This is a genomic window from uncultured Shimia sp. (assembly GCF_947493595.1).
GTDB lineage: Bacteria > Pseudomonadota > Alphaproteobacteria > Rhodobacterales > Rhodobacteraceae > Shimia.
The window spans coordinates 227,183-283,500 of the sequence record NZ_CANLRL010000002.1 but is presented as its reverse complement, the minus strand read 5'-3'; the positions used below and the strand labels follow the sequence as shown (position 1 = coordinate 283,500).

The window sequence follows — 56,318 nt, the reverse complement described above, 5'->3', positions numbered from 1 at the left end:
TCAACCGTGATTTCGTCGCCAGACCGATCCGGCGCAGTGAAGCTCAGTTCCTCAAAGACGCGTTCCATCACCGTGTAAAGGCGACGGGCGCCGATGTTTTCAATCGATTGGTTCACGTCTGCCGCAATTTTGGCCAAGGCAGCGATGCCATCTTCAGTGAAGGTGACAGTGACCTCTTCGGTGCCCATCAGTGCAGTGTATTGACGGGTCAGAGCGTTGTCTGTTTCGGTCAAGATGCGCACGAAGTCTTCTTCGGTCAGGGCGCGCAATTCAACTCGGATTGGCAAGCGGCCTTGCAGTTCGGGCAGAAGATCAGACGGTTTGGCGATGTGGAACGCACCCGACGCGATGAACAAGATGTGGTCGGTTTTTACGGGACCGTGTTTGGTGGAGACAGTGGTGCCTTCGATTAGGGGCAACAAATCACGTTGCACACCCTCGCGGGAGACGTCACCGCCGCGGGCTTCCTGACGGGCGCAGACCTTGTCGATCTCATCCAGGAAGACAATGCCGTTTTGCTCCACAGATTGCAGCGCGGCGGCATTGACGGTTTCGTCGTCCAGAAGTTTGTCAGCTTCGTCAGAAATCAGAATTTCATAGCTCTCAGCTACGGTCATGCGTTTCTTGGTCGTGCGGCCGCCCATGGCTTTGCCAAAGATGTCACCCAGGTTCATCATACCCATTTGGCTGCCCGGTTGGCCGGGAACGTCAAACATGCCGCCCAAAGGATTGGAGCTGTCGGCAACTTCAAGCTCAATCACTGTATCGTCGAGCAGCCCGTCTTTGAGCTTCTTGCGGAACATGTCTCGCGTGCCTTCGCGCGCGTCGGGACCCGCAATGGCCTCAATCACGCGCTCTTCGGCGGCGGCATGGGCCTTGACCTTCACGTCTTCGCGCATGTGCTCGCGGGTTTGGATAATGGCGGCATCGACCAGATCGCGGATGATCTGTTCAACATCACGGCCCACGTAACCCACTTCGGTGAATTTGGTGGCTTCAACCTTGATGAAAGGTGCGCGCGCCAGTTTGGCCAGACGGCGGGAGATCTCGGTTTTGCCAACACCGGTGGGGCCAATCATCAGGATGTTCTTAGGATAGACTTCATCTCGGATGTCATCAGACAGCTGTTTGCGGCGCCAGCGATTGCGCAGGGCCACGGCCACGGCGCGTTTTGCGTCGTTCTGGCCAATGATGAATCGGTCAAGTTCGGAAACAATTTCACGAGGTGTGAGATCAGTCATAACGGTGTCCAATCAGTGAGAGGGCGGCAGGCGGTGTAGCGGCAGGATGCCGGACAATGGCTCAAGAAGGGCCGCGCGGAAGCGGGACCAGAAGGCGCCGAGCACCACCAAGAAGATGCCGAGGAAAAGAATGGTGAAGGCTGCGCCTTCGCCGTCAAAGACGATGCTGGCCAGAGCCACGGTGTAGCCGATGGCAGCGATCAGGAAGGAGCGCCGGTCGATGATGATGGCGATGGCGGCAAAGCCCAGAAGGAAGAGCATAAGTGCCAAATGCGCGCCGTTACCGCCCGCTTCAAGCAACGTAAGTGCCACGGTGTTGATCAAGGCAGGCGCAGCGACGACATGGAGCCAGAAGCCTTGCGCGCTACGGCGGGTGACGCGGTGTGGGTCGGACATGTCAAAATACATGGCGGCAGCAAAGACACTGATACCGACACCCAAAGTGATGAAGGCAAAGGGGCCCCCGGCGGACAACAGGAACAGGTCTTGTGGGCTGGTCGGCGTGCCGGATTGGTTGGCGCCAAGCATGAGCGCGATGCCAAAGACGCCAAGTGCAATTAGCGCCATGGCAAAGGGCACGCGGAAGCGCAGCCAGAAGATCAGTGTTGCCAAAGTGGTGAGCGCCAGCGGCAGTGGCAGGCTGGAGAAGTCTTCCTGAGCCAGCATGAAAGGCTGCGCGAAATAGGCGGTGATGCCAGAGCCTGCGTTGATCGCCCAAAGGATCGACAAGGCAATGGCCGGGGCCACCATCCGGCGGCGGCGGATGAAGTACTCCGCCAGTGCCCAGATCACAGCGCCGGAGATGGCTGTGGTGGTCACAATTTTGGTTTTGTAGTTCACCACTTCGGCGGCCATGGCGATGCCGTTGACCGCAGCCCAGCCGCTGGCGAGGATAAGCAAGCCAACCACAATGAAAATCTCGTTGAAACCTTTGAAAAGTTCAAACGGTTCATCGCCGATGGTGAGGTCTTCGCGTGCGCCGCGCCTGCTATCCGCCAGTGCCGCAAGCGCCGCGGCCTGTTGTTCGTTCAGCAGGCCGGAGCCAACCGCGGCGCGAAGATCATCTTTGTCAATCATGAGGTGGGTCTCTCGTTACGCGAGCACTTTGGCAAACAGTTCGTCTTTCATCATGTCGTCAAACCACTCGGGGTAGCGACGACCTGGCGCGGCAGCAGCGTCCAGAGCAGCCATTTCCGCCTCGCTCAGCGCGATATTGGCGGCGGCGATGCCGGTTTCAAGCTGGCTGAGTTTGGAGGCTCCGATGATAACTGTGTGGTCACGGCGTTTGTTCAGAATCCAGGCTTGGGCGATTTGTGCCGGTGTTGCGTTGTGCACGTCGGCGGCGGATGTCAGCGCGGTGATCGCGGTCTGCGCTTGCTCTTTGGAGACTTGCAGGAAATCTCCTTCGGCCAGACGGCCGTCGCTGTCTTCCAGCTTGTTGAGATCGTATTTTCCCGTCAGCAGACCACCCGCCAGCGGCGACCACGCCATGAGACCGATGCCGAGTTCCGCACCCATGCGTAGGATGTCCATCTCGATGTCGCGACCCACAGCGTTGTAAAGGTATTGCCCGGCCACAAACTGGCTCAAGTTGTTGTCACGCTGAAACTGCACGGCCTGTGCGACCTTCCACGCCGGCCAGTTGGATACACCGATGTGGCGCACCTTTCCGGCTTCGATCACCGTTTGCAGGGTCGACAGGGTTTCTTCCATTGGCGTCGTGAAGTCGGTTTTGTGCAGTACCAGAAGGTCGATCCAATCGGTGTCGAGCCGTTTCAGGCAACCATCTACGGATGAGAGGATGTGTCCACGTGAGAGGCCAGCGTTGGTGATGCGATCGCTTTGGCGAAAACCCAGCTTGGTGCAGATCACCGCGTCGTTGCGCTTGCCCTTGAGGGTTTTGCCAAGGATGTCTTCGGCTTCACCATTGGAATAGCCATCTGCGGCGTCAAAGAAGTTGATGCCCCCATCCAGGGCGGTGTCGACCATGCGCTGGGCATCACTAAGGCCAACTTTGGCAACGCCGGGAATCCAGTCGGAGCCGTGGGTGAAGGTCATGGTGCCAAGCGCCAGACGGGAAACAACCAGACCGGAATTGCCCATGCGGGTGTAGGTCATGTCGCTCATTGTTTGATGGTCTCCACGGTCAGGTTGCCGTTGGTGTAGACGCAAATATCCCCAGCGATACCCATGGCTTTGCGCGCAACCTCTTCGGCAGACAGATCGGTGTCCATCAGCGCGCGCCCTGCGGCCAGCGCGTAGTTGCCACCGGAGCCAATTGCGGTCACGTCATGTTCAGGCTCAAGCACGTCCCCTGCTCCGGTGATCACGAAGATGTCGGCGCCGTCCGACACAATCAGCATGGCTTCGAGCTTTTGCAGGTATTTGTCCGTGCGCCAGTCTTTGGCCAGTTCGACCGAGGCGCGGGCCAGTTGGCCGGGGGTGGCTTCGAGTTTGGCTTCCAAGCGCTCCAGAAGTGTGAAGGCGTCTGCGGTGGAGCCGGCAAACCCTGCGACAATTTCATAGCCGCCGGGGCTCAGGCGACGCACTTTGCGCGCGGTGCCTTTGATCACGGTTTGGCCCAAAGAGACCTGCCCGTCACCGGCAATCACAACTTCGCCGCCCTTTTTCACACCAATGATGGTGGTGCCGTGCCAACCGGGGAATTGATCCTCAGACATCCAAAAGCTCCTTTTGTCCTTTGCCCTATATGAGCCTGCGACCGGAAAGGCACAAGGGTATGGCTTGCGGGCGTGATTGCAAGGGCTTAGCGTCCGGCGCATGAGCAGTGAGACACAGGCCCGCTTTTACATTCCATGGCCGCATCGACAGCGCGCGGAAGCTGGCGAGCACAACTTTATCAATAAAGTGTCGGATGTGGTTCGCTCTGCAGGTATGCAAGTGAGCTATGTTGATCCTGAGGAAGCCGATCCGCGTTTGGGCGGGTATTCGGTGTTCTATATGCGTGATCCTTTTGTGCGCAATTCGGTCACGCTAAGGAAGGCCTATTACTACCCGTTTTGGCACATTGAGCCCACCAACGAGAGATGGCACTGGGAAGTGGCAGAGACCGCTTTTGATCCGTCCAAGATTGATGAGGCAGAAGCACGGAAGTTTTTTCAGGCCTGGCGGCGGCGCTTGTATGAGCCGCTGCTAAAGCAGGTGGAGAAGGGCGATTTTGTCTATGTGCCGCTGCAAGGGAAGCTACTTGAGAAACGCTATTTTCAGCACTGTAACCCAGTCGAGATGGTGGAGCATGTGCTCGCGCAGGAGCAGGACCGAGAGGTTGTAATTACGCTGCATCCTGGTGAGATCTACACCAAGGAAGAGCGGGATACTTTAAACGATATGGTGGTTCAGAACGCGCGATTGTCGTTGCGTGTTGGGGGGATGGAGGAACTTCTCCCCAAATGTGCCTACGTGGTTGCGATGAATTCAAGCGTGGCTTTTGCCGGGTACTTTCTTAAAAAGCCTTGCGTGCTATTTGCTGGGATCGATTTTCAACATATCGCTGCCAATGTGGATCAGCTTGGCATCGAGGGCGCGTTCAAAGCCGTGCAGCGGATGAAACCGCCCTACCCTCAATACCTGTGGTGGTTCCTGCAACAGATGTCGATCAATGCGGGGCGGCCGGAAGCGAAAGACAAAATCAGAGCACGCTTGGCAGGCCTTGGCTGGCCTGTGGACTAAAAAAGGCGCCCCAATGGAGCGCCTCTCGAAATCAGTATTTCGCCCGGATCAAAGGGCGTCTTCGATCCAGCTTTGCAGAGCGGCTTTAGGCGCCGCGCCCGCGCGGTTGGAGATCACTTGTCCGTCTTTGAAGATGAACAGCGCAGGAATGCCGCGCACGCCCAGAGCAGCGGCTGCGCCAGGGTTGCTGTCCACGTCGACTTTGGCAATTTTCACTTTGCCGTCCATTTCGGCAGAGAGCTCTTCGAGCGCTGGGCCGATTTGTTTACAAGGGCCACACCATTCGGCCCAGAAATCCACGACGACAGGAACGTCGGCGTTTTTTACTTCTTCGTCAAAGGTGGCATCGGTGACAGCGACGGTTGCCATTGGGAGGTCTCCTGAAAGAGGGTGCTGGTAAGTCTTGGTTCGAGGGAACCTAGGTTTGCGGGGCGGGGGCGTCAAGATATCCTGTGGCCGCAAGTGAACTTGTCACAAGATCGTGTGGCAGTTCCATCAACTCCGCCTTTGCAGTCCACAAGATTGCCGTGCGGATTGGCAGGTCAAAAATCTGTTCCAAAGCATGGGTATAGGCCCCCATTTGTCTGAGGATGCCGTCCGGTGTGGTTTGCGTAGAGGTTGGAACCGTGGCGTTTGTCTTGAAATCGATGGCCCAGACACAATCATCCTGAATCACCAGGCGGTCGATAATTCCGTGTAATCGATTGGGGCCAAGGTTGGCGGTCACGGGGACTTCTGCCAAAGCAGATGGATCAAATAGCCAGGCGAGCTCTGGTTTGGACAAAGTTTGCGTGGCTTCGGCCAGTAGATCTTCTAATTGCCTGTTCTGCATCTCGACCAGATCATCTTGCAGAAGAGATTTGGCAATTTCTGACCATTCAGCTTGCGGATGGTTGGGCAAATGCTCGAGCAGCAAGTGGAGCCAAGTGCCGCGTTGCATAGCGGCCTCTTGATCCAAGCCTTGCTCCCCGCCAAGCGCCTTGGCACCGCCCAAATCAGACGGGTTGAGGGCCTGTGGATGTGTTGGTGGTTCAGGCGCGGCGGTTTTAAGGAACACCGGCACATCGACTATGGGAGGGGCATTGGCCTCATCTGATTCAGTGACTGTTCCGGCCCAATTCCCGTGATCCTGGCGCAGACCTTCACCGCCGTCAAACTGACAAGGCATGGCATTGGAGGCGACCATCGCGGCGCGGATGGTGTCATACCAGCTCTTGCCGTCTTTCCCCAAATCTCCGGCCGCTGCCACAATCAGCCATTTTTCAGCACGGGTCATGGCGACGTAAAGCAAGCGCAGCCGTTCAGCGGCTTGTGCCTCCGCCAATGTCTCGCGTGCATAAGTCAAAGGGGCTGGTGCGCTATCGGACGCCATGTTCCAAAGCGCTGTGTCTCCAACGGGCACAATTGGCGCGTCGGTTTTGATCAACCGTTTGCCTGTGTCCGGCATGATAACAATGGGTGCTTCCAGACCCTTTGAACCATGCACTGTCATCACACGGATACGGTTGGTGGCGCTGTCCATCTGGCGTTTGATTTCCAGTTCGTCGGTCTGCATCCATTGCAAGAAGCCGGTGAGGCTGGGCACTGAGGATTTTTCATAGGCCAACGCTTGAGAGAGAAGTGCGTTGATGCCGTCTTCTGCTTCAGCCCCAAGGCGCGCAAGGAAAGCGTGGCGGCCTTTGTGGCGGGTAAGCACGCGTTCGATCAGGTCATAGGGCCGCAAGAAGTCAGTGTTGGCGCGCAGATCGTCCAGCACGGCCATAGTTTTGGGGAACTCGTCGCCCCTGTCGCGTAGTGCCGCCCAAAGGTAGGTTTTGGGGGCGCGGCGATGTGCGAGGTCAAACAGCGCCTGTTCCGACCAGCCAAACAACGGGGACCGCAGGATCGTGGCCAGCGACAGGTCGTCTTCGGGAGTGGCGAGAAAGGACAACAATGCGCCGAGGTCACGCACAGCCATTTCGCCGCCGACTTTCAGGCGGTCGGCACCGGCAATCGGCAAGCCGTGCAGTTTGCACGCGCGGATGATCTCGTGGAACAGGTCAGAGCGACATTGCACCAAAATGAGGAAATCGCCTGGTTCGATTTTGCGTTGCGTGAACTGCCCGTCGGGGCCGCGCTTGTCGGCAATGGTGTCCTGTTTGATCATCCGCGCGATCTGTGCCGCGATGCGATCAGCCAAAATGACCGAGTGATGGGTGTCTCCAAGGCGGTCGACCGGATCAAACCAATCGTCTTTTTCCGCCTTTGCAACGGGCTCGACGACCGGCCAGAGGTCAACGCGGCCCGGCATGTCGTCGTTAAACGCAATGTGGCGATTGCCCGTAGGAAAGCCTGCATCAGCGTGGTTCTCAAAACACTTGTCGACGAGGTTCAGGACCGCAGGGGAAGAGCGGAAGGAGTATTCCAGGCTCAGGTCCTGCAACTGGGTTTCTGTTGCGTGCAATCGCGTGGCAAATTCATCGCGCATACGGTCAAACTCTGCCGGGTCCGCACCTTGAAAGCTGTAGATCGACTGCTTTTTGTCGCCCACCACAAAAATGGTTCGGATGTCGTCACCCCGTGCACCAGAGCCGGAAGTGAATTCTTGCGCCAGACGTTCGATGACTTGCCATTGCACCGGACTGGTGTCTTGGGCTTCATCCACAAGGATGTGGTCAATGCCGCCGTCGAGTCGATAGAGTACCCATTCGGCCACGGCAGGTTCGTTTAGCAGGTTGCGCGCGCGCAGAATGAGGTCGTCAAAGTCGAGCCAGCCGCGATGCTGTTTGGCGGTGTCGTAGCGTTCCAGAAAGCGTGCCGCAAAAGCGTGCAACGCGGCGCTGCGGTCTTGGGCTTGAAGGGCGAGGCGACGCGGTCTTGCAACTTCTACACGCAACATGAGAGGCTTGATGCGTTCCATCAAATCCGCATGATTGGTACGCAGTGCTTTGGTTGGAAATGAGTCTAACTTGGCGCAAAACGGATCTTTTGCACTTTTACCTGTCAGGAAAACGGATTCCAGGATGGGCAGCGCGGATACATCGAAATTAGTGATGGCACTTAGTTTTGTTGCCGCTGTCGCGTCGGTTTTGCCTCCTTTTTGAAGGACGTCGATGAGTGCGTTGACCAGCTCTGCTTCACCGCCTAGGAAAACATCAGACAGCAACGCGTCTTGGTCATAGCCGTCCGGCAATCCGAGCAGATCGCAAAGGTCTGCTGACGATACTGGATGACGCAACCGGTCTGCATGGCGACAGATGTCTGCTGTCAGATCTTCCAACGCGGCACCGGTGAAATGGGTGGCGAGGTCACGCACCAGAATGGCGTCTGGCTCTTCCGCCATCTGCTCCACAATCTCTTCACGCAGTAATGCTGCCGCGCGGTCTTCCATTTCGCTGAATAGCGGCGAGACGCCGGCCTCAAGCGGAAAGCGGCGCAGCATGGAGGCGCAGAAGGAGTGGATGGTTTGGATTTTCAAGCCGCCCGGTGTTTCAATGGCACGGGCAAATAGGGTGCGGGCGTTGCGCAAATCGTCAGCGTTGGATTTTCCGACAACGCCGAGCTCGCCAAGCTCCTCAGACAGTTCGGCATCAGATTTCATCGCCCAGCTGCCAAGACGTTTGAAGAGCCTGTTCTGCATCTCGCTGGCGGCGGCCTTGGTATAGGTCAGACACAGGATGTGTTGAGGTAAAACACCTTCAAGCAAAAGCCGTGCGACACGGTCCGTGAGCACGCGGGTTTTGCCGGAGCCGGCGTTGGCAGAGAGCCAGGTGCTGGCGTCAGGGCGCGCGGCGGTGATCTGGCGACGGGTGGCGTCGTTCATTGGTTGGGTCATGACAGCGCCTCCGGTGTGGGTTCATCGGTGGCATCCCATTCGCCAAAACGTGCCAGTTGGTCGTAGTCGCTTTCGTCGCGCTCTGTGCGCATGGCGCGGCGGGAGGTGAAACCTTTGCCGTTGGCAAGGTAGTGCTCAATCAGGGCGATGAACTCTTCCCAAACCTTTGTGGGCGGCGTTTCCAACAGCGGTGCGGGCTGATCCTTTGGCGTGGTGCCAAGACCGATGTAGATCGCATCGGCAACATCGGAAGGATCAATGTCTGTGAAACCGCCTTGCTCGGCCATGGCGGCCTCCAGCAAAAGTTGTTTGTCGAAGTACGTTTGCTCGTCCTTTGAAGGTGGCGCGCCGGTTTTATAGTCATACAAGATCAGCGCCCCGGTTTCGGTGCGGTCGACACGGTCGGCTTTGGCTGTGAGCCGGAAGCCCAGCTCTGGAATGGTGCCCTCGGCCTGAATTTCGAAGGCCAGAGGTTCACCGCGTGCGCGACGTTTCTCTTCGCCATGTACGATGTGATCTGCAACCCGGTCCAATCTGGCCTGCCACAAGGCGCGCGCGGTGGCCCATGGCACGTTTTGGGCCAGAACAGTCTCTGATATTGTCAGAATTTGATCCCGTGTTACTGGCGATTGATCGGCCACGGATGTCTTGATCAGAGTTTCCAAGATCTCATGCACAATGATGCCGCGCAAAAGCGCGTCGGGCGTGCGCATCAGTGGGTCAAGCGGGCGCAGGCGCAGGACGTGTTTGGCATAGATCGCATAGGGATCACGGATCAGGCGTTTGATCTCGGTGACCGAAAGCTGACGTGGGCGCGCCTCTGGTGGTGGTGTGGGTGAAGGGCGTGGTGCGGCTGGCACCATGGGAACGGTTTCCATAGCGCGTACATACGATAGCCAAGTGTTGCCGCGGGATTTCATGTTTGCAAGCGCCTCTGGCCCTTTTTGATCTGGCAATCCGCTCAGAAGGTTTACCAGACGGTTGACCCAACGAGACGGTACGGTTTCGGCTTCGTCTGAGCGCACGGAGCGGGTGATCCAGACGTCCGGGGCGCCGATGGCTTGTTGAAAATCATGGGCCGACAGGCCGATGCGGCGTTCGGGCAGCAACAGGCCCGCATCATGGCGTAGTTTGCGGTTGAGCCAAGGGTCCGGGCTTGGCGCTTCGGGCCAACTGCCTTCGTTGAGGCCGCCAAGGATCACAAGGTCTGCGCCTTGAACGCGCGCCTCCAAGGTACCCCAGATCAAGATGTTTGGATGGCCAACATCGCGGTCGCGCACTTCTGCGCGAGAGAGAAGGGCGCTAAACAAATCGGCATAGTCTGCCGGTGCGATGGGGCCGACGACCTGTGCGTGATCCTTCACCTCCGCCACAAGTCGAGATGCCGAGCGGCCGGCAGCTTGGTCCCAAAGACCGCCACTGCCTTCGCCTGGGCCATGGGCGATTTTCTCTGACAAGGCGAGGTGGTCGTTTAGAAGCGTAGCCATGTCCATTTGCGTGCGTTCCGCTTCGCAGAAACATGCGGCGACCCAAGCCATCCATGCGGACATCTCTTCGTTGCCCGCAGCGGCCCAGGCCTGAAGTTTTTCTGCTTCCGGATAGGTCACGCCATTGCGGCGCATCCACAACTCCAAGTCACGGGTGAAGCGGAGGTGATCCCCCCGGTTTTCGCCGCTGTGCGTCAACGGGTGTTTGAGCAGCGTTAGAAGGGCTTCGGAGGTTAGTTTCTGGTGTAATAGAGCCGCAGTGTGGCGCAGGAAGCGGCCGGGCGGGGACAGCTGCAAGGGTTGTCCGGCACTGTCGTCTGGCACAATGTCCCAGCGATCCAGCGCCGCTGTTACTTGGCGGGTGAGCATCCGATCTGGCGTGATCAATGCACAGGTCAGCCCTTCGTCGGCGGCCTTGCGCAAACGGGCGGCGATGGTGAGGGCCTCTTCGCGCTGGGTTGTGGCCTCGACCAGCGTGATGTCTTTGGTGGCAGTGGTCAGGTCGCCGAGGTTTGGACCCTCGCTGAGCCATTGATCGGTCACGGGGGCAGGGCGCAAGGCAAGCGACACCAGTTTGTTACGCGCAGCGGATGGCGCAGAGCACTTGTGCCAGAGCTGAACGTCCTGTGGGGTCAGGTCTAGGTCGCTCACCAAAGAGCGAAAGCGGTATTGCGGATGATCTTCGCTTTGCAATCCGTCAGATAGGTGATCCCAGGTTTCAGGCGGCATGTCGAAGTCATAGCCAGGCAAAACCACCGCACCTTGCGAGAGTGTGGCGACCGCTTGCATCAGCACTTGCATGGTACCGCGTGAGCCAGTGGAACCTGCCAGAATGATCGGGTGTTGTGGTGGTGTCTCATCCCAGGATTTTACAATCGCCTCGATTGCACGACGCTGGCGGGCTTCTTGGCCGGGGGTGCTGTCGAGATTTTCCAAGAAATGGCGCGCGATGCCGAAGAAAGATTGCGCACGGGCCCAATGGCCGGATTGGTCACTGACGTCCAAGGCTTCGATGGCGTCCACCGGTACGCCTTCACCTGCCATTTCATCAAACAGGGCGGCAAGGCTGTCCGCGAGATCGTAGACAGAAGCGCGCGCAGCGAGGTCAGGTTGTTGTTCAAGCAGTCGCGTGACAAGCTGAATCAGCTCAAATCGTTGACGGATGGCGGGTGTGGCAGCCGGAAGATGTGCCGTGGCAGCGTTGGCAAATTCACCCAGCAGTTGGATGCGGGGCAGGAGGGTTGCCGGACCTTCGTCAAAGAGGGCGTGCACACGGCGCGCCATCCGGGTAGTGTTCACGATCACGGTGGCTTTGGCGATGGCATCGGGGCGTTGGTCTGCAAAGCGCGCGCGGATGCCTTCGACAAGATAACGTGGGAAATCAGCACCGGGTGGCAGGGCAAATACGCGGGGTGAGGCACTTGGTTTAAACATCGGCGGCGTCCAGCATTTGTTCAGCCAGTGTGATGCCTTCAGGGGAGCCAACGTCACACCATTTTCCCGGATAAGTCAGCCCAAAAAGGCGCCCGTTTTTATGCATCTGGTCCCACAGCAGGTTAAGCGAAAACGCGCTTTCGGCAATATTGTGCAGCCCATCTGTCTTGAGGATCTGAATGCCAGAATACACAACGCCGGGTCCGCGCGAGATTTGCCCGGTTTCACTTAGCACGAAGTCACCTTTGCCTTTGTGGCCAATGGCGTTGTCTTTGGGCAGACAGAGCAAAAGCGCATCCATTTTTTCAGGCTGCCAGGCTTTTAGTAGCATTTGAAATGGGTTCGGTCCGCGCCAGACGGCGTCGGTGTTGCTTGTGAAGACCGGGCCATCCCCAAGAACGGGCAAGGCATTGCGCAGACCGCCACCGGTTTCTAGAATGTCTGGGTGTTCGATAATAACCTGAACCGCTGTGCCTTGCAGATGGTCGACGACTTTTTGGTGATAATAGTGTGCATTCACCACGGTGCGCGTGGGCGATACTGCTTTGGTGAGATCAAGGGTGCGATCCAAGAGCGTTTGGCCGCCAACGTGCAACAGGGGCTTAGGTGTCTCTTGGGTGAGCTCGCCCATCCGAGTGCCAAATCCAGCGGCGAAGAGCATTACGGCGTCGGGATGGTTGCGCATTTGGTTTTCAATTTTTCTATCAGGTCAGGGGTCGGCGCTGGCATGGATTCTGCAAGTATGTCGGCAGGCGCTTTGAGGATCGGATGCTGTAGATTGCGCATCGCCAGATCATAAACTCGTGGGATGAGATCAACATAGTGGGGTTTGCCGTAGTGCATGCACAGGCGGGCAAAAACACCGATGATCCTTAGGTTTCGCTGTGCGCCGAGCAGGGCGTAGGTGAGGTCAAAAGAGTGGGGATCTAAACCAGAAGCCTGCACAAAATGGGCCTTGGTTTTTCGCTCCACCTCAATAGGTACATCCCGGCGGGCGTCCTGCAGGAGGGAGACCAGATCATAGGCTTTGTGACCTATCAAGGCGTCTTGAAAATCCAACAGACCAACTTTGGCCACACCGTCTCGATCCGGCAGCCACAACAGGTTTTCGGCGTGATAGTCTCGTAAAACGAGCGTGTTCGGTGCCTCGAGGTGGTCTGTCAGGACCGGGGAAATGGCTTCGTGGAACGCCGTCCAGGCATGTTGCCAGGGGAGGTCTGCACCAGCGACGTACCAGGAAAACACCGGTTCAACCATCTCTGCCAGCGTCGCAGCATCCATCTGAGGCAATTCCGAAGGTGGAGTGTGCTGATGCAAGGCGGTGAGCACGTCGGCCGCAGCCGCATAGAGCGGGATTTCGGAGCTTGGGTCTTTGGAAATGACTCGAGCAAAAAGATCGTCGCCGAGGTCTTCCAGCAGCAACAAACCTTGGCTGTGGTCCTTGAGGTAGATCTGCGGCGCGGATAATCCTTTGTTGGTCAAAAAACGCGCCATGCTCGCAAATTGGTCTGTGCCGTTGCCGTCCTCATCTGGCGCGTCCATCAACACCGCAGTTGCCCCAGACGCCAGTTTCAATCGCTTGTAGCGGCGGGCGGAGGCATCTCCAGCGAGATCACAAATTTGGGCATTTGCCCATTCGGAGTTTGCCAAGAAGGCATCAATGAGGGCCTCACGCTCACTCATGCCGCAATGCCTTCAAGCTTCTTGGCCCAATTGGAGGAAGGTGCGGACATCGTCAGCACGCGATGCTCCTCTTGCTGAGACAATTCAAACCGCAATGTCAGGGCGTTTTCTGGCGCCAGTTCTGCCAATCTGTCGGGCCACTCAACAAGACAAATCGCGTCCTCGAAGGCATCTGTCAGACCGAGTTCAACCACTTCGTCCGGCGCGGACAAACGGTAGAGATCGGCATGCCAGATTTCAGAGCTTGGTCCGTCATAGACCTGGACCAATGTGAAGGTTGGCGAAGGTACGTCTTCCATTACCGGCAACAATGATTGGATCAAGCTGCGGGCAAAATGGGTTTTGCCGGCGCCAATTGACCCCTCCAGTAACACCACGTCGCCAGGCGAGAGTAGTGTCGCTACCTGAGTTGCGAAAGCTTGGGTTTCGGCCGGGGAATTCAAAGAGATGGTGCGAGAGAAGGCGGTCATGGCGCCACAGTAAAAACGCGGCTCAGGACCTGCAAGCGAGATCGAACATCAGTGCGTCGTTGTCAGTGGCAAACCGACAGGATTGATTTCCTTAAATGTTAGCAAAGTGACGCCGCCGGCCACGGGTGTTACCTCCATCGTCAAAACTTCGCCGGTTATTTTGGTTAAGGATGCGGACCAAGCGCTGCGATCGGAGGTAGACAGAATACGGTTTTTTAATTTGCTCCAAACAGGAGAGGGCCTGCAATCCACTTGCCAGTGTTGGAGAGCATCAAAAAATGTGTATTTGGCAAAGGTGCGATCCGGATCACTTTTCCACATGTCACGGTAGGCTTGATTGCACATATGCAACTGACCGGTTGGGGAAAAGAGGACCAAGGCGCCTTCAACTGTGTCCAGTACGCCGTAAACCTGTTCCAGCTCGCTTCGGAAGCGACGTGTGACAGTGATTTCCGAAGTGATGTCTTCGATCAGGAAGACCAATGCGCCGTCTGGGTGGGGGCGACCGGACACTTTGTAGGTGACTCCGGTAGGCAGCGTCCATGTTTCGCAATACGCGCCAAGTTGTGCCTCTTGTACGATCTGAGAGACTTGCGCGTGCCAGCTTGTTTGGCCGTTTGAAGTTGGGATCACATGGTGTTCCCTCATGTGATCGAAAAAGGCAAAAAGATCACAGCGATTGGACAGAAAATCTGCGGATACTCCGGTTAGCTCGATCAGAGCGGGATTGAACAATACCAGACTCTGGTTTTGGTCAAAAATTGCGAGACCCGTGGACAATTGTGCAAAGGTTTTTGAGAATGTTTGCACAAAGCTACGACGCGCATCTAGTGCAGAAACCTCGGCATCCGCTTCGGTTGCGTAAAACATAATGTCAGGGCCTGCGCGCACCGCCGTAACGTTGAACCAATGGATTTGTGTATTGTCGCGACTTGAGAGTTTGAAGCGCAAAGGCGGGTCACCGGGAGACAGGGTTGTTGTGTCAAACAGGGGCTGAGAGTCACCTGTAAAACCAAGTGACGCACCAAGCGATTTGTAGGCAGTGTTTCTCCACACAATCACGCCCTTTGTGTTGATTTTCCAGATTGGATTGGGCGCTTGAAACATGGCCTGAAAAATGGCGGTGCGGCGCGCCAGGTCGGGTGCGATGTCTTGCTCCAGTGTGACACGGGCCACATCGTTCCATTGATCCAGCGTGACAATTGATGCGTCGTTTGGATTGTTTGATTTCAGAACCGTTACGTCTCTTTTTTGCGAGGCCCCTTGTGCGTATGGAAAATCGGGAAAGCTGGCAGACAGTTTTTGACGAAGTGCTTCCCAGTCGAAACGTTCGGCTGGCACCTCTGAGCATAGTCTGAGCGCTGCGGGATTGGCATCAACCAAGGCCCCTGCGCGAAACAAAAACCGCGCCACCTGAGGTGGCTGAGATGGTGGTTCGACCAATGGGTGCGTCGTTTGCCTGTCAGTTTCTCTTGATTGGTACATCACCACGGCAGCGGCCAGACACAAAAAAAACAAAAGCACAAAAAACAAAGCGCTGAATAAAATCATGGTAGACCTCAAAGTTATTTCGAAACAACGAGGAGTACGTAATTGGGTTACTCAAATAGCTTACTCAAAATTGCATTTTTTTCAACCTAGCACGCGCGCGCGGTTAAGATTTGTGTAATGGATTGTCACCTATTCCAAGCGTCGAGAGGCTCATGGCCGCATCCACTTTTTCACGTGGCCAAATCACTTCGACAACCGCACCGCAGCGGTCTGCGCCTTCGTCATACTCACCTAAAACACTAGATCCATTGGCAAAACTGATCTCGGCCCCTGATCTCTCCAAAAGTGTCTTGGCTATAAATAGCCCAAGCCCCATTCCCTCGTACCCGGGCCGCTTTTTGACGTCTTTTGCTGACTTTCGGTATCGCACAAAAGGGTCGCCAATACGTCCAATTAGGTGAGTTGGATACCCTGGTCCGTCGTCCAAAATGCGCACGGATACCGACTCAGTTGCGCATTCTGTCTCAACCCAAACCGACGTTTTGGAGAAGTCGACAGCATTTTGAATTAGGTTGCGAAGGCCATGGATGATTTCTGGGCGGCGCAAGATTTCCGGTCCGTCCAACAAGTCATAATGGTCAAAAATGATCTCTTTTCCGCGTCCCATGTGGGGTTCGGCGGCCTCCTCTATGACCGTGGACAGCGGCGCCTTGCGCAAGTGAAGGTCGTCTTTTCCGACACGCCCCATGGAGCGTAGGATGTCTCGGCAGCGATCGGCCTGCTGACGGATCAGGGCAGCGTCTTCATGTAAATCCGGATGGTCTTCCAGCTCTTCCATGAGTTCCGCGCTGGTGAGTTTGATGGTGGCCAATGGGGTGCCAAGTTCGTGCGCAGCGGCGGCGACGACGCCGCCGAGGTCGGTCAATTTCTGTTCGCGCGCCAGAGCCATCTGCGTGGCTGCCAAAGCTTCCCCCATGGAGGACATCTCCGACACCACGCGGCGGGAGTAGAGAGAGGAAAAGAACAGAGCAATCACAATGGCCGCCCAGTTCCCAAACAGGAAAACATCCGGCACGCGCAGGATGAAAAAGTTATCGGTACGCAGGGGAATATGAAATTCCAAAAGAACGCTGACCAAGGCGACGGTCAGGCATCCCAAAAACACTGCTGAACGGATGGGGAGCACGGAGGCGGCAATAGAGACAGGTGCGACAACCAGGAAGGAAAAAGGGTTGTGCAGACCTCCGGTGAGAAACAGCAGGAAGCTCAGCTGCAAAACATCAAAGAGCAACATGGCCATGTTCTCTTTTTCGGTAAGCAGCTTGTTTTCTGGAAACACAAAAGTGGCGACCAAGTTGCCAATGATGGCAACCCCAACCGCCATGTAACACAGGCCGTAGTAGAGCTCTAAGTGAAAGCCAAACTGGGCCACCAGCAGCGCAACAATCTGACCGCAGATGGCAATCCAGCGCAGCATGATGAACGTGCGCAGACGAATCCAGTTGCTGCGACGATTTGTATTGAGCAGCTCGCCTGACAAATCCGTCATTTTGAGGCCTTTCCGCTTGTGTCTTTGAGCAACCTTGATAGGTCTCAACGTCATATCCCGCAACTAAACTTGATGAGGTTTGACATGGTTCGGATTGTGGCGGCAGTGGCCGCGTTTGTAGCGATCTTTGCGCTTGCCGGCATGTGGTACGTGAGCCGTGGCAACGGTGGTGGCGATCAGTTTGCACAATGTCGTCAAGGTCAGGTTGCCGGTGGCACCAGTGCGATTGGTGGGCCGTTTGAGTTGGTGAATGGGGCTGGTGAAACGGTGACGGACAAGGACGTATTGACCGAACCGTCGCTGGTCTATTTTGGCTATACTTTCTGCCCGGATGTCTGCCCGCTGGACAACACGCGGAATGCAGAAGCTGTTGATATCCTTGAAGCAGACGGCAAGATTGTGACGCCTGTGTTTATCACCATCGATCCTAAGCGCGACACGCCGGAAGTGATGAGTGATTACGCCGGCTACTTGCATGAACGCATGATTGGTCTGACTGGCACTCCGGAGCAGGTAAAGGCCGCAAGCCAAGCCTATCGCACCTATTACAAAAAGCAGCCTGCGGAAGATGGCGATGAGGAATTTTACCTCGTAGACCACTCCACATTCACCTATCTGACGCTGCCAGAGCACGGGTTTGTTGAGTATTTCCGCCGTGACGTGACACCGGAGAAGATGGCGGAAACCGTGGCCTGCTTTGTGGACAACATGTAGTAGTCGCGGGTCAGTTTGACCCAATAGGCTAGGGACGCTAATACTGGTTCGAACACGCAGCAGGGAACAGGCACATGACGGAAAACGCGCTGTCGGAGATCGGGCCGGACAAATCACTTCTGTTGGTAGATGACGATGAGCCGTTTCTGCGGCGCCTCGCTAAGGCCATGGAAAAACGCGGTTTTGAGGTGGAAACGGCTGGATCCGTTGCGGCGGGGCAAGCCATTGCCACCGCCCGCCCACCGGCCTATGCCGTGGTTGATTTGCGGCTTGGGGATGGCAACGGATTGGATGTTGTCGAAGTCATTCGGGAAAAACGTGCGGACAGCCGAGTTGTTGTTTTGACCGGTTATGGTGCGATTGCCACGGCTGTTGCTGCGGTGAAGATTGGGGCAACCGATTACCTCAGCAAACCGGCAGATGCGACGGATGTGATGAACGCGCTTCTGAGCGGTCCGGATGAGCTGCCACCCCCACCGGAAAATCCGATGAGCGCGGACCGCGTGCGTTGGGAACACATCCAACGGGTGTATGAATTGTGTGATCGCAATGTGAGTGAAACCGCGCGTCGGTTGAACATGCATCGGCGGACGTTGCAGCGGATTCTGGCAAAACGCTCGCCGCGTTAAGAAAGGATCTGACGCCACCAAAAACAACGTCGGTATCACGTCTGTTTCACGGTGGTGGGGTAAAGTGTTAACAAACCCGGCCGAGAAGGCCGGGTTTTCTGTTTTTGGCAACTAGGATGCCTGGCGTAGCTCCGAAGGCGCGGGTGCCTCTGTGAGATCACCTGTGTTGAACTGTTCCATCAACGTCGCAAGCTTGGTGGCATCAGTATGCAGCAGGTGGCCAGCTGCGGTGGATTCCTCGACCATGGCGGCGTTCTTCTGCGTGACATCGTCCAGATGGTGCACGTTGGTGTTGATCTCTTTTAGCCCCGTAGCCTGTTCCACAGATCCGGACGCAATGCCACTGACCAATTTGGAGATTTGATTGACGCGGTCTACAATGTTGTTGAGCGCGGTGCCCGCATCCCCAACCAAATTGACGCCTTGTTGAACGTGGCCTGAACTGTCCACAATCAAAGATTTGATTTCAGTGGCCGCGTCCGCGGAGTTCAGTGCCAAGTGGCGAACTTCGGACGCCACCACCGCAAAGCCGCGCCCGTGTTCACCTGCTCGTGCAGCCTCGACCCCAGCGTTCAAAGCCAAAAGGTTGGTCTGAAACGCGATGTCGTCAATCACACTGATGATCTGCGCGATCTTGGAGGAAGATTTTTCAATTTCCGCCATGGCGGCAATGGCGTTCTGCACAATCACACCACTTGCATTGGCCTCTTCGCTGGCATGCTCCATTGTGGCTTCCACGCTGCGTGCGCCTTCTGCGGAGGATTGCACGGAATTGGTGAGTTCTTCTAAGGCTGCTGCAGTTTCTTCCAGCGTCGCCGCCTGTCGTTCTGTGCGTTGGGACAGGTGATCCGCTGCTTGGCTGATTTCAGAAGCGCCAATTGTCATGTTAGCGGCCGCTTCCAGGACCTCTCCGATGGTGCTTTTTAGGTGATTCAGAGACTGATTAAAGCTGATCCGTAGCGGTTCATACTCCTCGGAAAAGTGATCGTGGATCGCGCAGTCCAAATCGCCGTCTGCAAGGCGTGCCAGGCCCTGATCCAAGTGGGCGACAAAGACTCCTCGATCTTTGACGCGGGCTTCTTCGCTGGCGATGAGGCGGTTTTCGGCCTGTTCCAAAGCGATGCGGGTTTGCTCAAGGGATTGATTGAGGAGGCCGACCTCGTTTTTTGCATTCAAATTTGCGGGCTCGAACTCAAATTCTTTTCTGGCAAGCCTGTCCATGTCTGATTGCAGATCTTTGAATTGAGATGTGAAGGCATAGATCAGTCGGCATCCCACCAGAAGGCTCAACAGCGTGCACAGAGCGCCGGTTGCCAATGTGATCTGGAGTGCAGATTTAGCAGCTGCGGCTTCGATTGTGGCCAGCATGTTCATGTGGTCGGCCACGTGCAATTCCAGGTCTCGCAACGATGAGATCCAGGAGGTGGCGCGTTCAAACCAGTCTTTTGGCGTCATGGGACTAACGGCGCCGTTCGCTCCTGCGTTTAGGATACTGGCGCGTATCTCCGGTAAGCCCGTTGGCGCCAGTCCCGCGCGCACATCGACGTCCGGCAAATGGTGTTTCAGCGAGAGCGCGGCGATATCAAGCAGGCGTGTTTCGGCAGCGCCGGTTTCAGCAAACCACTGGTAGATCGGTCGGGTAAATGTGCCCTGCGCAAAACCCACCGCACCGGCTGCCCGTTGTTGGCCAGCCATTTCTTTGGCGTAGGTCATGTTCACCAAAGCCGCGCTGATTTGGGCCAGTTCGGCGTTGTTTTGATGTAGGAGCGTGCCACTGACGTTTGCAAGAATGTTGGCAATCATTCCGGAATAGTCACCGCCCATTTCTCCCAATGGCAGAGATTTGCCGGTCACACCGCGGCGCAATGTGTCCAGAGGGGCGATGTGCTGGCGCAGGTCAGCTGTGTCATTTGAGATTGCGGCCAGGGCTGTATCTGTTGCGCTTCGGGCCTCAATCAAAGTGGCAGGCAATGTGTGTATTTGTGGGGAGGAGAGGAAGGCGGCAGAAAGGCCACGTTCAACCTGAAGTGTATGCGCCACACGCAGGAGGATTGTGGCGTGCTGTGCAATAGTTTGGGTGGCTTGCGCGTTTTGGCTACGGTGCCAGTCGGCTTGCGTCTTAAGGCCGCCGATGGCCAGCAGAGCCAATAACGGGACGGTCATAATTGCGAGTATTTGTGATCTAAGTGACATCTGTTTCCCCAGATTATTTGGATCGAATCTGAAAGTGCCTGAATGGGTCCTAGGCAGGGTTGGCTGAACAATGTCTTAAAGAGAAAACTGTCGAAGAATTTTGGGCAGGGGCGCATTTACGCCACCGGAAAAAGTGTATTCGGCGCTCATTTTATAAGTCTTTGTTCCAGAAGTAGATTGAGCGGTCGAACAAAATACACTTATTGGGTGCATCTTTTCAGCAAGGAATTCTTCATAAAATTCACGTTTTTGTGAGCGGGCGTGGTTTTGTCGAGAGACCACAAATGAAAAACCCGGCCACAAGGGCCGGGCAGTGGGTTCGTGAGAACCGGAACGCCCTCAGCAACCGAGGACGATTATTCAATGGGTCGGATTTAGGCGGCCTTGTCGGCCAGCATTTCGTCGACAATGGCCACAGCCACGTCAGCTGGGCTGCAATCCATGGTTTTGGCGCGCGCGAAGATACGGTCGAGCGTGTTTTCCACGGCGGCCAGCTTTTCATCCACATACGCGGCACGGTTGTCGATGGCGAGCACCTCGGTGGCGACGTTGATGATGCCACCGGCATTGGCAACAAAGTCAGGTGCATAGAGGATACCGCGCGCATGCAGGCGGGCGCCGTCTTCGCTTGTGGCCAGCTGATTGTTGGCGCCGCCACAGACGGCTGAGACGTTTAATTTGGCGATGCTGTCTGCGTTCAGGAGCGCGCCAATTGCGCAGGGCGCGAGGATGTCGGCCTTTACAGTCAGAATGTCGTTTGGACCAGCGGTTTGGGCGTCATATTTGCTGGCCAGTTCGGCTACACGTTTGGCATTGATGTCAGCCAAGATCAGGTTGGCGCCAGCTTTGTGCAGGAACTCACAAAGGTAGGTGCCAACGTGGCCAAGGCCCTGCACAGCGACGGTGCGGCCCGTGAGATTTGCGCTGCCCAGTTGATGTTTGGCGGTGACTTTGATCGATTCAAAGATGCCACGGGCGGTGATTGGAGAGGGGTCACCAGAGGCATGTGGCCCGTCTGGCAGGCCCGCAACAAATTTGGTTTCCGTGGCCAGCAGGGACATGTCTGCGGGGCTCATGCCCATGTCCTCAGCGGTCCAATACTCACCTTCCAGCGTGTTGATGGCGCGGGCAAAGGTCAGCAGTTGCGCGGAGGTTTTGGCCGAGGCGTCGCCCATGATGACCGCTTTGCCGCCGCCCAGAGGCAGGCCAGCAGCGGCATTTTTGTAGGTCATGCCTTCGGACAGGCGCAGCGCGTCAGTCAGGGCTGCGTCTTCACTGCCATAGGGACGCATGCGCAGGCCGCCGGCAGCAGGGCCCAGTTTGGTCGAATGCACCGCAATAAAACCGGTGAGGCCAATACTGGCGTCATGTACACGCAAAACGGTTTCATGGGTTGGTGTGGCCAAACGGGTGATTTGCATCGGGCGTTTCCTTGTTTTTGATTGCGGCGTCCCAGGCGCGAAGTGGCGGCAAATTGACACAGGATCGACAGAGGTTTTCTCCAAATACACCTATGCGAAAGGGTGATTATTGGGGATACTGTCCCAAATATGGTTAACTTTTGGAGATTTTCCCTATGGATGCCATTGATCGTAGAATCGTTCGGGCCTTGCAACTGGACGGGCGCATGAAGATTGGCGAGCTGGCGGAGCAGGTGGGGCTGTCGGCCACGCCCTGTGCGCGGCGGCTGGAACGGTTGCAGGCGGATGGGGTGATCACCGGCTATGGTGCGCGGGTGGATCCGCGTAAAATTGGCCTGCCGGTTACAATTTTTGTGTCGGTGGAGCTGGAGGCACAGGGGGCTGACGTGATCAAGAACTTTGAGCGGGCAGTGAGCGCGTTTGAGGAGGTCATGGAATGTTATCTCATGACCGGCTCGCGGGATTTCCTGTTGCGGGTGGTGGCAGCGGATCTGGATGCGTTTGACGCGTTCCTGGAACATCGGCTGATGAAGGTGAAAGGCGTGCGCAACATGCGGAGCAACTTTGCTTTGCGGGCGCTGGTGCGGCGAGATGTGTTACCGGCGATGTGAGGGTTAGAGGTCGTAGCGCTTGTGGATTTTCGAGACCTCGGCGCCGTTATCCAAGCGCACGCCATCTTTGCGTTTGTAGTTTTCAAATCCCCGGCTTTGATAATAGGCCAGACCGCCTTCGTTGTCGGCGCGGATTTCAGCATCCATCCATGTGTAGCCCAAAGCACGGGCGGCTTTTACGCTGGCCTCGAACAGTTTGGAGCCAATGCCCAGACCTGTGTGGCCCGCTTTCACAAAGGTACCAATGCCACAGGCTTCGGGCGGCAAGACTCCCCAAGGACCAATCCATTGAAACCCTAGAAGAGTGCCGTCCGCGGCCATGGCAATATGCCATGTGCTGCAGTCTTGATCGGCCATCAACCAGCCTTCCAAGTCGTCGCGAGACATCGGTTTGGTCATCGCAGTGGAGCCCCCAATGGCGATGATTTCATTGAGGAGCTCCGCGGTCTGGCGTAGGTCTACGGCGTTGCCTTTTTGGATAGTGATCTGGGACATGGGATACTCAATATCAGAGACTAAACAGGCTTAAAGCGCTGCGAGAAGGGTTTCTACGCGGGTGGTGTAGTCGGTGCGCACTTCGACAGGCGGGCGCAATCGAATAGACAAACCTTCGGTTATTTTGGGGTCAGGAATGCCAAACAGCTTGTTTGCCTCTGGCACGGAGAACCCTGCGATTTGGGTGGCTTCCATCCAGGCGGAGATTTTGTCGGCTTTCTTGATCTGCGCCTTTAACCGCTTGGGGGTTTCGGCGGGCAATCCAAAGCGGATGTGAATTGCAGCCATCAGACGGTCATCAAGTTTTTCGTAGCTGGGGCCCACGGCGGCTTTCACTGGAGAAATCATGTCGCCAATTACATACTCCGGCGCGTCATGCAGAAGGGCTGTCAGTCGGGTTTTGGGCGTGGCGGATTTGTACATTCGCCCGTAAAGCTCTTCGACCAGCAGGGAGTGTTCAGCCACGGAATAGGCAAAATCGCCACGGGTCTGGCCGTTCCAGCGGGCGACAAAAGCCAGCCCGTGGGCGATGTCTTCGATTTCGATGTCCACGGGGGTGGGGTCCAACAGGTCCAGCCTGCGACCGGACAACATACGCTGCCATGCTCGTGCCAAAGGGGTGCCTCCCGGTTGTGTGAAACCGGTGTACGCCAGCCAAGAGGCGATGCGCAACAGTCAGACGGACAGGGGATGCGCTGGTATCAACCAGCGGCCACACCGGTGGTGATCAACGCATTGGTGATCACAATCAATGTGCCCATCAGCAAGACGGCGGGGATGAAGAAAGCAGACCGAAACATGGCCCTAAGTGGCGGGAAATTCATGACCAAAAACCTAATAAATAAAGGTTTCTTATACCTTGGTTTCGGAAGTCTTAACAGTCAGGGGGAGCTGACCCATTTGCGCCTTGTTTTGCTGCAAAATTAAGCAGCGCCACATTTTGGCCATATTTGAGGCGCAGCCTATATTGTGTCGGGATCACGTGCTGCCACAAAACAACGTGATCAGGCGTGTTTTGTAAAAGCGCACCGCGATACCGACATCACTAGCGAGGGGGGCACGTTTTACATCGGCTTCCTCCCGCGTGTCCCCCTCTCCAACCTCAACGACATTGATCTAACCGGGTCAATCTGCGCGAGAAAGGAGAGCGCTATGTTTAAGAGAGTAGTAGGAGCAGCCTTGCTGTTTGGCATGGCCGCAGCAGCACCGCCGGCGAACGCCGCCAGCTGTGCGGACAGAGACCTGGTGGTGCAGCGTTTGCAGAGCAAATATGCCGAAGCCATGGTCGCAGGTGGGCTGCAAGGCAGCCACGACACAAAGATGACGATGCTTGAGGTGTGGTCATCAGAAACAACCGGGACATTTACGGTGATCATGACCAATGCGCAGGGGGTTTCCTGTATTTTGGCCGCCGGAACGGACTGGTTCCAGCAAGAGGCGGTGCTGCCGCCTGACGGAATTGAGGGCTAAAGCGCCTATGCAGCGCATCGAAACGTTTTTGGTAACGTTGTAGAAAGCCCTTCTGAGTGTTATCTGGTCGCCAAAGCAAACCCGTAAGGAGCTGGGCGCAATGGCGACCGATTACACTGTTAAAGATATTTCCTTGGCTGATTTTGGCCGCAAGGAACTGGACATTGCCGAAACCGAAATGCCAGGCCTGATGGCGCTGCGCGAGGAGTTTGGCGAAAGCAAACCACTCACGGGCGCGCGCATTGTTGGCTCGTTGCACATGACCATTCAGACCGCCTGTCTGATTGAAACGCTGGTGGCACTGGGCGCGGACGTGCGCTGGGCCAGCTGCAACATCTTCTCCACACAGGACCACGCAGCGGCAGCGATTGCGGCTGCAGACATTCCGGTGTTTGCGATCAAAGGCCAGTCTCTGGAAGAGCACTGGGACTATCTGGACAAGTCGTTCATGTTCCCGGAAGGCCCCAACATGATCCTCGATGATGGTGGCGACGCGACATTGTATGTGCTGCTCGGTGCCAAGGCGGAAGCAGGCGAAGACCTTGGCGTGCCGTCTTCCGAGGAAGAAGAAGTCATTCACAAGCAGATTGCCAAGCGTATGGCGGCAAGCCCTGGTTGGTTCACTAAGACACGTGACGCGATCCAGGGTGTATCTGAAGAGACCACCACCGGTGTGCACCGTCTTTATGATCTGGTGAAAAAGGGCGAACTGCCGTTCCCGGCGATCAACGTGAACGACTCTGTGACCAAATCCAAGTTTGACAACAAATACGGCTGCAAAGAGAGCCTCGTTGACGGCATCCGCCGCGCGACCGACACCATGATGGCCGGCAAAGTGGCCGTGGTCTGTGGCTATGGCGACGTGGGCAAGGGCTCCGCAGCGTCTTTGCGTGGCGCGGGTGCGCGCGTGAAGGTGACTGAAGTTGACCCGATCTGTGCGCTGCAGGCGGCGATGGACGGCTTTGAAGTGACCACGTTGGAAGATGAGGCGGCGACCGCTGACCTGTTCATCACCACCACCGGCAACAAGGACGTGATCCGCATCGAGCACATGCGCGAGATGAAGGATATGGCGATTGTTGGCAACATCGGCCACTTCGACAATGAAATTCAGGTGGCGAACCTGAAGAACCACAAGTGGACCAACATCAAAGAGCAGGTGGACATGATCGAGATGCCATCCGGCAACCGCATGATCCTGCTGTCTGAAGGCCGTCTCTTGAACCTTGGCAACGCCACCGGTCACCCGTCGTTTGTGATGTCTGCATCCTTCACCAACCAGGTGCTGGCCCAGATCGAGCTGTTCACCAAGGGTGACGCGTATAAGAACGACGTCTACATCTTGCCCAAGCATCTGGATGAGAAAGTGGCGGCGCTGCACCTTGCGAAAGTGGGCGCAAAACTGTCCAAGCTCAGCAAGGAGCAGGCGGACTACATCGGTGTTGGCACCGAAGGCCCGTTCAAGCCGGAGCACTACCGCTATTAAGCTGGATTAGGCACTGATTTTGAGAGCGGCGTCCCGAATTGGGGCGCCGTTTTTTGTTGGGGGTAGGTTTTGGATCAATTGGGCACAAATTGTAGCCAGCCCATTGAACCAGCAATCGCCAGATAGCCACCAAAAAGCACTAAGGCGATCGCCCAATGAAGCACAGTTTTTAGACGCTTGCCCTCTTTCGGGAACCAATTGAATTGACGTAGCCACCCCAAGATTAGGTCCATAAACATCAGCACAAACAGGAAATGGCGAAAAAACAAGTAGATGAAAAGCACGGCAAGAATAATGCCTGCGACAGAGCCACCGGGAATTATTTCCCAGCTGTTACTCTGTGTTGAGGTTGTAAGCGTTGCTTCCAACGATCAGTCTCCCGGTCAAATGTGATTTGCGTTTTGGATCTGTTGCCTTTTGCGGCAATCCCTTTTGGCACGAACGACCTGATCTCGCGACTTTTAATCGTCAGTAGCAAATATTGAGTACCCGTCAATCGTCCCGCCCAGGCTCATTTGGATCGCTGGAGTAAATCGCGATTTTGTTGCCGTCCGGGTCACGCAGGTAGCTGACGTAGAAGTGCGGGCCGTAATCGGCGCGAAAGCCGGGTTGGCCTTCATCCGTGCCACCGGCGTCGAGGGCGGCGGCGTGCAGGCTGCGGACCTGCGCTTGGCTTGTGGCTTCAAAGGCCACCATGGTGCCGTTGCCCACCGAGGCGATTTGCCCGTCAAACGGGGGTTTTATGTAGAAATCGGGCAGTAATGGGCGTTGGCCTTCTGGAACAGAAAGGGCGTAGCTGAGGCCTTCGGGGCCTTCTTTCACGCTGTAGCCCAGGGCAGGCAGGACCGCGGCATAAAAACGTTTGGCGCGGGGGATGTCATTGCTGCCAACACAGACGTAACCGATCATTGGGGGGTGTCCTTTCCAAGCGCTGCCGCTTCCCAGTCTGTTAGGAATTGCATGATCTCCAGACTGTCGGACAGGCGGGGTGAGGGGCGGGAGGCTTCTTTGGCACCCATGGCCAGCGCGCGTTCGACCATTTTTGTTTGATGATAAAAGGCGTCGTGTTTGGTTTCGACCACGATGTCTCGGGCGGGGCCGTCGTAGGGCTGCCAGATCATCCGATTTTCGCCTGCTTCGGGCAGCCATGGGTTGGTGGCGAAGCGCAGCGTGCCTTTGGTGGTCACGATGGTGAACGCATGTGCCATGCCGTGGCCATCTGTGCTGTGCAGGTTGGCAAGCACGCCGTTGTCAAAACGCACAGAAAGGCTGGCGTCTTGCAGGGTGCTGTCTTTGCCGATGTTGCCAAAAGCGGCGATGGATCGGCTGGCAAAGGCCTCTTCTCCGCACATGGTTTGCACCACCAGATGCAAGAGGGAGGCGGGGTAGCAGCCGAGATTGTAGAGCGTGCCGCCGCCGGCGGGGTTGACCATCTGCCAGATGTCGGCGGCGTAGAAGCCGGAGACGGAGCGCAGCTCGCCCACGGAAGGGGCGCGCAGGACGGTGACAAGCTGCTGCATGAAGGGGTGCGCGAGATACATCAGACCTTCGGCAAAGAAGATATTCGCGGCGCGCACGGAGGCGACCAGCGCTTGGGCGTCTTCCATCGTGGTGGTCAGGGACTTCTCGCAGAGCACAGGTTTGCCTGTGGCCATGGCGGCCTCGGTGGCGGCGCGGTGCAGGTGGTTGGGCAGGGCGATGTAGATCACATCCACATCCGGATTGGCGAAGAGCTCGGCTTGATCCGTGGTGGTGTGCGCAACGCAGTATTGTGCGGAAAGGTCGGACAGCGCAGCTTCGTTGCGGCCACAGAGCATCGCAACAGTTGAGTTATCACTGTCGCGGATCGCGCCCAGCATGGCGTGAGAAATGAAGCCGGTTCCAAGGATACCCCAACGCAGCATTGCGTGCCCCTGTGTTGTGAAAATGCGCAGAGGGTCAGCCTAGGCAGCGATTCTTCAAATGACCAGCGGGATCTGTGCTAAGGGGGAACAGGCGCGGTCTTTCCCCTTAATTGACGTCCACGTCAACTGTAGGAAGGGTTTCAAGGACGCCGCGCAGAAGGCAACTTCAAGCGCATTTATCGACAATTGGGAGAATATCAGATGGGCAAACGGGACGAGTTGATCGCGAAATACGCAGACGATCTGAAGAACAAATGTGGCATCGAGCCAGACATGACGCTGTTGGAAAAGGTTACCATCGGCTGTGGTCCGGCGATCTACAATGATGACGCGTCCACTGTAGCTGGCTCCCAGCCAGCGGAACTGGAAACTGTGAAAACCAACTTCCTGATCAAGAAGTTGGGTATGAGCGATGGTCCCGAACTGATGGATGCCATCCACTCTGTGATTGAGACTTACGGCAAGTCTGAGCGTAACAAGTATCGGGCTGTTGTTTACTACATGCTGACCAAACACTTCGGCAAAGAGGCCCACTACGGGTAAAACCACCACTCGCGGTTTGGCGCGTCCGAGGCCTGAGGGTTTCGGGCGCGTTTTCCGTTTGGTTGCCAAAGTGCTTCGGGAACCGCTCGGATTGTAGATACTTGATAATTGAACTGATTGGTTCACTTGGGCTACACATGTCATGTCGGGCTAGGATGGCCGGACCCAAATTTACAGAACGCGTGTGGTGGTATGGGATACACGCGGGGTGCATAGGGGGTCTGGCTGGAGCGGAGACAGGCCCCCTATGTTTTATTTTTCCCAGATTTGATGTGGCGTAGCTCTTGGCGGAGCGGCGCCATTTTGCTTTGACAGGCCAAGGCGTCCTGTTCCGTTAGGCTCAGTCTTGTGTGCCGCTGAGGTTGAGGATGATGTTCCATTCCTCTTCGGTGACCGGTTGCACAGACAGGCGCGAGCTTTTCACCAAGACCATTTCCGCCAGCCTAGGATCGGCTTTGATCATGTCGAGGGACACGGGTTTTTTCACAGGCTTGAGGGCCTTGATGTCGACGCAGTCCCAGCGCTCGTCATCGGTGGTGCTGTCTTGGTGGGCTTCAGCGCAGACTTCGACGATGCCAACAACGGACTTTTCTTTCTGAGAATGGTAGAAAAAGCCGCGGTCGCCCACGGCCATTTCCCGCATGAAGTTGCGCGCCTGGTAATTGCGCACGCCGTCCCATTCCTCGCCCGCGTCCCCTTTGGCAACCTGTTGGTCCCAGCTCCATGTGGAGGGTTCGGATTTGAACAGCCAATAGCGCATCAGCCCAGCACCTTGTTCCAGGGTTTCAGCTCCACTGAGGCAAAAAGGTCGGCGGCCTTGTAGGGGTCGTTTGCGGCCCAGGCTTCGGCCTCACCCATGTCGGCGACGTTTAAGATGATGAGAGAGCCGCACATGTCGCCAGCATCATCCAGAAACGGGCCGGCCATCATGATCTTGTCGCCGGAGCCTTTCAGATAGGCGACATGAGCGTCGCGGTTGGCTTTGCGGATGTCCAGCGCGCCAGGTTTGTCTTTGGCGATCAATGCAACCAGCATGATTATTCCTCCTTGGGTGGTCTTGCGAGCAGCATTTCCATGGCGTCGCGGATTTGCAAGCCCCCATCGAGGATGGCGACGACGGCTTGGGTGATGGGCATGTCAACCTGCATGGCTTTGGCGCGCGCCAGAGACGCACGCGCGGTGGCGTCGCCTTCGACCGTGACCGTGGGGTCATAGGCATCGCTGCGCCCGAGAGAGAGGCCAAAGCTGAAGTTGCGCGATTGTTCGGACGAACATGTCAGGGTGAGGTCGCCAAAACCGGAGAGCCCTGAGAGCGTGTCGGGTTTTGCGCCCAGAGCCTGCGCCATGCGTTTCATTTCGGCATAGCCACGGGTCATGAGAGCGGCGCGGGCACTGTCGCCGAGGCCTGCGCCAATGGCGATGCCGCAGGCGATGGCAATCACGTTTTTGAGTGCGCCTCCCAGTTCTGCGCCCACAGTGTCAGTGGTGCGGTAGATGCGGAGATTGGGCGAGATCAGTCTCTGTTGCAGGGCTTTTCCGGTGTTTTCGTTCGAGACAGCCAAGGTCAGTGCCGTCGGCAATCCTCGGGCGATGTCGGCGGCAAAGCTGGGACCGGTGAGGATGGCAGGCGTGGCGTCCGGCAGCACGTCGCGGATCACAGCGACGGGACCCAATTGCGTGCCAAGTTCGACGCCTTTGCAGCAGGCGATCAGGGTGCGGCTGGTGAGTTCCGGGTGGGTTTCCAAGAGGCCGCGCAGCTTTTGCATGGGCACGGCCAGTAGAACCACGTCGGTGAGCGCATCGGCAAAATCGGCAGTAACAGAGACTGTTTCTGGCAATTCAACGCCTGGCAAGCGTGGATTAGCGCGGGTGGCCTGCATGGTTTTGGCGGCGTCGGCATTGCGGGCCCAGAGGGTCACACTGGTGCCACTGTGGGCAAAAGCCACAGCCAGGGCGGTGCCAAAGGCGCCGGATCCGAGGACGGAGATCATGCTTTGGCTCCTTTTTTACCGCTGCCCAAAAGCGCGGGGGCGGTTTGATCCAGTGGCCAGCGCGGGCGGGCGGAGAGATCCATGCCATCGCGCGCGCCGGTGCGGTAGCGCTCCAGTCCGGCGTAGGCAATCATCGCGGCGTTGTCGGTGCAAAGTGCTAAGGGTGGGGCCGTGAAGGTCACGCCTCTTGTGGCGCAAACAGTCTCTAATTCAGCCCGAATGGCAGTGTTTGCAGCCACACCACCAGCGACGGCCAACAGAGGTTCAGAGGGGTTCGAAGCCAGATAGATGTCCAGCGCGCGGCGGGTTTTCTCGGCCAAGACATCCACAACAGCTGCCTGGAAGCCTGCACACATGCCGGCGCGGTCTTGCACGGGGAGGCCGCCCTTTTCGGCGATGATGGCATCACGCTGACGCAAGAGGGCAGTCTTGAGGCCGGAGAAAGACATGTCGCAACCGGGACGGTCCAGAAGCGGGCGCGGGAAACGGAAGCGTTTGGGGTCGCCTTTTGTGGCTTCAGCTTGCACAGCGGGGCCGCCGGGTTGGGGCAGGCCAAGCAGGCGGGCGGTTTTGTCAAAGGCTTCTCCGGGCGCATCGTCGATAGTGCCGCCGAGGCGGGAGAACTTTTCCGGGCCGTGGGCGATCAGGAACTGGCAATGGCCGCCGGACACCAAGAGCATCAAGTAGGGGAAGGCCACCTGATCGGTGAGGCGCGGGGTCAGGGCGTGACCGGCGAGGTGGTTCACGCCGATGAGCGGAATGTTAAGGCTGGCCGAAAGGCCCTTGGCACACATCACGCCTGAGATCACGCCACCGATGAGGCCGGGTCCAGCGGTGACGGCGATGGCGTCCACATCTTTGAGCGATACGTTGGCCGCTAAGAGCGCTTCCTCAACGCAGAGATCGACCTTTTCGGCATGTGCGCGGGCGGCGATTTCCGGCACCACACCGCCAAACGGCGCGTGCAGGTCGGTTTGGCCATGCACAACAGAGGCGAGGATTTCGGCGTCGCCCACAATGGGTTGGTGCAAGATGGCGGCGGCGGTGTCGTCGCAGCTGCTTTCAATGCCAAGAATGGTGAGCGGGCCGTCCATGTGTCACAGGTCCTTGCCGTTGCGCGGAGGTTTGTTGGCAGGTAACACCAGAGAGCGCCTCAAACAACAGTGGTGGGCCTAATGGCAGATGTGACCCCTTTGATTTTGCTGACCCGGCCTTTGGCCGATGCGGAGGGGTTTGCCACGATGTTGGCGAATATGGGGATCGCCGCAGAGGTGGAGATTTCGCCCATTGTGGAGATTGTTCCAACCGAGGTTCACGTTGACCTGACCGATATAACGGGTGTCATTTTCAGTTCACGCAATGCGGTGGCTGCGGTGGACGGGTACGATCTGCCCGCCTGGTGCGTTGGCGAGGCCACGGCAGCGGCTGCTGGGGCCAAAGGATGGCGCGCGGCGGCGGCGGATGGCGATGCGGACTCGCTTTATGCGCGGGTTTTGGCCGATGCGCCACAGGGGCCGTTGCTGCACATTCGTGGTGAGGTTGCGCGCGGGGATTTGGCCGGGCGTTTGACCAAGGTCGGGATACAAACACGTGAGGTGGTGGTTTATCGCCAGACAGCACATCCGCTGTCGGAGCGTGCAAAAACGGCCCTAATGCGGGAGAATCCAGTGATTGTTCCCTTTTTTTCACCGCGCGCGGCGCGGCAGTTTGCTGAACAAGGGCCGTTTCACGCCCCTCTTCATGTGGTTGTGATGAGTGAGGCTGTACAGGCCGCATTGGGGGAATTGCCTGTGGAAACGGTTGTTTTGGCGGGGAAAAAAGAGGCAAAAGCCATGGCAAATGCGGTGGCGAGACTGTTAGACGCAGGGTGATGCATTGAGACACACGGATTGCTCGCCTAGATTGGTGCTGCATTTGCAAAAAACGGATTCGAAAGGGTGACCTGTGGGAACCACGGATAAATCGGACAAGCCAAGCAAAGATCAGGTTGATCAACAGGATCAGACCGATACGCAAGCCGACGCAGAAAATGTGGTCGAGGACGCGGAGATTGTCGAAGAGATCGCGCCGGACGGTGCATCAGACAACAATGATGCAGACGAGACCAAAGACACTGTGAGGGACGATGAGTCTAATGAGGCTCCCGTAGAGATTGAAGAGCCCATAGATGACGCGGCAGTGGAAGACGATGCAGAAGAGCCCGTAATGGCTGAAGATGAAGCACCTGCGGAAGAGGCGGTTCCTGAGACACCGGCCCCTGCGCCAGCCACACAAGAGCCCGCGCGCAAAGGGGGTTTTGTGCCAATGGTGCTTGGCGGTGTGATTGCGGCCGGAATTGGATTTGGTGGCGCAGTCTATTTTGGCGATCAACTTGGGCTGGGCGCAAATACAGAAGCCGCTCTAAGCGAGATGACTGCCAAGTTTGAGGCGCAAGCCGAGGCGCTTGCGACGCTTCAGGCGGCTCAGGTGACTAACGCGGATTTGGCAAATGCTGCGGAAACCACGGCAAGCGGTGCGGCGGCGGAGTTGGGCACATTGCACTCAGTTCTAACAGCTGAGGTGGCACGCGTGTCAGACGCTGTGGCCACCTTGGAAGCACGGTTGACTGAGATTGAGAAACGTCCGTTGAGCGAAGGTTTGAACGCGGCGGCGATTGCGGCTTATGAGCGTGAAGTGAAGGACCTCAAGGATCTGGTTGCGGCGCAAAAGGCCGAGGCCTCTGAGTTGAAAGACAAAGCGGACTTGTCTGCGAAGGCGGCGCTTGCGCGCTCGTCAGTCACACGGATTGTGGCTGCGTTGGAAAGCGGCGCGCCGTATCGGGCTGCGGTGGTGGATCTGCGGTCCTCCACTGGCGAAGGCGTTGCAGCGGTGCTGGAAGATCACGCGGACAGCGGGGTGATCACTTTGGCGGCGTTGATTGAGAATTACCCGGACGCAGCTCGGGCGGCTTTGGCCAAAGCCCGTGAAGACAAAGTGGACGCAGGCACTGGCAACAAGCTGGGCAATTTCCTGAAGACACAAACTGGTGCGCGCTCGGTTGAGGCGCGGGAAGGCACCGACACGGATGCGGTGTTGAGCCGGGCCGAAGCAGCTGTAAAATCCGGTGATTTGATGGCTGCGCTTGCCGAACTGGATACATTGGCCGAGGGGCCAAAAGCCGCGATGGCAGAGTGGGTTGCGCAAGCACAGACTCGCGCTGCTGCCACTCAAGCCGCCGAAGATCTGGCGCAAACCCTAAACTCCAACTGAGGGTCGTTTCATGCTCTGGTCCCTGATTAAAATTATTGCGTTTGTTGCCATTGTCGCTGGGCTGACCTTTGGCTCGATTTACCTGCTGGAAAGTGAAGGCGGGGTGATGGTCACCGTGGCCGGGGTGGAATACAGCCTTGGGCCGTTTCAGACCGCCTTGGCCTTGATCGCGCTGGTGGCTGCGGTTTGGCTGTTCATCAAGGCGCTGGGCCTTCTGGTGGCGACGCTGAAGTTCCTGAACGGGGATGAAACCGCGATCAGCCGTTATTTTGACCGCAACCGGGAAAAGAAAGGCTATCAGGCGTTGGCCGATAGTGTGACGGCGCTGGCCTCTGGCGAAGGGCGCACGGCGATGGAGAAGGCGCGGCTGGCCGAGAAAAAGCTGCACAAGCCGGAGCTGACCAACCTGATTGTGGCGCAGGCGGCCGAGTTGAGCGGTGACACCAAGAAGGCGGAAGAGACCTACAAGAAGTTGCTGCAGAACGAAGGCACGCGGTTTGTTGGTATTCGCGGGCTGATGAAGCAGAAGCTTGAGGCCGGCAACACGGAAGTGGCGCTGAAGCTGGCAGAAAATGCCTTTGCGCTCAAGCCGCGTCATGTGGAGGTGCAGGACACGCTGCTGCGTCTGCAGACCGAAAGCAAAGATTGGAAAGGCGCGCGCGGGACGCTGAATGCGAAGCTGCGCCATGGCACGCTGCCACGCGACGTGCATCGCCGTCGTGATGCGGTCTTGGCGCTGTCGGAAGCGAAGGAATTGATTGCGGAAGATGCCAGCATTGAGACTCAGGAGCAGGCGATTGAGGCCAACCGATTGTCGCCCGACCTGATCCCGGCGGCGGTAATGGCAGCGCGGGGGTATGTTGGCAAAGGTAAGCCGCGCAATGCGACGCGTCTGATCAAGAAAGCTTGGGATGCGCAGCCGCATCCGGATTTGGCGGCGGCGTTTGCCGAGATCGCGCCGGAGGAAACGCCAGAAGCGCGGATCAAACGGTTTAAAAACCTGACAAAGAACACTGCAAACCACGCCGAGAGCAAGATGCTGATGGCGGAGCTGTATATTGCGGCGGAGGATTTCCCGGAAGCGCGTCGCGCGCTGGGCGATCTGGTGGAAAATGACGCCACCCAACGTTCGCTGACCATCATGGCGGCGATTGAGCGTGGCGAAGGCGCCAATGATGCGGTTGTGAAAGGCTATTTGGCCAAGGCGCTCAGTTCGCCACGGGGCCCGCAGTGGGTTTGTGATACCTGTCACAATATCCATGCGGAGTGGGCGCCAACCTGTGACAACTGCCACAGCTTTGACACGCTGAGCTGGACCGCGCCGCCGGAAACCGAAGGGTTGAGCGAAACCGGCGCGGCGATGCTGCCGCTGATCATTGGGGCATTGGAGGATCACTCCGAGGCTGAGGACGCGGAAGAGGTTGATGTGGTCGAAGGCGAGGCCACGGAAGCTCCTGGGGAGACCGAAGAGACCTCAAAGGAAGCGCTTAAGTCCGCTTAAGGCCCTTGCTTGAGAGACATCAAAACAGCGTCGCCTTTGGGCGGCGCTGTTTTGGTTTTGGCGTCAGCTAAACCGCATTGGATTTACGGGTGAAAGGTCGATGTTGGGCGGTGTGTCGGAGATCAGATCGGCTACCAAGCGCCCGGTTTTGGCCCCGCCGGTGAGGCCCACATGTTGGTGACCAAAAGCGGTGTAGACACCGCTTTGGCCTATCTCACCCACCATGGGTAGGCTGTCTGGAAGGGATGGGCGGAAACCAAGCCATTCTTCGTCAGTTTCCGCGGTCATTGTCGGGAAGACTTCAGCCACGCGGCGGCGCAACAGGGCCAGCGGGGCTTTGGATTTCTTTTCCGACAGATCGCCAAACTCCACAATGCCGGCACAGCGCAGGCCGTGCTGCATGGGGGTGGCGACAAATTTGGCCGAGGCGATCATCATCGGATGGTTGGGGCGGATGGAAGGCTCTTTGAAGGTGATGTGATAGCCGCGCTCGGTTTCGAGCGGCACGGTGAAGCCCAGTTTGCGCATCAAAGGCTTGGACCAGATACCAGAGGACAGCACGGCGCGGTCACAGTCAAACTGGCCTTGATCGGTCATCACAGCGGTGACTTGCCCGCCTGATAGGTCAAAGTCACGCACTTCGGCCTGCACAAAACGACCGCCCATGCCGGTGAACGTGTCCACCAATGATTGCACGTAGCCAGCCGGGTTGAGGATGTAGCCGTGGTCTTTGTTCACCGCGAGGAAGGACGTTTGGGCGTCCAGGATGGGCTCGAGTTCTTGCACGGCGGGGCCTTCGATGACGTCGGGCACAAAGCCCACGCTGGCGCGCAGATCCCATGTGTAGCTGTCCGCTTCAAAGGCGGCGCGGTCTTTGTAGGCGTAGAGGTAATCCGTGTCGGCAATGAAGCGTTCGGCGGCGGTGTCTTTGGCCAAGGCTTTGTGTTGATCCACACTGTCACCAATCAGATCAGCCAGCACATGGGTGAAACGGCGGGCGTCTTTGTCGTTGGCAAAACCGAGGTATTTCAGGAACCACGGGGTTAGGCGCGGCAGGTTGGCCCACTTCAGAAACAGCGGGAAGTTCGGGTTGAGCAGGTAGCCTGGGGCTTTGGTCGCGAGGCCCGGTGTGGCGTTGGGCACCACGGCGCAGCTCGCCAGCAGACAAGCATTGCCAAAGGAGGCGCCCATGCCCGGGCGGCTCTTGTCCAGAAGGGTCACGGAATGTCCGGCACGTCGCAGCCACAGTGCGGTGGACGCGCCCACGATGCCTGCCCCAATCACCACCACATTTTGCGGCATGTTCTGTCCCCCCCATTTGGTATTGGGACAGTGTTGCCAAGCGGCGATCCTCTTTGCAATCAGAGTTCCGCGATCACATTCTTGAGTTGTGCCAGTTTTATAGGTTTGGCCATGTGGGCATTCATGCCGCTGTCCAGACAGGCTTCGCGGTCTTCAGGGGCCGAATGGGCCGTGAGACCAATAATGTGGGTTTGGAAATCGCCGTTTGCATCTTCCAGCCGGCGGATTTCGCGGGTGGCGTCCAGGCCGTTCATCACTGGCATGGAGACATCCATCAGCACCAAATCCGGATGGCAATCGCGGTAGAGTTCCACAGCCTCTTCCCCGTCACTGGCGGAATGGTGGCTGATGCCCAGACGGCTGAGGAAGATTTCTATCAGCTTCCGGTTGGTTTTGTTGTCATCCACAATCAAGATCGTTTTTTCGGAAACCGGCGCCTTCAGTTCGGCTGCAACCGGCTTTCTTTGGGCCCCGTTTGTGGCGCCCGCAACCTCCTCAGACGGTTCGGAATGTGGGGTTCTCGGGCGCTCAAGGGGTGTTTGTAGGGCTTCCAGAAGTTTGGGAGCCTGCACTGGTTTGATGACTTCGCCGTTGGTCAGGTGGGTTTCCTCACCTGAATGGTGGATGGCATCGTTCATCGGGCGCAATGCAACCACACGGGTGGGCGCATCGCCTTTGGCAGCGTGAATGGCACGGAAAAGATCCTGACGATCCATGTCCGGCAGGCCCATCTCAGTCAGAATTAAGTTGTAGGGCGCAGCGGCGTTCTGTGCGTCTCGGATGGCTTCCAGCGCGGCTTTGGCGGTGTCGTAGGTATCCACCTGACCATTCCAGGAGGAGATGACTTCATTCATCACAAATAGTGCTGTTGGTTCGGATTGCAGCACCAAGACCTTCATCTGGTTAAGGTCTGCGTTGTCGGTTGGTTGCGACGGCAGCGGTGTGTCCGATTGGGCCAGAGGCACGTTGAATGTGAAGGTTGTGCCGGTGCCGACAGTGGATTTCACCCAAATGCGGCCGCCCATGAGTTCGACAAACCCTTTGGCAATTGCTAGGCCAAGTCCGGTGCCCTGATGCTTGCGGCTGTAGGAGCCGTCGACCTGGGTGAATTGATCAAACACTGTGGCAAGTTTTTCTTCAGGGATGCCACAGCCAGTGTCACAGACGTCCACCTGCATAAAGGGTTGGCCGTTTTCGTCCTTCAGCGTGGCATTGATCAGCACATAGCCTTCATCGGTGAACTTTAATGCGTTGCCAACAAGGTTGATGATGACCTGCTTAAGGCGGGATTCATCGCCAAGCAGGGATTTTGGTACATCTGGCGCAACCCGGGTGATGAGATCCACCCCCGCTTGACCAGCCTGATAAGACAACATTTGGGCCGTGTTCTCGACCAACTCCAATGGGCGGTAGGCTTCATCTCGCAGAGTCATATGCCCGCTGTCGATCTTGGAAAAGTCCAGAATGTCGTTGATGATATTGAGCAATGTTGTGCCAGACGTATGAATCGAATCCACGAGGCCGAGTTGATTGCTGGAGAGATTCGTATCTGACAGAAGTTCGGTCATGCCGAGCACCCCGTTCATAGGGGTGCGGATTTCATGGCTCATGCGGGCCAGGAATTGCGATTTGGCCCGTTCGGCGGTTTTCGCCTGTTCCGCGACCACCTGAAGCTCTGCGTTTTTGGCGTTCAGATCGTCGGAGGAAATCTCCAGTTTGGTTTGAGTATCTTCCAGAGACTTCACCCAGGCGCGCAGGTTGCCCAGCATCAGGTTGAAGCTGTCGGCGAGGCTTTCGACCTCATCATTGGTCCGGATCACAATAGACTGGTTCAGGTTGCCTTTGGCGGCGCGTTCCGTGGCACTGTTGAGGCGGGCAAGCGGTTCGGTCAGGCGGCGCGAGATCCAAATGGAAAGCAAAATGCCGGTGAGGGTAAAAAACACGCCAAACATCAGGTTGCGGCGCAGCACAAGATTCACTTCTTGGTTGGCGGCGGTGCCGTCCAGATCAAAACGGATAGTGCCGTAGTTCACGTTGCCATAGATCGCCGGGACCGCCACTTGGATGCGGCCTGCGAGATTGCGGATATGGGTGGTTTCGGAGGCGACGGCTTCGTTCACCAGCGGGTCTTCGACCCGGCCCAAGAACAATGCGTTGCCCTCAGAAGAGCCATTGACCAGCAGAAACCCTTCCGGGTCGATGAAGCGCAGGGACAGGATATCCGGTTGGCGCATCAGCTCTTGATAGATGATGTCGAGCTCCGCGGGGCGGCCTTCAAACAGGTAAGGAAGGGTGACTTCTTGAATGAGAATGCCAAGGGAGTCGGACCGCTCGGAAAAACGGGTGTGAACCAGTTCCAACTGCGTGATGGTGTTCAGGTAGATCAAGGTCGAGACAAAGGCCCCGATCATCAGCCCGAAGTACAACGTCATCCGACGTCCCAGACCGTACGTCAGGGATTTTCGCATTTTGAACATGCGGGTATTGGTTTTGTCGTCAGTTGCGGACATGGCTAGTTAATCCCCGCGTCTTCGAGGTCCTGCAGAATCTCGAATATAGGCGCAAAAGTGCGTTTTGATCCCGCAGCAAATTCATCAAATCCCGCACTGTTTTGAAAGCTCTTGAGAACCGCTCGGCCCTCCTCGGCTTTGTTCATGGCTTTGAGCGTGTAGCGCAGTTCTTTCAAAAGCTCTTCGGACAGGCCAGGGCGATGCATCAGCACGCTGCGTGGAAAACGCTCCGAGATCGCCACTACGCGGAATTCATCAGGGCGGGCTTCCATGAGATCAAGGTAGTTCATTTGGTTGGTCGCACCAGCGTCGGCACGCCCGGAAGCCACTGCAAACATGGTGTTTTTGTCATTGTATGTTAAGAAGTATCCAACTTCATCGCCGGTATGAGTGGAGGTCGGGGCCCGCAATTTTTTGATGTGCAGCCCAGCATTGATCAGCATATGGGCCGGGACAATAAAGCCGGAAGAGGAATCATGGTCTTCCAACGCCACGCGTCTGCCTCGCAAATCTTCCAGTGAGGTGATGCCGCTGTCGGTGTGCGTGAAAATCACAGAATAGTAGCTGGCTTGGCCATCTTTCCAATGGCGCAGGAATGGCACCCCACCGGAGAGCTGGGCCACTTTAGCAACCACCATTGGGCTATCGATGAAGATGTCGACTTCTTTTCGGGAGATGGCCTCCGCCATGAGCTGTGTGCTTGGATGAACCACCAGGCGCACCTCGGAGATGCCGTAGTCTTCCAGTTCGTCCTCGAGATAGGTGAGCAGGGGCTTAAAGATGCGCATCTGGCCGCGAATGCCCTCGTTTAAGGTGCCAAGATTCAGAGTCTCTGCCTGCGCCCAGGAGGCGGTTAGCCAGGTCAGGCTGGTGACAAGACAGAGTAAGATCCTTCCAAACATGGGCATCCGAGACGTTTTATGACCTCCTAAAGGCGGTATTAGGAAAGTCTAAACCATCGCTTAATGAATGCTGCGAAGAGCCGGAATTCCGCAAATATGCGGCAATTTTCCAGCAAATTTTTGTAAAAAAGCTTTCCGGCGTCCCTTTGGGGGCCAGTAAAAAACTGTATGATTCGACTTCACAGAGCACCATGCAGCAAGATTGCCGCGAAAAGTCTTTTCACGCCAGATATTTGGCAGGGTAACGCCAATTTCCCGTAATGCGGGAAATTGATCGTTAGTGTGTGTTCGCTTCGATGTGTTTGATTGGGCGATCTCGGTATAGAAGCGACTGCGTGTCAGCAAAAAGATGCACTTTGGCCGGATCAGCGGTCAGAGACACTTGTGAACCTTTCAGGTTGCGGTGGATGCCTTGCAACTTGCCAATCACCGGTTCTGCGCTGCCTTGTGGCTCGAAATACAGCAGGGTCACTTCCCCCAAAGCTTCGGTGATGTTCACCGTGCCGGTGTAGAGTGCGTCCCCATCGGTGGTGATCAGATCTTCGGGGCGTACGCCGATATTGACCTGACGTCCCATGTCCTCCGGCAAGGAAGGCACGGAGGAGGATGCCGTGCCCCCAGCATCCAGCGCAATTGTGGTGATTTCGCCGGTGCCGGTGATCTTGCCGGGGAGAAGGTTCATGGCTGGGGAGCCGATGAATTGGGCAACAAATTCGTTTTCAGGACGCTCATAAAGGTCCAGCGGCGTGCCAACCTGGGCAATACCGCCGCCCGCCAGAACAACGATGCGGGTCGCGAGTGTCATGGCTTCAACTTGATCGTGAGTCACATACACCATGGTGCTGTCAGGCATGCTTTCCTTGAGCTGCGCGATCTCGATGCGGGTCGCCACGCGCAGGGCGGCGTCGAGGTTGGAAAGCGGCTCATCAAACAGGTAGACTTTGGGGTCACGCACAATGGAGCGGCCAATGGCCACTCGCTGACGCTGACCGCCGGAAAGCTCCTTGGGCAAGCGGTCGAGCAGGTTGTGCAGCTGAAGCGTTTTGGCCGCTGTCTCGACCCGCGTGTTGATCTCTTCCGTGCTCATCTTGGCAATTTTGAGCGCAAAGGACATGTTTTCACGCACGGTCAGGTGCGGATAGAGCGCGTAGGATTGGAACACCATGGCAATGCCGCGCTCGGATGGCGGCACGTCGTTGACCACAGTGCCGTCAATTTCCAGCGTGCCGGAGGTGATGTGCTCTAGACCCGCAATCATGCGCAACAAAGTGGATTTGCCGCAACCAGAGGGGCCAACAAAGACCACCAGCTCGCCTTTCTCGATCTCCAGATCAATGTTGGCGAGCACGTTCACCGGGCCGTAGGACTTTGCGACTTCTTTGAGTATGAGATCAGCCATTGCCGTTGTCTCCCGAGTTAGCGCTTTGCGTTACAGCGAAGGCGGCTTGCCACGCGGGTAGGGTCACTTTCGCGCCGTCGCGGCTGATGGTGAAGGGTGCTTTGGGATCGATCGTCCAGGCGCCGGTTGGCAGCTCAAAACTTTGCTCTTCATCCGAGAGGTTGAAGGCGCAAAGGATGCTTTGGCCGTTATGTTCACGCACAAAGCGGATGTGGGTGTCGTCAGCATGCAGCAACTCAAAGATGCCTTTTAGAAGCGGCAGCTGCTCTTTGCGGAAGGCGATCAGACGTCGATAGAAGTTCAGCATGGAGCTGGGGATGTCTTCTTGCGCCTCTACCGACTTTGGCAGGTGTTCGGCGGAGACAGGCAGCCAAGGCTTGCCGTCCGAGAAGCCACCGTTTTGGTTGTCAGATTTCCACACCATCGGGGTGCGGCAGCCGTCGCGGCCTTTGAACTTCGGCCAAAAGCGGATGCCGTAGGGGTCTTGCAGGTCTTCAAAAGCCACATCAGCCTCTGACAGGCCAAGCTCTTCGCCTTGGTAAATGCAGGCAGAGCCTCGCAGGGACATCAGCAAAGCGGCATAGGTGCGCTGGGCGGCGTCGGACAGGTTCCAGCGGGAGCCGTGGCGTTCCACGTCGTGATTGGAATAAGCCCAGCAGCCCCAGCTATCGCTGCCAAAGCTTTCGGCGGTTTGCATGATCTCCGCCACGCGGGTGCCGGTCGGGTGGGCCTGACACAGAAGGGCAAAGTCATAAGCCATATGCAGCTTGTCGCCACCACCAGTGTAGGTTGCTTGAATTTCGCTGCCGCGCTGGCTGTCACCAACCTCACCTACGGTGGTGATGGCGTCATACTCGTTGAGCAGACTGCGCAAGTCTTGCAGGAAGCCAAGGTTCTCTGGCTGGTTCTTGTCGTAAAGGTGTTCCTGATGGTTGTACGGGTTCACCGCAGGCGCGATGTTGTCGTTGCGCTCTTCCAGTGGCAGGGGGGGATTGTCGCGCAATTGCGCGTCGCAGTAGTAGAAGTTCACCGTGTCCAGACGGAAGCCATCGACACCACGATCCAGCCAGAAGCGGGCGACATCAAGCAGTTCCTTGCGCACTTCGGCGTTGTGGAAGTTCAGGTCCGGCTGTTCCGCGAGGAAGTTGTGAAGGTAGTATTGCTGGCGGGATGTGTCCCACTGCCAGGCCGGACCACCAAAGATCGAGAGCCAGTTATTGGGCGGTGTGCCGTCCAGCTTGGGATCCGCCCAGACAAACCAGTCCGCTTTGGCATTGGTGCGGTCCGCGCGGCTTTCGATAAACCAGGGGTGTTGGTCGGAAGTGTGGGACAGAACCAAGTCGATGATGATTTTGATGCCCAACTCGTGGGCCTTGGCAATTAACTGGTCAAAGTCCGCCAATGTACCAAACATCGGATCGACATCGCGGTAATCAGACACGTCATAGCCGAAATCCAACATGGGTGAAGTGAAAAACGGGGACAGCCATATGGCGTCCACGCCAAGCGAAGCCACGTGTGGGAGACGCTGGATGATGCCGGCAAGGTCGCCAATGCCGTCGCCGGTGCTGTCTTGGTAGGAGCGCGGGTAGATCTGATAGATCACCGCACCACGCCACCAATCGGGGTCTGTGATGAGTGCGGAATCATGGGTCATGGTCGGGTCCTGATAAGTCATGGTTATGTCCGATAGTAAGGCCCGTTTGGGCCATGTTAGTGTCTGTTCTTACTTGACGGAGCCGGCCAGAAGACCGCGCACCAGGTAGCGTTGCATCGCAAAGAACACGAGCAGCGGTACTGAGATGGAAACAAAGGCTGCGGTGGCGAGGATTTCCCAATTGCCGCCGCGGGTGCCGAGCAATTCGACAATCTGGTTGGTCATCACCGTGGTGTTGCCTGTGCTGTCGATCAGGAACACCTTGGCGACCAACAGGTCGTTCCAGGTCCAGAGGAATTGGAAGATGGCGAAGGACGCCAGCGCCGGGAAGGACAGCGGCAGGATGATCTTGGTGAAGATCTGAAAGTCGGTGGCCCCGTCAACCTTGGCATTTTCGATGATATCGCGGGGCAGGCCGGACATGTAGTTGCGCAACAAGTAGATCGCGAGCGGCAGGCCAAATCCGGTGTGGGCCAGCCAGACGCCAAGGTAACCTTTGCCGATGCCAATGTTGAGGTGCAGTTTGAGCAACGGGATCAGCGCCAGTTGCAGAGGCACCACCAGAAGGCCAACAATTGCCGCGATCAAGAGCGCACGACCGGGGAACTCCATCCATGCCAGCGCATAAGCGGCGAAGGCGGCAATCACAATTGGGATGATTGTGGCTGGAATAGTGACTGTTAGCGTGTTGAGAAACGCCTTGGTCATGCTGTCGTTGCTGTTGCCGGACAGGAGCACCTGATCATAGTTGGCGAGCGTGAACTCCGGCGGCAGGGTGGCGGTGATGAACACGCGTTGGCCGCGCTTTTTGAGCTCCTTGGTGGTGGTGAAGCGATAGTTGCCAGCGGCGTCCATGGTGAAGGTTTTGCTGTCTTTGGCGAAGGTGGTGGTTTCACCCACAGCAAAGGCATCCACGGCTTTGGAAGACACGCCAAAACGGGTGATCTCTGCGCCCGGCGCCGGGCCTTCCTCTGAGTCCTCAAGCAAGTTGCCTTCGACAACCCAGAGGTCGCCCTCTTGTTTGGCCATGTCCGCGCCGCCGGTGCGCAGCTGAACCACCTGTTCAGACGGGAACAGGGCCTTCCACCAGCCGGAGGCGGAGATTTGATCAGCCGTACGGAAGGAGGAGACGAGTAGGCCTACTGTGGGAAACAACCATAGCAACACCAGTGCCACAACGGACAGGTTCACTGCCCAGGAAAGACCGGATTTGCGTCCTGCGATATTGTCCATGATCTCTCTCCTCAGCGCATTTCTTTGCGGGCCTGCACCACGTTCCAGATCAGAATCGGGGAGACGAGCAGCATGATGATGATGGCGCTGGCGGAGCCGACGCCCCAGTCGTTTGCGCGGAACAATTTGTCGTACATGTAGTTGGCTAGAACCTGGGTTTCCCATTGGCCGTTGGTCATCGCGAAGACGATGTCAAAGACCTTGAGCACAACCAGCGTGATGGTGGTCCAAACCACAACGATGGTGGGCATGATTTGCGGCACTTTGATTTTGAAGAAGATCTGAAACGGGTTGGCGCCATCGACAATCGCGGCCTCGACGGTTTCTTCCGGGATGCCGCGCAGGGCGGCGGAGAGGATCACCATGGCAAAGCCGGTTTGAATCCAGATCAGCACCACCATCAGGAAGAAGTTGTTGTAGAACGGCACCGTGAGCCAGGATTGTGGCTGGCCATTGGGAAGATCTGTGCCGAGCACGTCGAAGATGTTGCGCAGGGCGATTATGGAAATCCAGAGACTAATCAGGCCGGAAATGACGCGTAGAGCTTTCACTACTATGTTGTCGCTGCCAGACAGGATGGGGCGGAGCAGCAGCCAGCCGATGTAAGCGACCAGGGCGGCAAAAACCGCAAGGATCACAACAGGGAGCATTTTGAGGAACAAGAGAGAACCAAAGCCGCCTTCAAACTGCATCCAAATGGCATTGAGGATGCCGATTTGCTCGTTACCTGCGGGGCGGGCGTCATAAACCAGTTTAAAGATCACCGAGGCGCCAACAAATGAGATCGCCATGGGCATAAAGATCAGCGACTTGGCGAAAGCGCCCCATTTGATGCGGTCGGTGAGCTGCGCCGCGAGCAGACCAAAGGCGGTGGACGCCGCTGGCACAACAATCAGCCAGAGCATGTTGTTGCGCATGGCCTCCCAAAACTTGGGTTCGGCAAACATCTGTTGGTAGTTGGCAAGGCCAACAAAGGCGTCGTCTTGTGTGCGGTCGGTCAGGGACAGACGCAAGGTTTCAAACACTGGGTAGCCAAGATAGAGGCCAAGCGCGACAATGGCAGGACCAAGGAAGAGCCAAGGGCGGACCATATTGGCGCGGTTGATGTTGCGTCCCGCGTTGGGGCCGCTTGCCGGAAACAGGACTTTATCTAGAAAAAGGTTGGAGAAGTAGAAATACCCGAGGCATCCGCCCACTCCGATGATGATGGTCACAAGACCCAGCAGTGCTGGTGACATGACGCTCTCCCCCCGAGTTTTGGTTGGCCACCCCGCGCAGAAGTGCGCGAGGCAGCAGTATGTTACGTAAGTGGCTTACTTCAGCGCGTCCCAGCTGTCCTGGATTTCGGTGGCAACAGTTGCCGCGTCTTTGCCGCTGGTGAAGTCAACCATGCCGGTCCAGAAGGAGCCCGCGCCCACACCGCCTGGCATCAGGTCGGAGCCGTCAAAACGAAAGGTGGTTGCGTTCACCAGAATGTCCGCCTGACCACGCAGGGCGTCGTTCAGGTAAGTCTCTGGGTTTACACCTTTGTGTGGTGTCAGGAAGCCGGATTGTGCCGCGAAAACTTCGTGGGCCACTGGCAGTTGGAAGAATTCCATCAGCGCGGAGGTGGCATCAGATGGATCGGTGATCGCCATCAGCGTGCCGCCACCCAGAACCGGGTTGCCGAGGTCTTTGCCTTCGTAAGATGGGAAGTAGAAGAAATCGACGTCTTCGCCAAACTCAATACCTTCTGGGAAGAATGCTGGCACGAAAGACGCCTGGCGGTGCATGTAGCAGTCCAGTGGCGAGTTAAACATGCCTTTTGGGCTGTCGCGGAAGTCCGTGGTGGCCACGGCACCGGCGCCGCCGGAGACTTTGGCATCGTCACCCACAAACCAGCCAAACTCTTCGATCGCAGCAACAACACGCTCGTCGTTGAAGGCGATTTTGTTGGTGGTCCAATCGTCATAAACCTCTGCTGGCTGAGTACGCAGCATGATGTCTTCGACCCAGTCGGTGGCTGGCCAACCGGTGGCAGCGCCGGAACCCAGGCCTACACACCAAGGGGTTTCGCCGTCGGCAACGATTTGCTCGGTCAGGGCGCGCAGGTCTTCCATGGACTCAGGCACTTCGTAGCCCGCGTCTTCGAAGTTCTCTGGCACATACCAGACCAATGACTTCACGTTGACGTTGTAGAAGAAGCCGTAGTGCTGATCTGCGCCAGCTTTGTCAGAATAGGTACCCAGATCAACCCAGCTTTGGCCGGCGCCGTAGTTGTCCACGGTCCAGGCGTTCATCGAAGCTGGCAGCGGGTGAAGCAGGCCACGTGCCGCCAAATCCGAGGCAAGGCCCGGCTGTGGGAATACTGCGATGTTGGGGGCGGCGCCTGCTTCGGCGTCGATCACGATTTGCTGCTCAAAGCTGTCGGAGCCGGTGTAGATTGCTTCGGCGCCAGTGGCGTGGGTGAAATACGCCAAAACAGAGCGGAAGACGTCATCTTCCGGCTGCAGCCAAGGGCCAGCCACTGTCACGGTTTGGCCGGACAGGTCCGGCGCGTTTTCAGCCCATGCATTGTAGCTGTCCCAGCTGAAGGCGCCTTCGCCGGGTGCAAATTTCAGATGGCCATCCGCCATCGCGGAGCTGGCGGTCAGCGCCAGAACGGCTGCGCCTGCGTAAAGAGTCGGTTTCATGAGAGTTCCTCCCAGTTTCATGAACTGGAAACCAATTTACCAAAGCGCTTTGAAAATAGCAATGGGGAAGAAATTGGGCCGCTTGCCACCACGATCCATATGATTTATTAGGGAAAACGGGAGGAGTGCTGCGTGGCGCGTGCAAAAACAACAAAGATGCACGACTCATAAATCAAAGCGCTTTGATAAATGAAAACGAAGTCAATGAACCTAAAAGAGCTTTCGGATTTGCTGGGATTGTCCCAGACAACGGTGAGTCGTGCGCTCAACGGTTATCCGGAAGTGCGCGAATCAACGCGGCAAAAAGTGATGGAAGCGGCGCGGGCGCATAACTACGCGCCAAACACACGGGCCAAAACGCTGGCGACGGGTAAGGCTATGACCATCGGTCATGTTTTGCCGGTGTCCAAGAAGCACGAGATGGTGAACCCGATTTTTGCGGATTTTATTGCCGGGGCCGGAGAGATCTATTCCGACAACGGTTTTGACCTGTTGTTGTCAGTCGTGGATGACGATTCTGAAGAAGCCAGCTACCGCAAACTGGTGTCGCGCGGCGCGGTGGATGGGATCATTGTACACGGTCCCAAAGTGAACGACAGCCGGATAGCGCTGTTGCGGGAGTTGGGCGTACCGTTTGTGGTGCATGGCCGCTCCACTGAGATTGAGGCGGACTATAGCTGGGTGGATGTGAACAACACCCGTGCGTTTCAGCGGGTAACAGAATTTTTGCTGGACTTAGGCCATCGGCGTATTGCGCTGTTGAATGGTCTGGCGGACATGGATTTTGCCACCCGCCGTGGCGCGGGCTATCTCGCGGCGCTTGAGGCGCGTGGGGTTGAGGTTGATCCGGCGTTGATGTTCCATGAGGAAATGACAGAGAACTTTGGGTTTGAAACCGCGCGTCAGTTGTTGGCGCAAGCGGACGCGCCCACAGCCTTTGTTGCTTCCTCGATTATTCCAGCCATTGGTGTACGCCGTGCAATCTCTGACGCGGGGTTGGAAATGGGCAAGGATGTTTCCGTGGTGATCCACGATGACGCGCTCAGCTACTTTAGCAACGATGGGGATGAGCCGGCGTTTACCGCAGTGCGGTCTTCTGTTCGACAAGCGGGGCGCCATGTGGCGCAAGCCTTGATCAACAAGATCGCAACCCCAGGCGCGCCGGTGCATCAGGAAATGTTGGAAGCGGTTCTGGCAGTTGGGCGGTCCACTGGGCAGGCGCCAGCTTTGCGGCAGGCCTTAGAGCAGAAAAAGTAGAGACTAATGCAGCACAAACGGTCCGAATTCCCCAAGGGATTTCAATTTGGCGTGGCCACGTCGAGCTACCAGATTGAAGGCCACCAATTTGGTGGTGCAGGGCGCACCCATTGGGATGATTTTGCCGCCACGCCTGGCAATGTGGTGCGCGCAGAAAACGGCGGGTTGGGCTGTGATCATTACAATCGGCTTGTAGACGACCTCGATCTGATCGCCGGTCTTGGCGTGGATGCCTACCGGTTTTCCACCAGCTGGGCGCGGGTGCTGCCGGAGGGGCGTGGCGCGGTCAACGAGGCGGGTCTCGATTTCTATGACCGGTTGGTGGATGGGTTGTTGGAACGCGGGATCAAACCTGCGGCAACGCTGTATCACTGGGAGATGCCATCTGCGCTGGCCGATCTGGGCGGCTGGCGCAACCGCGATGTGGCGCAGTGGTTTGGCGATTTCACAGAAGTGGTGATGGGGCGGATTGGGGACCGGGTTTGGTCGGTCGCACCGATCAACGAGCCCTGGTGTGTCGGCTGGCTAAGCCATTTTGTTGGGGCCCATGCGCCGGGATTACGGGATATTCGCGCCACGGCGCGGGCGATGCACCATATCATGTTGGCGCATGGTACGGCGATCCAGAGAATGCGTGGCTTGGGTATGAACAACCTCGGTGCGGTGTGTAATTTTGAATGGGCGACCCCGGCCAGTGATGCGCCGGAAGATGTGGCGGCGGCGGCCCGCTATGATGCCATCTATAACCGGTTTTTCCTCGGTGGGATTTTCAAGGGGGAGTACCCCGAACTGGCGCTGGAAGGGCTGGAGCCGCATTTGCCAGCTGGCTGGCAGGATGATTTCTCTGTGATCAGCACACCGGTGGATTGGAGTGGGCTTAATTACTACACGCGAACTCTGGTGCATGATGATGCAAAGGCGCCTTGGCCGCGGTACCGGCAGAGCGTGGGTGACTTGCCAAAAACCTCGATGGGGTGGGAGATCTATCCGGATGCGTTGCGAGCCTTTTTGGTGCGTATGGCACAGGAATACACCGACAGTTTGCCGATTTATGTGACCGAAAATGGCATGTCAGCGCCGGATGAGATTGTGGATGGTGCGGTCGCGGACCCGCACCGGATATCCTATCTCAACAGCCATTTGGCGGCGGCGAAGGATGCGATTGACGCCGGTGTGCCTTTGGCGGGCTATTACGTGTGGTCCTTGATGGACAATTACGAATGGGCGCTGGGCTATGAAAAGCGCTTTGGCCTGATCCACGTGGATTTTGACACGTTTGAGCGCACGCCAAAGCAATCTTATCATGCGTTGGCAGAGGCGCTGCGCAGCTGATCAGGTCGTCAGGCTGTCCAGGGTTTTCCGGAAATTCAAAACCGCTTCGCGATCGGTGGTCTTCTGCGTTTTGGCAAAGCCAAAGTGGTGCAGATGCTCCGCCACTGGAATGGTGGTGCTACAGGAGGCGTGGAAAGACGTGATGCCGGTGTTCTGCGCGAGTTCCGCTAAGTTAGAGAAAGATACGCCGCTGCCCACCATGATTTCGATCCGCCCTTTTGCGGCCGTTTGCATGGCGCGCAGAGTGGCCTGACCATCTACGGCGCGGGGAGCGCCACCGGAGGTCAGAATGCGGTGTATCCCAAGCTCAATGGCCTGTTCCATTGCGGACAGCGGCTCTGGCAAGAGGTCTATGACACGATGCAAAGTGACCTCGAGACCTTCGGCTACGGCAACCAGCTCACGCAGAGTGGCAATGTCTAGCTGATCCCCTTTGGAGGCACCAATCACAACACCCGCCAGACCTGCTTTCTTTACCGCTTCGATGGAGGCGCGCATGGCTTTTTGGTCCGCCGCGTCATAACAAAAATCCCCAGCGCGTGGCCGGATCATGACATGCGAGGGGATAGAGCTTTCTTGCGCAGCGGCAATCAAGCCAGGGCACGGGGTCAACCCGCCGACATCCAAAGCGCTGCAAAGCTCGATGCGATCCACAACACTTGCGCAAGCGGCGTAGCCTGCTGCGGTGTCAATGCAGACCTCAAATGTGAGACTATTGCGCGGCATTTGCGGTCTTTTGGGCCTCAAGCGCTGAGGTCAACGTGGCGGTCACCGTATGATCGTCACCGAGCACCAACACGTCTTCAGTGCGACGATTTTTCAACTGTCCAACCTCCGGCAAGCCGATGCAGGCTGCTGGATTGGAGATGGCCATACGCAGCGCGGTTTCCTCGGAGATGCCAACCTTGTGGATCAAACGCTGCACGCCTTCGGCTTGCGTCACATGCGCCCCAGCAAGGCTACCTTCTTTGTTGATGAGGCGGCCGTTTTTCAGCATCACGCGGTGGCCATAGAGGTCAAAGTGATCTGGTCCGCCTACGGTCGCCATGGAATCCGACACAAGGATCATGCGATCAGCTTGAGGGCGGGCGCGTACTGCCAGTCCGACCATGCTGTCGGCCACATGGTGCCCGTCGCAGATGATGCCGGAATAGACATTTGAATTGATAACCGCGCCCACGGCGCCCGGTTCGCGGCTGGTCATTGGCGACATGGCGTTGAACAGGTGGGTGGCGCAGGTGGCGCCGGCCTCGATGGCTTCGTTGATCTGATCCGCGGTGCCATTGGTATGGCCAATCGAGACTATCGCACCGGTGTCGGCCAGCTTTGCGATGGTCTTCAGAGGTGTTACTTCTGGTGCCAGCGTGATCAGTACCGGAATGTTGATATCGCGCAAGTGAGTTACCACGGCCATGGTGCGATCATCAAACGGACGTACAAAGCCCGCATCATGTGTGCCGCGCCGTTCTTTGGAAATATGCGGGCCTTCGATGTGTAGACCCATCACGCCGGGGAGGCCTTGCGCGGCAATCGCTGCATTGGCGACGTTGTCCAAAACGTCGGCGTTGTCGGTGATCACGGTGGGCAAAAGCGCCACGGTGCCAAACCGCCGATGCGCTTCTGCGATGGTGGCAATGCCGTCCCGTGTCGGGGTTTCGTTCAAGAATACGCCACCGCCGCCGTTGACCTGAAGATCCACATATCCGGGTGTCAGAAGGCCAGAGATCTTGATGGCATCCGCAGGGGCTGGGCCGATTTCCACAACCTGACCACCTTTGACGCGTATGGCGACGCCAGATTGAATGCTGTGACCGTCAAACAGACGGTCCGGGGCGATCCAACAATCGGTCATGGGGATACCTCAAACAAATAGGGTTCCAAAGCCAGTTCGATTTGCGCATCGATCAGGCGTTGGGCGTGGGAGCCAGAAAGCTGTTCGGCGCGTTCCAGCGTGCTTGTGCCAAACGCGGCGCGCACGGAGGCTTCGCTGATGGTGTCCGGCGTATCGGACAAGAGCTGTTGCACAGCAGATTGCGCTTTGGGTTGCGGCCAGTAGTAACGGACACGATCCGCGAGACCAAAATGGCGCTGACGACGCAGGCTTTCGGTGTCGCCGTGGTAATGTCCTTGCCAATACTTTGGATCACTCAACATCAACTCTTCCATCGTGGCGCGCAACACACCGGACGGTTGGCGCAGCGCATCCAGCGCATAGACCGCCTGCCGATAAGCAAAGGTCAGTGCTGGGCCGACCTTTTGGAAGGCAAATCCAAGTTCCGCAAGGCGCACAAAGGTGTAGGGGCGCTGATAGTCGGTGGAGTGTGCTTCTAGGCATACAGTTGGGTGGTCTGCCAGTGCAGCAAGAAAGCCGGGATCGCGGTTGACCGGCAGATGATGCACGTCTGTCGGGCCAAACTCGACGCCGGGCTGTACCACAAGACCGCCAATGGATGGGGCCAGATCTCCAAAGGTGTCGATATGCGCCTTCAGTGTGGCAGCAGCGTCTTGGGCATCAGTTGGCGGGATGTCGTCATCTTCATCCGCACGTGCCCCACCTGGCGGTGGCACTTCGGTGCCAACGACAAACAACAGATTGTCGCTTTCTTCCGCACAGATGCGGGCAAGATCAGCGGAGCGTTCGGCGGTTTGATCGTCGGTCAATTGCGCAGCTTCACCGGCACAACCTTCGGAACAATCGAGATGGATCTTGCCAAACCCGGCTTTCACGTAGTCACGCACCAGAACGCGGGCTTTGTCCATCGCAGCATCTGCAGGCATAGAGCGCCAGGCTTGTGGGCCAAGGTGGTCGCCGCCAAAAATAATACGTTCACGGGCGACATTGGCGCGATCGGCAATGTCATACACAAAACGGATAAAACCCTCAGGCGTGATGCCTGTGTAGCCGCCATCCTGATTGACCTGATTGGAGGTGGATTCGATCACGATCTGGCGGTCCAGACGTTCGGCCAACACCAGCGAGGCGCGCAGCACATCGGGATGGGCGGAGCACACGGAAGGAATCGCCACCGGAGTGCCGGCGCGGTTTTTTTGAATGATGGAACGCAGCGCGTGTGTCATGTGTTGGCCTCCTGCCAAGCGGCATAGGCGGCACCGCGGGCACCGCTGCTGTCACCGCCTTGCGCCAGGGTCAGGCGGGCGGTGGAGAAATCCCCGATTTGGGCTTTTTGTGCGGCAACAGAGAGATCCTGGATCACGCCGTCGATCTGGCTCAGACCACCACCCAATACAATCACATCCGGATCGGCGGTTAGGGTCAGGCTGTGGATCATCTCTGCGGCCAAGGTGCACCACACATCCCAGACCTCGGCCATGTCATCATGGCGCCGGGCAGCGATCTCTGGTGGCGTGACTTTCTGTCCTGTTAGCGTTTCAGCTAGGGCGGCGAGGCCGGGGCCCGCGACATAGGTCTCGATACAGCCCAAACGGCCACAGCCGCAGCGCCGGATTGGTAGGTTGTGACGGGACACAATATGCGCAGGTGCAGAGGTGTGTCCAAACTCACCGCCGGTCAGGGTTGGACCCTGTAACAGAGACTGATTCACCACGATACCGCCGCCAATGCCGGTGCCGAGGATCAGGGACATGACGATGTTCTGACCTTTGCCAGCGCCAAAAACCGCTTCGGACAAGGCCAGTGCGCGACAGTCATTCACGTAGGTGATGTGACGGCCGGCAGCGGCGTTGATGTCTGTTGGCAGTGGTTTGTCCGTGGCAGGCAGATTGGCGGTGAGGGCCAGGCCGGTTTGCGGATTGACCAGACCAGCAGCGCCAATGCCAACCGGTAGTTTTTCACCGGATTCAGCTTCGGCCCAGGCCACCTGGTTGGCCACGGTTTGCACCAGTCCTTCATAGGATTTGGGCGTAGGCTCGCGGTGGCGGGCTACCTCGTTCCACTCTGCATCAAACAGGCGGACCTCACATTTGGTGCCGCCAAGATCGATCCCTGCAACGGTCATCAGTCCACTCCGTGCAGTTTCACACCGGACACAACGCGTGACAGCGTGCCTTGACCGGTGAATGGGTTGTCCACGTTCAGATCCAGGTCCGCTGCCCACTTCACGCCGTCAATTTGCGAAGATGCGATGCACAAGGGTGCGGCCCAAGCGGTGCCAAATGGCATGTCGATGACGATGTCGCCTTTGGGGCCAATGTTGGTCACGCGGGCGTCCGGAAACTGTGCGCGCAGTTCGGTCACAAGGTCAGTATCATAGGCGTTGGTAGGCGCTTGTGGACTGCTGAACACAGTGATCGAAGTCATATCACGTACAAAGGACTTGGGACCGTGGCGGAAACCAAGCGAACTGTCCCAGAGCGCAGGTGTTTGGCCTGCGGTGAGCTCCATAACCTTTAGCGCGGCTTCACGTGCGGCAAAGGCCAACGGGCCGGAGCCGACATAGACCGCGCGATCGGGGCGAGGGGTGCCAAACCGTGGCAACAGATCTTCGAGCTGATCTGCCAGCGCGTTGAAGCGGGCCGGTACGTCACAAGGCTCGTCAAACAGGGCCAAGGCGGTCAGAAGCATCGTAGAGAAGCTGCTGGTCATCGCAAAACCTGCGTCATGGGTGACTTCGGGCAGGTTGATGACTTTGAGCGGACCAGGCGATGTGCGGGTGGCCAGAGCACCATCCGGATTGCAGGTGATGTGCAGCCGTGGAGCATCTGGTGCCAGGGCGTCCAGGGCGTCCAGTGTGCCCAGGCTTTCGGTGGAATTGCCGGAGCGGCCAAAGCTGACCACCAAAGGACGGTTGCCATTCAGGAAAGCCCGAGGGTTGGCGACCAGATCAGTGGAAGGGACCGAGCGGGTGCCCGGCACAGCTGCGGCGATGATGTCGCCAATATATGCGCTTGTACCTGCGCCACAGAACCAAACTTCGTCTGCGTTCTGCGCGGCAATCCAACTGCGCAGGCCTGCTACGTCGAGCGCGTCGCCCCAGGCCCGCCAAACGGCGGGCTGCTGGTGGATTTCGCGCCATGTGGCCCAGGTGTCCAAGGTCGTGCTCATGTTGTCTGGGTCACTTTCGCCAGAGTTTCCGGAGTGTCCGGGTTCAAGCCCATTGCGAGCGCGGTTTCAAGGATGACCGGGTAGATCAGCGCAAGAAGGTAAGCGGCTGCTGCGGCAGGCTTGATCTCGGTGTCGATCAGGTCGGTCACACGAATGCGATGCACGTCACAGCCGACCGCGGTGAAACGGGCTTCGGCTTGATCGAGGCTGTCCTGAATGTCGGCTTGGCCCGTGTCGAGGATCAGCACCATCATCGGGTTGGTCGCCAGTTGCAGTGGACCGTGCAGCACTTCAGAAGCGGAATAAGCTTCGGCGTGCAGGGCGCAGCATTCCTTGAGTTTCAGCGCAACTTCGTGGGCGGCACCAAAGCCGGTGTCACGGCCAATCACATAGAAGTGGCGCGCACGCAGAAACGCGGCACGCAGGGCGGCAGCATCTGGCAGCGCGGAGGGCGCGGCGGCTATGGATTCAGCGGAAGGTTTGGCGTCATACGTAGACTCTAAACCTGCCAAAAGCGCCATGCCGGCGGCCACAGAACCGACTACGGTTTTGGTGGCTGGGACGGCATTTTCCGGACCTGCACCAATTGCGATGGTGGCATCAGCAGCGGCTTCCACCGGGCTGTCAGGGATGTTGGTCAGCGCCAGAACTTTGGCCCCACGAGACGCAGCTCCTTTGGCGCTGCGCACGAGATCTTCGGAGGCGCCGGACTGGCTCACCACCAGCGCGGCGGAGTTGTCCATGGACACACCTTTGCCGATGGAGAACACCGAAGGTGGCAGAGAGGTCACCGGCACGCCAAGTTCCCGCATGAATTCATACGACAGGATGTTTGCAGCGGCGTCAGAGGAGCCACGCGCGATGGTGTAGATCGCCTTTACAGTGTCCAAGTTTGGCAGCGAAACATCCTGTGTTGCGGTTTTGGCAAAGACGTCAATTGCCTCTGCGCTTTCTTTGGCCATCAATGCGCCGTGTACGGTGCTGTTCATTGTCATTCTCGCAATCCAAACTTGTCGAATTCGGCCCAAACAGGGGCCATATTGATCATTTTTCCGTCGATGCGCGCCTCATCCAGCGCCATCGCGACAAGACCCGCTTCCAGCGCGTCAACCACGCCAACCGGTAGAGTCTCTGTTTCGCCTTTCAGGAAGGCGACGATGTCATCCACCATCATGTGGTCCGCGCCGTAGTGGGCCGAGGCCCGAGCGCTGTCCATCTGGGTATAGTCGTGGTCGGCAATCACCGATCCGTCGCGTGCAGTGGCTTTCAGATAGCCGCGCACAAAATCGCCTTCGGCCATGCCCATCGCGCCCATCACACAGAACCGGCGGTGCTCATCCGGCACGTTCAGGTTGGTGTGAAACGACAGGGAGGCGCCGCTCTCGTACTGCAAAATTGCGGTCTGGTAGTCGATGATGTCGCCATCTGAGTGGAACGGGTCATCAATGCTTTGCCAGACGCTTTTCTTGCGGTGCATGATTTCATTTTCGGTATTTGAGGCGGGCGCAAACGCCGGAACAAATGATTTGCGCCCGCCAAAACTCGCGACCTGTGTGGGGCGCGAATTGGTGACCATGTTATAAATGTCGATGTCGTGGCAGCATTTCTCGAGCATGAAGCCGCCGGACCACTGCACCATGCGCCGCCAATCGCGCATGAAGAACGCGCCGTGGTAGGGTGCGATGTGCTCGTTGGCTTCCAGCGAAGTGATGGGGCCAAGCTGATCCAGCACGCGGCGCAGGTCGACCATATGCTGCGAATAGCGCAACACCAGACCAACCATGACGCTGTCGGTGCCGTGCTCCGCAAGGAGCGCAGCCAATTCCATGGTTTCCTCTTTTGTGGTGACCACAGGTTTTTCGGTAAAGATCCGCACGCCGGCCGCAAGGCCGATCTTGATATGCTCCAAATGGAAGCTATTGGGAGAGCCGACAAAGAAGAGATCTGGGGCGGTTTCCGCCAACA

The 56,318-nt window shown here is 57.3% G+C and carries 50 protein-coding genes (2 of these 50 running past the window's edge); 12 read left to right on the top strand and 38 right to left on the bottom strand.

All coding sequences use genetic code 11. From position 1 onward, the window contains the following. The 4 genes in view from hslU to hslV are tightly spaced (at most 15 nt apart) and all read right to left on the bottom strand, a layout consistent with a single transcriptional unit that may run on beyond the window. Positions 1 to 1,241, bottom strand: the 5' portion of a protein-coding gene (gene hslU / locus Q0955_RS06940) for an ATP-dependent protease ATPase subunit HslU (RefSeq protein ID WP_299421739.1). It extends 70 nt beyond the left edge of the window; the window shows 1,241 of its 1,311 coding nt (coding positions 1–1,241); the start codon lies at positions 1,239 to 1,241; the stop codon falls past the left edge of the window. Positions 1,242 to 1,253: 12 nt separating this feature from the next. Beyond that, positions 1,254 to 2,318 (bottom strand): hypothetical protein, encoded by a 1,065-nt coding sequence (locus Q0955_RS06935; RefSeq protein ID WP_299421736.1) that lies wholly within the window; start codon positions 2,316 to 2,318, stop codon positions 1,254 to 1,256. A gap of 15 nt (positions 2,319 to 2,333) precedes the next feature. Next, positions 2,334 to 3,368 carry an aldo/keto reductase gene (locus Q0955_RS06930; RefSeq protein ID WP_299421734.1) on the bottom strand — a complete coding sequence of 345 codons (1,035 nt, stop codon included), beginning with the start codon at positions 3,366 to 3,368 and terminating at the stop codon, positions 2,334 to 2,336. Next, complete coding sequence (hslV, locus tag Q0955_RS06925; protein WP_295177869.1) at positions 3,365 to 3,922, bottom strand: ATP-dependent protease subunit HslV; 558 nt, start codon at positions 3,920 to 3,922, stop codon at positions 3,365 to 3,367. The genes Q0955_RS06930 and hslV overlap by 4 nt, the downstream gene beginning before the upstream one ends. A gap of 100 nt (positions 3,923 to 4,022) precedes the next feature. Here hslV and Q0955_RS06920 point away from each other — a divergent pair, with 100 nt between their 5' ends. Continuing rightward, a complete protein-coding gene (locus Q0955_RS06920; RefSeq protein WP_299421731.1) occupies positions 4,023 to 4,931 on the top strand; it encodes a hypothetical protein in 909 nt (302 codons plus the stop codon). A gap of 48 nt (positions 4,932 to 4,979) precedes the next feature. Here Q0955_RS06920 and trxA read toward each other — a convergent pair whose 3' ends face one another. From trxA to regB, 8 genes are all read right to left on the bottom strand, one after another. Next, positions 4,980 to 5,300 carry a thioredoxin gene (trxA, locus tag Q0955_RS06915; protein ID WP_299421728.1) on the bottom strand — a complete coding sequence of 107 codons (321 nt, stop codon included), beginning with the start codon at positions 5,298 to 5,300 and terminating at the stop codon, positions 4,980 to 4,982. Between the two features lie 49 nt (positions 5,301 to 5,349). Beyond that, complete coding sequence (gene addA / locus Q0955_RS06910) at positions 5,350 to 8,745, bottom strand: double-strand break repair helicase AddA (protein ID WP_299421725.1); 3,396 nt, start codon at positions 8,743 to 8,745, stop codon at positions 5,350 to 5,352. Beyond that, positions 8,742 to 11,666: a double-strand break repair protein AddB gene (addB, locus tag Q0955_RS06905; RefSeq protein ID WP_299421723.1), complete on the bottom strand. Its 2,925-nt coding sequence runs from the start codon at positions 11,664 to 11,666 to the stop codon at positions 8,742 to 8,744. Before addB ends, addA begins: the two co-directional genes overlap by 4 nt. Next, positions 11,659 to 12,351, bottom strand: a complete 693-nt coding sequence (locus Q0955_RS06900; RefSeq protein WP_299421720.1) for a nucleotidyltransferase family protein — start codon at positions 12,349 to 12,351, stop codon at positions 11,659 to 11,661. Before Q0955_RS06900 ends, addB begins: the two co-directional genes overlap by 8 nt. Next, positions 12,327 to 13,349: a phosphotransferase gene (locus tag Q0955_RS06895; protein ID WP_299421717.1), complete on the bottom strand. Its 1,023-nt coding sequence runs from the start codon at positions 13,347 to 13,349 to the stop codon at positions 12,327 to 12,329. Before Q0955_RS06895 ends, Q0955_RS06900 begins: the two co-directional genes overlap by 25 nt. Next, a complete protein-coding gene (gene tsaE / locus Q0955_RS06890; protein ID WP_299421714.1) occupies positions 13,346 to 13,819 on the bottom strand; it encodes a tRNA (adenosine(37)-N6)-threonylcarbamoyltransferase complex ATPase subunit type 1 TsaE in 474 nt (157 codons plus the stop codon). Before tsaE ends, Q0955_RS06895 begins: the two co-directional genes overlap by 4 nt. Positions 13,820 to 13,867: 48 nt before the next feature. After that, positions 13,868 to 15,370, bottom strand: a complete 1,503-nt coding sequence (locus Q0955_RS06885) for a PAS-domain containing protein (protein WP_299421712.1) — start codon at positions 15,368 to 15,370, stop codon at positions 13,868 to 13,870. Between the two features lie 103 nt (positions 15,371 to 15,473). Then, positions 15,474 to 16,859: a sensor histidine kinase RegB gene (gene regB, locus Q0955_RS06880; protein ID WP_299421709.1), complete on the bottom strand. Its 1,386-nt coding sequence runs from the start codon at positions 16,857 to 16,859 to the stop codon at positions 15,474 to 15,476. 84 nt (positions 16,860 to 16,943) lie between these two features. On the opposite strand from regB, the gene Q0955_RS06875 reads away from it, so the two are divergent. Then, positions 16,944 to 17,573 carry an SCO family protein gene (locus tag Q0955_RS06875; RefSeq protein ID WP_299421706.1) on the top strand — a complete coding sequence of 210 codons (630 nt, stop codon included), beginning with the start codon at positions 16,944 to 16,946 and terminating at the stop codon, positions 17,571 to 17,573. Between the two features lie 74 nt (positions 17,574 to 17,647). Continuing rightward, positions 17,648 to 18,202, top strand: coding sequence for an ActR/PrrA/RegA family redox response regulator transcription factor (locus Q0955_RS06870; RefSeq protein WP_164643671.1), 555 nt, complete (start codon positions 17,648 to 17,650; stop codon positions 18,200 to 18,202). A gap of 111 nt (positions 18,203 to 18,313) precedes the next feature. Here the strand turns inward: Q0955_RS06870 and Q0955_RS06865 are convergent, their stop codons facing one another. Beyond that, a complete protein-coding gene (locus Q0955_RS06865; protein ID WP_299421700.1) occupies positions 18,314 to 20,365 on the bottom strand; it encodes a methyl-accepting chemotaxis protein in 2,052 nt (683 codons plus the stop codon). Positions 20,366 to 20,769: 404 nt separating this feature from the next. After that, a complete protein-coding gene (locus Q0955_RS06860; protein ID WP_299421697.1) occupies positions 20,770 to 21,816 on the bottom strand; it encodes a Glu/Leu/Phe/Val dehydrogenase dimerization domain-containing protein in 1,047 nt (348 codons plus the stop codon). Positions 21,817 to 21,971: 155 nt separating this feature from the next. Here Q0955_RS06860 and Q0955_RS06855 point away from each other — a divergent pair, with 155 nt between their 5' ends. Next, complete coding sequence (locus tag Q0955_RS06855; RefSeq protein WP_168591224.1) at positions 21,972 to 22,427, top strand: Lrp/AsnC family transcriptional regulator; 456 nt, start codon at positions 21,972 to 21,974, stop codon at positions 22,425 to 22,427. A 3-nt stretch (positions 22,428 to 22,430) separates the two neighbouring features. Here Q0955_RS06855 and Q0955_RS06850 read toward each other — a convergent pair whose 3' ends face one another. Together Q0955_RS06850 and Q0955_RS06845 are read right to left on the bottom strand one after the other, a co-directional pair. Next, complete coding sequence (locus Q0955_RS06850; protein WP_299421693.1) at positions 22,431 to 22,922, bottom strand: GNAT family N-acetyltransferase; 492 nt, start codon at positions 22,920 to 22,922, stop codon at positions 22,431 to 22,433. A gap of 30 nt (positions 22,923 to 22,952) precedes the next feature. Further along, complete coding sequence (locus Q0955_RS06845; protein WP_299423204.1) at positions 22,953 to 23,516, bottom strand: HD family hydrolase; 564 nt, start codon at positions 23,514 to 23,516, stop codon at positions 22,953 to 22,955. Between the two features lie 558 nt (positions 23,517 to 24,074). Between Q0955_RS06845 and Q0955_RS06840 the strand changes: the two genes are divergently transcribed. After that, positions 24,075 to 24,392 carry a hypothetical protein gene (locus tag Q0955_RS06840; protein WP_299421690.1) on the top strand — a complete coding sequence of 106 codons (318 nt, stop codon included), beginning with the start codon at positions 24,075 to 24,077 and terminating at the stop codon, positions 24,390 to 24,392. Positions 24,393 to 24,492: 100 nt separating this feature from the next. Continuing rightward, positions 24,493 to 25,878 carry an adenosylhomocysteinase gene (ahcY, locus tag Q0955_RS06835; RefSeq protein ID WP_299421687.1) on the top strand — a complete coding sequence of 462 codons (1,386 nt, stop codon included), beginning with the start codon at positions 24,493 to 24,495 and terminating at the stop codon, positions 25,876 to 25,878. Positions 25,879 to 25,952: 74 nt separating this feature from the next. On the opposite strand, the gene Q0955_RS06830 is transcribed toward ahcY, so the two are convergent. The 3 genes from Q0955_RS06830 to Q0955_RS06820 form a co-directional block, all read right to left on the bottom strand. Continuing rightward, positions 25,953 to 26,246: a hypothetical protein gene (locus Q0955_RS06830; protein WP_299421684.1), complete on the bottom strand. Its 294-nt coding sequence runs from the start codon at positions 26,244 to 26,246 to the stop codon at positions 25,953 to 25,955. Between the two features lie 124 nt (positions 26,247 to 26,370). Next, positions 26,371 to 26,787, bottom strand: a complete 417-nt coding sequence (locus Q0955_RS06825) for a VOC family protein (RefSeq protein WP_299421682.1) — start codon at positions 26,785 to 26,787, stop codon at positions 26,371 to 26,373. Continuing rightward, the gene (locus tag Q0955_RS06820; RefSeq protein WP_299421679.1) at positions 26,784 to 27,782 is read right to left on the bottom strand and encodes a Gfo/Idh/MocA family oxidoreductase; all 999 of its coding nucleotides are present in this window, start codon (positions 27,780 to 27,782) and stop codon (positions 26,784 to 26,786) included. Before Q0955_RS06820 ends, Q0955_RS06825 begins: the two co-directional genes overlap by 4 nt. Positions 27,783 to 27,983: 201 nt before the next feature. Between Q0955_RS06820 and Q0955_RS06815 the strand changes: the two genes are divergently transcribed. After that, on the top strand, positions 27,984 to 28,325 hold the full coding sequence (locus tag Q0955_RS06815; protein WP_299421676.1) for a DUF2853 family protein: 342 nt from the start codon (positions 27,984 to 27,986) through the stop codon (positions 28,323 to 28,325). Positions 28,326 to 28,665: 340 nt separating this feature from the next. Here the strand turns inward: Q0955_RS06815 and Q0955_RS06810 are convergent, their stop codons facing one another. The 4 genes from Q0955_RS06810 to tsaD are packed head-to-tail and all read right to left on the bottom strand — an operon-like array spanning position 28,666 to position 31,410. After that, the gene (locus Q0955_RS06810; protein WP_299421674.1) at positions 28,666 to 29,085 is read right to left on the bottom strand and encodes an EVE domain-containing protein; all 420 of its coding nucleotides are present in this window, start codon (positions 29,083 to 29,085) and stop codon (positions 28,666 to 28,668) included. Then, complete coding sequence (locus tag Q0955_RS06805) at positions 29,085 to 29,360, bottom strand: YciI family protein (RefSeq protein ID WP_299421671.1); 276 nt, start codon at positions 29,358 to 29,360, stop codon at positions 29,085 to 29,087. Before Q0955_RS06805 ends, Q0955_RS06810 begins: the two co-directional genes overlap by 1 nt. A gap of 2 nt (positions 29,361 to 29,362) precedes the next feature. After that, a complete protein-coding gene (locus Q0955_RS06800; RefSeq protein WP_299421670.1) occupies positions 29,363 to 30,316 on the bottom strand; it encodes an NAD(P)H-dependent glycerol-3-phosphate dehydrogenase in 954 nt (317 codons plus the stop codon). Next, positions 30,313 to 31,410, bottom strand: a complete 1,098-nt coding sequence (tsaD, locus tag Q0955_RS06795) for a tRNA (adenosine(37)-N6)-threonylcarbamoyltransferase complex transferase subunit TsaD (protein WP_299421667.1) — start codon at positions 31,408 to 31,410, stop codon at positions 30,313 to 30,315. The genes Q0955_RS06800 and tsaD overlap by 4 nt, the downstream gene beginning before the upstream one ends. 81 nt (positions 31,411 to 31,491) lie before the next feature. Between tsaD and Q0955_RS06790 the strand changes: the two genes are divergently transcribed. The 3 genes from Q0955_RS06790 (at position 31,492) to Q0955_RS06780 (ending at position 35,066) form a co-directional block, all read left to right on the top strand. Continuing rightward, complete coding sequence (locus Q0955_RS06790; RefSeq protein WP_299421664.1) at positions 31,492 to 32,187, top strand: uroporphyrinogen-III synthase; 696 nt, start codon at positions 31,492 to 31,494, stop codon at positions 32,185 to 32,187. Positions 32,188 to 32,260: 73 nt separating this feature from the next. Beyond that, positions 32,261 to 33,565, top strand: coding sequence for a mitofilin family membrane protein (locus Q0955_RS06785; protein ID WP_299421662.1), 1,305 nt, complete (start codon positions 32,261 to 32,263; stop codon positions 33,563 to 33,565). A gap of 10 nt (positions 33,566 to 33,575) precedes the next feature. After that, positions 33,576 to 35,066, top strand: a complete 1,491-nt coding sequence (locus tag Q0955_RS06780) for a heme biosynthesis HemY N-terminal domain-containing protein (RefSeq protein ID WP_299421659.1) — start codon at positions 33,576 to 33,578, stop codon at positions 35,064 to 35,066. Between the two features lie 63 nt (positions 35,067 to 35,129). Here the strand turns inward: Q0955_RS06780 and Q0955_RS06775 are convergent, their stop codons facing one another. The 8 genes from Q0955_RS06775 to Q0955_RS06740 form a co-directional block, all read right to left on the bottom strand. Further along, on the bottom strand, positions 35,130 to 36,368 hold the full coding sequence (locus Q0955_RS06775; RefSeq protein ID WP_299421656.1) for an FAD-dependent oxidoreductase: 1,239 nt from the start codon (positions 36,366 to 36,368) through the stop codon (positions 35,130 to 35,132). Positions 36,369 to 36,427: 59 nt separating this feature from the next. Beyond that, positions 36,428 to 38,878, bottom strand: a complete 2,451-nt coding sequence (locus Q0955_RS06770; protein ID WP_299421654.1) for a response regulator — start codon at positions 38,876 to 38,878, stop codon at positions 36,428 to 36,430. Between the two features lie 2 nt (positions 38,879 to 38,880). After that, the gene (locus tag Q0955_RS06765; protein ID WP_299421652.1) at positions 38,881 to 39,780 is read right to left on the bottom strand and encodes a phosphate/phosphite/phosphonate ABC transporter substrate-binding protein; all 900 of its coding nucleotides are present in this window, start codon (positions 39,778 to 39,780) and stop codon (positions 38,881 to 38,883) included. A 277-nt stretch (positions 39,781 to 40,057) separates the two neighbouring features. After that, positions 40,058 to 41,179: a sn-glycerol-3-phosphate ABC transporter ATP-binding protein UgpC gene (gene ugpC, locus Q0955_RS06760; RefSeq protein WP_299421649.1), complete on the bottom strand. Its 1,122-nt coding sequence runs from the start codon at positions 41,177 to 41,179 to the stop codon at positions 40,058 to 40,060. Next, complete coding sequence (locus tag Q0955_RS06755; protein WP_299421647.1) at positions 41,172 to 42,836, bottom strand: alpha-glucosidase family protein; 1,665 nt, start codon at positions 42,834 to 42,836, stop codon at positions 41,172 to 41,174. Before Q0955_RS06755 ends, ugpC begins: the two co-directional genes overlap by 8 nt. 69 nt (positions 42,837 to 42,905) lie before the next feature. Then, positions 42,906 to 44,069, bottom strand: a complete 1,164-nt coding sequence (locus Q0955_RS06750; protein WP_299421644.1) for a carbohydrate ABC transporter permease — start codon at positions 44,067 to 44,069, stop codon at positions 42,906 to 42,908. A gap of 11 nt (positions 44,070 to 44,080) precedes the next feature. After that, a complete protein-coding gene (locus Q0955_RS06745; protein WP_299421641.1) occupies positions 44,081 to 45,307 on the bottom strand; it encodes a sugar ABC transporter permease in 1,227 nt (408 codons plus the stop codon). 75 nt (positions 45,308 to 45,382) lie between these two features. Continuing rightward, positions 45,383 to 46,741 (bottom strand): ABC transporter substrate-binding protein, encoded by a 1,359-nt coding sequence (locus Q0955_RS06740; RefSeq protein ID WP_299421639.1) that lies wholly within the window; start codon positions 46,739 to 46,741, stop codon positions 45,383 to 45,385. 204 nt (positions 46,742 to 46,945) lie between these two features. Here Q0955_RS06740 and Q0955_RS06735 point away from each other — a divergent pair, with 204 nt between their 5' ends. Next, a complete protein-coding gene (locus tag Q0955_RS06735; protein WP_299423202.1) occupies positions 46,946 to 47,998 on the top strand; it encodes a substrate-binding domain-containing protein in 1,053 nt (350 codons plus the stop codon). Between the two features lie 6 nt (positions 47,999 to 48,004). Then, entirely contained in the window at positions 48,005 to 49,330 is a 1,326-nt protein-coding gene (locus tag Q0955_RS06730) for a GH1 family beta-glucosidase (protein ID WP_299421636.1), read from the top strand. Here Q0955_RS06730 and Q0955_RS06725 read toward each other — a convergent pair whose 3' ends face one another. The 7 genes in view from Q0955_RS06725 to Q0955_RS06695 are tightly spaced (at most 2 nt apart) and all read right to left on the bottom strand, a layout consistent with a single transcriptional unit that may run on beyond the window. Beyond that, entirely contained in the window at positions 49,331 to 50,056 is a 726-nt protein-coding gene (locus tag Q0955_RS06725) for a copper homeostasis protein CutC (protein WP_299421633.1), read from the bottom strand. Beyond that, positions 50,043 to 51,182, bottom strand: coding sequence for an N-acetylglucosamine-6-phosphate deacetylase (nagA, locus tag Q0955_RS06720; protein ID WP_299421631.1), 1,140 nt, complete (start codon positions 51,180 to 51,182; stop codon positions 50,043 to 50,045). The genes Q0955_RS06725 and nagA overlap by 14 nt, the downstream gene beginning before the upstream one ends. Beyond that, positions 51,179 to 52,408: a class II D-tagatose-bisphosphate aldolase, non-catalytic subunit gene (locus Q0955_RS06715; RefSeq protein ID WP_299421628.1), complete on the bottom strand. Its 1,230-nt coding sequence runs from the start codon at positions 52,406 to 52,408 to the stop codon at positions 51,179 to 51,181. The genes nagA and Q0955_RS06715 overlap by 4 nt, the downstream gene beginning before the upstream one ends. Continuing rightward, positions 52,405 to 53,307 (bottom strand): ROK family protein, encoded by a 903-nt coding sequence (locus tag Q0955_RS06710; RefSeq protein ID WP_299421625.1) that lies wholly within the window; start codon positions 53,305 to 53,307, stop codon positions 52,405 to 52,407. Before Q0955_RS06710 ends, Q0955_RS06715 begins: the two co-directional genes overlap by 4 nt. Continuing rightward, positions 53,307 to 54,353: an SIS domain-containing protein gene (locus tag Q0955_RS06705; RefSeq protein WP_299421622.1), complete on the bottom strand. Its 1,047-nt coding sequence runs from the start codon at positions 54,351 to 54,353 to the stop codon at positions 53,307 to 53,309. The genes Q0955_RS06710 and Q0955_RS06705 overlap by 1 nt, the downstream gene beginning before the upstream one ends. Continuing rightward, positions 54,350 to 55,342, bottom strand: a complete 993-nt coding sequence (locus Q0955_RS06700; protein WP_299421620.1) for an SIS domain-containing protein — start codon at positions 55,340 to 55,342, stop codon at positions 54,350 to 54,352. The genes Q0955_RS06705 and Q0955_RS06700 overlap by 4 nt, the downstream gene beginning before the upstream one ends. A 2-nt stretch (positions 55,343 to 55,344) precedes the next feature. After that, positions 55,345 to 56,318, bottom strand: partial view of a Gfo/Idh/MocA family oxidoreductase gene (locus Q0955_RS06695; protein WP_299421617.1) — the 3' portion only. Its footprint extends 163 nt past the window's final position; only the last 974 of its 1,137 coding nucleotides appear in the window; the start codon falls outside the window, past its right edge; the stop codon is at positions 55,345 to 55,347.

What these genes read in the sequence shown, in the direction of transcription:
- Q0955_RS06725 (WP_299421633.1), bottom strand. Translation starts at nt 50,056, where the DNA reads ATGCCGCGCAATAGTCTCACATTTGAGGTCTGCATTGACACCGCAGCA.
- Q0955_RS06855 (WP_168591224.1), top strand. Translation starts at nt 21,972, where the DNA reads ATGGATGCCATTGATCGTAGAATCGTTCGGGCCTTGCAACTGGACGGG.
- Q0955_RS06775 (WP_299421656.1), bottom strand. Translation starts at nt 36,368, where the DNA reads ATGCCGCAAAATGTGGTGGTGATTGGGGCAGGCATCGTGGGCGCGTCC.
- Q0955_RS06875 (WP_299421706.1), top strand. Translation starts at nt 16,944, where the DNA reads ATGGTTCGGATTGTGGCGGCAGTGGCCGCGTTTGTAGCGATCTTTGCG.
- Q0955_RS06860 (WP_299421697.1), bottom strand. Translation starts at nt 21,816, where the DNA reads ATGCAAATCACCCGTTTGGCCACACCAACCCATGAAACCGTTTTGCGT.
- Q0955_RS06810 (WP_299421674.1), bottom strand. Translation starts at nt 29,085, where the DNA reads ATGCGCTATTGGCTGTTCAAATCCGAACCCTCCACATGGAGCTGGGAC.
- Q0955_RS06820 (WP_299421679.1), bottom strand. Translation starts at nt 27,782, where the DNA reads ATGCTGCGTTGGGGTATCCTTGGAACCGGCTTCATTTCTCACGCCATG.
- Q0955_RS06840 (WP_299421690.1), top strand. Translation starts at nt 24,075, where the DNA reads ATGTTTAAGAGAGTAGTAGGAGCAGCCTTGCTGTTTGGCATGGCCGCA.
- Q0955_RS06930 (WP_299421734.1), bottom strand. Translation starts at nt 3,368, where the DNA reads ATGAGCGACATGACCTACACCCGCATGGGCAATTCCGGTCTGGTTGTT.
- Q0955_RS06765 (WP_299421652.1), bottom strand. Translation starts at nt 39,780, where the DNA reads ATGTTTGGAAGGATCTTACTCTGTCTTGTCACCAGCCTGACCTGGCTA.
- Q0955_RS06920 (WP_299421731.1), top strand. Translation starts at nt 4,023, where the DNA reads ATGAGCAGTGAGACACAGGCCCGCTTTTACATTCCATGGCCGCATCGA.
- Q0955_RS06780 (WP_299421659.1), top strand. Translation starts at nt 33,576, where the DNA reads ATGCTCTGGTCCCTGATTAAAATTATTGCGTTTGTTGCCATTGTCGCT.
- Q0955_RS06805 (WP_299421671.1), bottom strand. Translation starts at nt 29,360, where the DNA reads ATGCTGGTTGCATTGATCGCCAAAGACAAACCTGGCGCGCTGGACATC.
- ugpC (WP_299421649.1), bottom strand. Translation starts at nt 41,179, where the DNA reads ATGGCTGATCTCATACTCAAAGAAGTCGCAAAGTCCTACGGCCCGGTG.
- Q0955_RS06700 (WP_299421620.1), bottom strand. Translation starts at nt 55,342, where the DNA reads ATGAACAGCACCGTACACGGCGCATTGATGGCCAAAGAAAGCGCAGAG.
- tsaE (WP_299421714.1), bottom strand. Translation starts at nt 13,819, where the DNA reads ATGACCGCCTTCTCTCGCACCATCTCTTTGAATTCCCCGGCCGAAACC.
- Q0955_RS06705 (WP_299421622.1), bottom strand. Translation starts at nt 54,353, where the DNA reads ATGAGCACGACCTTGGACACCTGGGCCACATGGCGCGAAATCCACCAG.
- Q0955_RS06745 (WP_299421641.1), bottom strand. Translation starts at nt 45,307, where the DNA reads ATGTCACCAGCACTGCTGGGTCTTGTGACCATCATCATCGGAGTGGGC.
- addA (WP_299421725.1), bottom strand. Translation starts at nt 8,745, where the DNA reads ATGACCCAACCAATGAACGACGCCACCCGTCGCCAGATCACCGCCGCG.
- nagA (WP_299421631.1), bottom strand. Translation starts at nt 51,182, where the DNA reads ATGACCGATTGTTGGATCGCCCCGGACCGTCTGTTTGACGGTCACAGC.
- Q0955_RS06895 (WP_299421717.1), bottom strand. Translation starts at nt 13,349, where the DNA reads ATGAGTGAGCGTGAGGCCCTCATTGATGCCTTCTTGGCAAACTCCGAA.
- Q0955_RS06710 (WP_299421625.1), bottom strand. Translation starts at nt 53,307, where the DNA reads ATGACCGTTGCAGGGATCGATCTTGGCGGCACCAAATGTGAGGTCCGC.
- Q0955_RS06800 (WP_299421670.1), bottom strand. Translation starts at nt 30,316, where the DNA reads ATGATCTCCGTCCTCGGATCCGGCGCCTTTGGCACCGCCCTGGCTGTG.
- Q0955_RS06850 (WP_299421693.1), bottom strand. Translation starts at nt 22,922, where the DNA reads ATGTCCCAGATCACTATCCAAAAAGGCAACGCCGTAGACCTACGCCAG.
- Q0955_RS06715 (WP_299421628.1), bottom strand. Translation starts at nt 52,408, where the DNA reads ATGACACACGCGCTGCGTTCCATCATTCAAAAAAACCGCGCCGGCACT.
- Q0955_RS06790 (WP_299421664.1), top strand. Translation starts at nt 31,492, where the DNA reads ATGGCAGATGTGACCCCTTTGATTTTGCTGACCCGGCCTTTGGCCGAT.
- Q0955_RS06755 (WP_299421647.1), bottom strand. Translation starts at nt 42,836, where the DNA reads ATGACCCATGATTCCGCACTCATCACAGACCCCGATTGGTGGCGTGGT.
- Q0955_RS06845 (WP_299423204.1), bottom strand. Translation starts at nt 23,516, where the DNA reads ATGTTGTCCGGTCGCAGGCTGGACCTGTTGGACCCCACCCCCGTGGAC.
- regB (WP_299421709.1), bottom strand. Translation starts at nt 16,859, where the DNA reads ATGACGGATTTGTCAGGCGAGCTGCTCAATACAAATCGTCGCAGCAAC.
- hslV (WP_295177869.1), bottom strand. Translation starts at nt 3,922, where the DNA reads ATGTCTGAGGATCAATTCCCCGGTTGGCACGGCACCACCATCATTGGT.
- Q0955_RS06865 (WP_299421700.1), bottom strand. Translation starts at nt 20,365, where the DNA reads ATGACCGTCCCGTTATTGGCTCTGCTGGCCATCGGCGGCCTTAAGACG.
- Q0955_RS06740 (WP_299421639.1), bottom strand. Translation starts at nt 46,741, where the DNA reads ATGAAACCGACTCTTTACGCAGGCGCAGCCGTTCTGGCGCTGACCGCC.
- Q0955_RS06770 (WP_299421654.1), bottom strand. Translation starts at nt 38,878, where the DNA reads ATGTCCGCAACTGACGACAAAACCAATACCCGCATGTTCAAAATGCGA.
- tsaD (WP_299421667.1), bottom strand. Translation starts at nt 31,410, where the DNA reads ATGGACGGCCCGCTCACCATTCTTGGCATTGAAAGCAGCTGCGACGAC.
- Q0955_RS06825 (WP_299421682.1), bottom strand. Translation starts at nt 26,787, where the DNA reads ATGATCGGTTACGTCTGTGTTGGCAGCAATGACATCCCCCGCGCCAAA.
- ahcY (WP_299421687.1), top strand. Translation starts at nt 24,493, where the DNA reads ATGGCGACCGATTACACTGTTAAAGATATTTCCTTGGCTGATTTTGGC.
- trxA (WP_299421728.1), bottom strand. Translation starts at nt 5,300, where the DNA reads ATGGCAACCGTCGCTGTCACCGATGCCACCTTTGACGAAGAAGTAAAA.
- Q0955_RS06900 (WP_299421720.1), bottom strand. Translation starts at nt 12,351, where the DNA reads ATGCGCAACCATCCCGACGCCGTAATGCTCTTCGCCGCTGGATTTGGC.
- Q0955_RS06730 (WP_299421636.1), top strand. Translation starts at nt 48,005, where the DNA reads ATGCAGCACAAACGGTCCGAATTCCCCAAGGGATTTCAATTTGGCGTG.
- Q0955_RS06885 (WP_299421712.1), bottom strand. Translation starts at nt 15,370, where the DNA reads ATGATTTTATTCAGCGCTTTGTTTTTTGTGCTTTTGTTTTTTTTGTGT.
- addB (WP_299421723.1), bottom strand. Translation starts at nt 11,666, where the DNA reads ATGTTTAAACCAAGTGCCTCACCCCGCGTATTTGCCCTGCCACCCGGT.
- Q0955_RS06735 (WP_299423202.1), top strand. Translation starts at nt 46,946, where the DNA reads ATGAACCTAAAAGAGCTTTCGGATTTGCTGGGATTGTCCCAGACAACG.
- Q0955_RS06815 (WP_299421676.1), top strand. Translation starts at nt 27,984, where the DNA reads ATGGGCAAACGGGACGAGTTGATCGCGAAATACGCAGACGATCTGAAG.
- Q0955_RS06870 (WP_164643671.1), top strand. Translation starts at nt 17,648, where the DNA reads ATGACGGAAAACGCGCTGTCGGAGATCGGGCCGGACAAATCACTTCTG.
- Q0955_RS06935 (WP_299421736.1), bottom strand. Translation starts at nt 2,318, where the DNA reads ATGATTGACAAAGATGATCTTCGCGCCGCGGTTGGCTCCGGCCTGCTG.
- Q0955_RS06750 (WP_299421644.1), bottom strand. Translation starts at nt 44,069, where the DNA reads ATGGACAATATCGCAGGACGCAAATCCGGTCTTTCCTGGGCAGTGAAC.